The following is a 56519-nucleotide window of genomic DNA, read 5'->3' as shown; positions in this document are numbered from 1 at the left end:
CCAGAAGAGCCAGTTCAGGGTCTCGGTGCGCCCCGGTCCCGAGGCAGGCAGGAAGGCGCCGAACTTCTCGGCCAGATGCAGCAGGATCGCGCCGGATTCGAACACCCGCAGCGGTTCGGCGCCGCTATGGTCGATCATGGCGGGGATCTTGGAATTGGGGTTGGCTTCGACGAAGCCGCTGGAAAACTGATCGCCCTTGGTGATGCGGATCAGCCAGGCGTCGTACTCGGCGTCATGGCCCGCGGCCAGAAGCTCCTCGAACATCACCGTCACCTTGACGCCGTTGGGCGTGCCCATCGAATAGAGCTGGAACGGGTGCTTGCCGACGGGCAGTTCCTTGTCGTGGGTCGGCCCGGCGATGGGGCGGTTGATCGAGGCGAAGCGACCGCCGGATTCGCCCTCCCATGTCCAGATTTCGGGGGGCGTGTAGCTGTCGTCCTTGCTCATGGCCGATCGGTCCTTTCGCGCTGTGCTGAATGTCGCATGAAGCCTAAGCGCTTTCACAACCGCGACAAGGGCACGGCCCGCACAGGGCCATGTGCAACGATGCGTGGATCGGTACGGGGTATCGGCACGGGGCGGCGCGTCAGTAGACCACCACCGAGCGGATCGATTCCCCGGCATGCATCATGTCGAAGCCCTTGTTGATCTCGTCAAGCTTGAGCGTATGCGTGATCATCGGGTCGATCTCGATCTTGCCATCCATGTACCAGTCGACGATCCGGGGCACGTCGCTGCGCCCGCGCGCCCCGCCAAAGGCGGTGCCGCGCCAGACCCGGCCGGTGACCAGCTGGAAAGGACGGGTCGAAATCTCGGCCCCTGCGGGCGCGACGCCGATGATGACGCTTTCGCCCCAGCCCTTATGCGCCGATTCCAGCGCCGTGCGCATGACCTGAACATTGCCGGTCGCATCGAAGGTGTAATCGCCGCCACCCCCGGTCAGCTCGACCAGATGCGCCACCAGATCGCCTTCGACCTCGGTCGGGTTGACGAAATCGGTCATCCCGAAGCGGGTCGCCATGTCCACCTTGCCGGGGTTGAGATCGACGCCCACGATCTGGTCCGCGCCCGCCAGCCGCAGGCCCTGGATGACGTTGAGCCCGATGCCGCCGAGGCCGAAGACGATCGCGGTCGAGCCGATCTCGACCTTGGCGGTGTTGATCACCGCGCCGATGCCGGTGGTGACGCCGCAGCCGATATAGCAGATCTTGTCGAAGGGCGCGTCCTTGCGCACCTTGGCCAACGCGATTTCCGGCAGGACGCTGTGGTTGGAAAAGGTGGAACAGCCCATGTAATGCAGGATCGGCGTGCCATCGAGCATCGAGAAGCGCGAGGTGCCGTCGGGCATGACGCCCTGCCCCTGGGTCGAGCGGATCGACTGGCAGAGATTGGTTTTCGGATTGAGGCAGTAGTCGCATTCGCGGCATTCCGGCGTGTAAAGCGGAATGACGTGATCGCCCGGCTCCAGCGAGGTGACGCCCGGCCCCACCTCGAGCACCACGCCCGCGCCCTCATGGCCGAGGATCGCGGGGAACAGGCCTTCGGGATCGGCGCCCGACAGGGTGAAATCATCGGTGTGGCAAAGGCCGGTGGCCTTGATCTCGACCAGGACCTCGCCCGCCTTGGGGCCGTCAAGGTTGACGTCCATGATTTCAAGCGGCTTGCCCGCCTCCAGGGCGACGGCGGCTGTGGTGCGCATAGCTGGGATCCTCCGGTTCACGTTCGAGACGACATTGAGCGAAACAGCGCGGGAATTCAATATCATGTGCGACAGGGGATGGACCGGAGCCGACCCGGCAGGCAAGCTGGCACCAAAAAGGAGACCAAGCGATGCGATACGGATCGGCGGCCCTTTGCGGGCTTGTTCTGGCGGGATGCATGACCAATGAGGCCCCGCCGCCAATGCCCGAAGCCGATGAATGCGGCGCCGGCGGGCTTCAGCAACTGGTCGGCCAGGAGCGCGCGGCTTTCGACGAAAGCGCGATCGACGGCCCGGTGCGGGTGCTGCCGCCGGGCTCGGCGATGACGATGGACTACCGGGCCGAGCGGCTCAACGTGGAACTCGACGAAGAGGACCGGATCACCCGGATCTGGTGCGGATAAGACCACGCGGGGCGCGAAAAATCTTGATTTGAGCGGTGAACGGCGCAACTCTGGGCCATGACATTCCAATCGCCCACCCCGCTTCCGGTGCGCGGCACCCCCGAGCAGGTCGCCTTTCACCGTACGGAACTGAGCGTCATACTGTCGCTCTATGGCCGCATGGTCGCCGCCGGGGAATGGCGCGATTACGGAATCTCCTGCCTGCGCGACGTGGCGGTGTTCTCGGTTTTTCGCCGCACCGCCGAACACCCGCTCTACCGCATCGAAAAGCGCCCGCGCCTGCGCAACAAGCAGGGGCAATACGCGGTGATCGGCCTTGACGGGCAGGTCCTGAAACGCGGCCACGACCTCAAGACCGTGCTGCGCGTGCTGGAACGCAAGCTCATCCGCGCGGTGGACTGACGCGCGCACCCGCCCGCCCCTTCATCTGGCCATAAATACCTCGGGGGGTCCGGGGGGCTGGCCCCCCGGCCCTCGCCCGGAAACATGCGCGCTCAGCGCTTGGCGGCGCTTTCGGTCATCACGCAGAGAAGCTCGAACATGATCGACACGCCCAGAAAGGCGGTGCCGCCCGACGCGTCGAAGGGGGGCGAGACCTCGACCATGTCGGCGCCGACGATATCGAGCCCCTCGAGTTCGCGGCAGACCTGCAGCGCCTGCCAGCTGTTTGGTCCGCCGACCTCGGGTGTGCCGGTGCCGGGGGCGAAGGTGGGGTCGACGAAGTCGATGTCATAGCTCACATAGGTGGCGCCCTCGCCGGCGATGGCGCGCGCCTCCTGCATCACGTCACTGACGCCACGGGCGTGGAATTCCTCGATCTCGATCAGGCGGATACCCTCGGCGCGGGCGAAATCGCGGTCTTCGGAATCATACATCGTGCCGCGAATGCCGATCTGGACCACCCGTTTGGGATCCAGAAGCCCCTCTTCCACGGCGCGCCTGAACGGGGTGCCGTGAGTATACATGGTGCCGCCGAAATAGGAGTGGAACAAATCCGTATGGCTGTCGAAATGCACCATGCCCAGCGGGGCTTCGCGGGCCAGCGCGCGCAGCACCGGCAGGGTCGTCAGATGGTCGCCCCCGGCGGTCATCGGGGTGATCCCGGCGGCTTTCACCCTGTCGTAGAATTCGGTGATCCGGGTCATGGAATCGATGATGTCGGCGGGGTTCGGCCCGACATCGCCCAGATCGGCGCAGTTGAGCGCCTCGAAGGGGCGGATGCCGCTGACCTGGTGCTGCGCGCGGATCATGGTCGAGGCGTCGCGCAGCTGGCGCGGGCCGTGGCGCGGGCCGGGGCGGTTGGTGGTGCCGCCGTCCCAGGGCACGCCGATCAACCCGATATCCACATCCTTGAACCGCTCATGGGACGCAGGCACATGGGGCAGGCGCATGAAGGTGGGCACACCCGCAAAGCGCGGCAGATCGAACCCCGAGACAGGGTGAAAGAAGCTATCGGACATGGGATCATCCCTCCAGTCGTTTATGCGCGGTCACGGGTCCGTCGCCCTGGACCTCGATCCGCGAGATGGCGCGGGCCAGCGGCTCATGCGCGACGGCCATGTGATGGACATTGGCGTGCAGCAGCATGTCGGGCGCACTGAGCCACCCCACATGGCCTTTCCAGAACATGAGGTCGCCCCGGCGCGGCGCGCTTCCGGCGGGCAGCGCCACGCCAAGCGCCTCGGCCTGCATGTCGCTGTCGCCCGGGCAGGCCATGCCGCAGGCAAGGCAGGCCGCCTGCACCAGCCCCGAACAGTCGATGCCAAGCACCGAATTCCCGCCCCAGAGATAGGGCGTGCCAAGATAGAGCGCCGCCACGTCCACGGGATCGCCCGCCACCTCGTCAAGCGGCGACAGATGCGCCGCGGGCACGAAGCCTTGCGGCGTACGCAGGAAGCGGCCCGCCTCATCGAGCACATGCAGCCGCGCGCCATGGCCCAGGAATGCGCGCTCGGGCGATTTGAAATCGGGTTCGGAATAGACATGGGTGGCGCGCGCGGCGACCTTGTGGGTAGGCGCGGCGCCTTCGCTCACATGCTCGTCGCGCAGGTAGCCGACGTAATCGTCGCGCGTGGCCTGCACGAAGGACCAGCCTTGATGGGTGTCCAGAACATTGACGCTTTCACCCATCTGCATCTGGCGCGCGCGCCGCCCTTCGGGTGCATCGAGGAGGTCGGCGACGGGCACGCCGATCAGCCGGGCCTCGCCCTCGGCGTAGCGCGGGGCATCCACGTGGCCGTGCAGCGAAACATGCGCGACGCGTGCGTTGGCGGGGGTCAGGCGGCGGTCGCTCATAGCCCGAGCGCCTCGGGCAGGGCTTCGAGCAGGGCGCGCGCGCCCATGCCGGTGCCCCCCTTGGGCCGCGCGGGGGCGGCGGCCGGATTCCAGCCATAGATGTCGAAATGGGCATAGCGCGCCTGCCCCGCGAAGCGGCGCAGGAACAAGGCAGCGGTGATCGACCCTGCGAAACCGCCCTTGGGCGCGTTGTCGAGATCGGCGATGCCCGGCTCGATCATCGACTCGTAGGGCGTGTGAAAGGGCATCCGCCAGACCGGATCGGACACCGCATCGGCCGCCGCGTCGAGCATCCCGGCCAGCGCCGCGTCATCGGTGTAATAAGGCGAAAGGTCCGGCCCCACGGCCACCCGCGCCGCGCCGGTCAATGTGGCCATCGACACCATCAGGTCGGGGTCCTCCTCGGCGGCAAAGGCCAGCGCATCGGCCAGCACCAGCCGCCCTTCGGCATCGGTGTTGTTGATCTCGATGCTGAGCCCGTTGCGCGCGGTCAGGATGTCACCGGGGCGAAAGGCATTGCCGGCGATCGCATTTTCGACCGCGGGCACCAGCACGCGCAGCCGCAAGGGCAGCCCGAGCGCCATGATCATCTGCGCGAGCCCAAGCACCGTGGCCGCGCCGCCCATGTCCTTTTTCATCACCCCCATGCCCGAGGCGGGCTTGAGGTTAAGGCCGCCGGTGTCGAAACAGACCCCCTTGCCCACCAGAGTCAGCGCCGGGCCGCTGTCGCCCCAGCGCATGTCAATCAGGCGCGGGGCCTGCGCGGCGGCGCGCCCGACCGTGTGGATCAGCGGAAAGTTCTGTTCCAGCAGCGCCTCGCCCCGGATCACCTCGATCGACGCGCCGTGGCGGGTGGCCAGCGTGGCGCAGGCCCCTTCAAGGTCCGCAGGCCCCATATCCGAGGCCGGAACATTGATGAGGTCGCGGGTCAGGGCCTCGCCCGCGGCGATGGCTTCAAGGCGCGCCGCATCGACGCCCTCGGGCGCGATCAGCCGCGCGGTGGTGTGTTTCTGTTCGCGGTAGTGGTCGAAGCTGTATTGCGACATGAGCCAGCCCAGCGATTCGGTCGCGGCGCGGTCCTGCGGCAGGCCGTGCAGCGCATAGACCCCTTCGGGCAGAAGCCCCGCCGCGCCCGCCAGGTGAAAGCGCCCGCGCGCGCGTGTCTCGGGCGTGCCGTCACCGGCCAGCGCCATGGCGATCCCGCCCGCGTCATCAGGCACCAGCGCCATGCTGCCCAGCGCGCCGCTGAAGCCGGTGGCGCGCAGCCAGCGCGCCCGCTTTTCAGGCAGTGCATCGCAGAAGGCGTCAAGATCGTTCTGTCCGACGACATGCAGCGGAATGGCCGCCGCATCGGCGGGGGCGAAGGTCAGGTCCATGAAGCGCGCTCCCTTGGGTTGGGGTGTCACGCGCCCAGCCTAGCCGCCCTGACAGCGCCTGCAAGTGATCAAATCGCCGGGGCCGTCAGATCGTGACGCCGCTTGTGTCGCATAGTTCGTCAAGGCAGGCCTCGCCCACACGCAAAAGCCGCGCCAGCGTCGCCGCCATGGCGATAGCGTCGCCATTGTCGGCGCAGGCGACCACGTCACTGGCGACCCGCGCCAGCGCATGCATCCCGATCTGGCCCGAAATCGCGACCAGGCTGCGCACCGCGCGGCGCATGTCGTCAATCCGTCCCTCGCGGTGACAGCGTTCGGCATGCGAGAGGCGCACGGCCACTTCCTCGAGCGTGCGGCATACCACGTTTTCGGCGCCCGAGGGGCCAAGCTGCGCCACGAGGTCATCAAGCCGCGTGCCATCCACGCGCACGGATTCCGTTTGTCTGAGCAATGTTACCTGTTCCACGTTCTCACCCCGGTCTTCGCAAGCCCCACATGCAGTGGGCGGAGTGTCGCGCGAGAAGGTTCCCAAATGATTTCCGTTCAGTGATATTCTCTCTCGAATTCACGACGAATTCCCTTTATCAAAGGCTGCTGAACATAAGATCGCCAAGGGACACTATGAAACAAGCACGCCCGCTGCCGACCTATCTGGTGCACCGCTATCACGGCTGGAAAGCCACCGCGTATTCAGAGAACCAGACCTGGTATCGCCGTCTGGCGCAGGAGGGGCAGCATCCGCGCGCGATGATGATCTCGTGTTGCGACAGCCGCGTCCATGTCACCTCGATCTTCGGTGCGGACCAGGGCGAGTTCTTCATACACCGCAACATCGCCAACCTGGTGCCGCCCTATCAGCCCGACGGCGCGCAGCACGGTACCTCGGCGGCCGTGGAATACGCGGTCACGTCGCTGAAGGTGGCGCATGTGATCGTGATGGGACATTCCAATTGCGGCGGCGTGCAGGGTTGCATGGATATGTGTTCCGGCAATGCCCCCGCGCTCGAGGAGAAATCCAGCTTCGTGGGCCGCTGGATGGATATCCTGCGCCCCGGTTATGAGCGGGTGAAGGACATCGCCGACGACGACAAGCGCCGTGGCGCACTGGAAAGACAGGCGGTGATGATCTCGCTCGAGAACCTCCTGACCTTTCCCTTCGTGACCGACGCGATGGAGGCGGGCACCTTGAGCCTGCATGGGTTGTGGCACGAGATCGGCGAAGGCGGGGTCGAGCAATATGACCCGGCGAGCGATTCCTTCGTACCGATCTGAGCGCGGATCGCGGCGGGGCGCGCCCGCTAGCGCAGAACCTTGTCGCGCGGCCATTGCAGCGAATAGTCGAGCGTGATCTCGCGGCCCTGTCCGGCGGCGAGATCAAAGGACCAGCCCAGCACGCCGCGCTTGTCCTCGGCATCCGTCGTGTCGGGCGCGGGGCTGGCGCTCCAGTCGATCTCGAGCGCGTCCTGCTCGGAATAGGGCACGCGATCGAGAAGCCGCACGGGCCATGATTCCCCGGTCAGGTTCTCGACCTCGATGCGCACGCGTTCCGTCTGTCCGTTCGAGCGGGTGATGACGCCGCGGTCGCCCTCGGAGCGTTGTTCGACGATGCGGCTGAGGCGCAGCCCGTCGATCGGGCCGAAGGAAAGCTCGGCCTCGCCGCCCGCCGGAATGAGGCCGATCGCGCGCTGGCCGGTGAAACGCCCATCAAGGTAGAAGCGCGCCTCGCCGGTGGGCAGGATCACCTCGTCGCTGTCATTGGTGAAAGCGGCCATCAGGAAGGCGCGGTCATCCATCAGCGGCACCGCGCGCGCAACGGTTTCGGCCGTCATGTCGAGCGTGCCAAGCGCAATGCGCAGCCGGTCGGCCCCCGAGGCGACCGAGACCCGGCCGGGATAGTCATAGCTGACCGAGAGGCCGTCAAAGCGCGCCTCGGCCTGTTGCACCATTGGCGCGGCCTCGGCCATCGGTGCGGCGCCTTCGGCGGCGCCGTCGGCGGCCCCGCGCATCAGCGTCTTGGGCCGGATCGCCTCGGGGTCGTGGATGCGCCGCAGCCACGGCCGGATTTCGCCCGGACTGGTCTGTTCCGAGGGGCGCAGGGTCGAGAGCGACAGCGCCACATCGCGCCAGTTCTCGCCGGTGGACTGGTGGATGAAGGCGCCGCGCGCGATGCTCAGGTCCCCTCCGGCGCGGGCGAGCTTGAGGTCATAGACCGGCTGCCAGCCCGCCCGGTCGATCGTGTAGCTGACGGTCACGCGCCCTTCGGTGGCGGTGTCGGCATCGACCGAGACGGCCAGCATGGCGCGCGGCGTGTCCTGGGGCACCAGCGCGCGCAGGGCTTCGCGGGCCTTGGCAAGATCGTCGCGCAGATCCGCGAGCGCGCGGTCGGCGGCGTCGGCGCGCAGCCCGGCATCAAGGCCGGCCTGCCGCGCGGCAAGTGTTTCCTGCCCGATCATCATCGCAAGGTCGCGCAGCGCGGCGGCGTCCATTCCGGCGACGGAATCGCCCTGCCCGAGCTGTTCAAGGAACGCGACGCGCGACTGCGCCGCCTGCTGTTCGAGTTCGATGCGGGCAACCCCGGCCTCGCCGGTCCGCAGGGCCTCTTCCAGCTGCTCCACCTGCGCGCGGGCAGCGTCGAGCGCGGCGTCGGTTTCATCGTCGCGCGGCGGGACGTAATCGTTGCGCAGCGCCACCCCGCCCATCGCAGCGCCATCGACCGAGACGCGCACCGAGGCCAGCGGCGTGGAGTCGGGCAGATCGGCCAGGATCAGGCGGTGCTGACCGGCGGGCGCGCTGAAGGCGGCCTCGCGGATGACGCTGCCGCCTTGCGGATAAAGGGTCACGGCGGCGACCTGGCTGGTGAGGGGGATGTCCCCGGCCCATAGGGCGGCGGGGGTGAGAATGAGAAGACAGGCGAGGGCGCGCATCGGAGTATCTCCTTGAGGTGGTGCGCGCCGACTATCCCCTTGCAGGGAAGCGGAAGGCAAGGCCGGTTTGCCTGTCCGCGCGGATTCACGCTTTGCTAACCATCGGCGGGCAGAATGGCGCCATGACGCTGGAACGGATCGAGATGAAGATGCATACCGACATGCTGCGCGCGGCCAGCCGCATCGCGCGGGCGCGCGACGTGACAGTCGGCCAGTTGGTGCGCGACCTGCTGGCGCGCGAGATTTCCCGCGCCCATGCGAAACCGCCTGTCAGGGCGGATGAGCGGCTTGTCGCGCCCTTGCGCGCGCGCCTCGCCCCCGACCTGGCCGGAGCGGCGGATTGGGGCGACCTTCAGGCGCGGCTTCGCGCCAAGGGCTACATTCTGCGCGCCGCGGGCGGCGGGCTGGCGCTGCATGACTGGCCGGGCGACAGGCGCATCTGCAAGGCGTCCGAACTGGGGTTCAGCCATGCCCGCCTGATGCGCCGGTTGCGCGCGCCCTTTCCGGGGCACCCGCATGCAAGGCTGACCGAACGCCACCTTGCCCCCGACGAAAAGGGCGCCCCCGAGGGGACGCCCGAAATCGCGTTGACCGAACCGGCAGAACCGGACGGACCGGGCGCAGCGCCCGATACGGATCAGCCTTTTTTCAGCACCCGGTTGCCCAGTGTCTCGGCGATCTGAACCGCGTTCAGCGCCGCGCCCTTGCGCAGGTTGTCGCTGACGCACCACAGGTTCAGGCCGTTCTCGATGGTGCTGTCCTGGCGGATACGGCTGATGAAGGTGGCGAAATCGCCGACGCATTCGACCGGCGTCACGTAGCCGCCATCCTCGCGCTTGTCGATCACCATGATCCCCGGCGCCTCGCGCAGGATGTCGCGCGCCTCGTCCTCGTCGAGGAACTCCTCGAACTCGATATTGATCGATTCGGCGTGGCCGACGAAGACCGGCACGCGCACGCAGGTCGCGGTGACCTTGATCGCGTCATCGACGATCTTCTTGGTTTCGGCGACCATCTTCCATTCTTCCTTGGTCGAGCCATCCTCGAGGAAGACGTCGATATGCGGGATCACGTTGAAGGCGATCTGCTTGGGATAGACCTTGGGCGGCACTTCCTGGGTGGGGTTGTAGACCGCCTTGGTCTGATCCCACAGCTCGTCGATGCCGTCCTTGCCCGAGCCCGACACCGACTGGTAGGTGCTGACCACCACCCGCTTGATATGGGCGCGGTCATGCAGGGGCTTGAGCGCAACCACCATCTGCGCGGTCGAGCAGTTGGGATTGGCGATGATATTCTTCCTGGAATAGCCGTCCACGGCCTCGGGGTTCACCTCGGGGACCACCAGCGGCACGTCCGGGTCGTAGCGATAGAGCGACGAGTTGTCGATCACCACGCAGCCCGTGGCGGCGGCCTTGGGCGCATAGGTCCTGGTGGCGTCCGAGCCGATCGCGAAGAGCGCGATATCCCAGCCGGTGAAGTCGAACGCGTCCAGATCCTGGGTCTTCAGGGTCTTGTCGCCAAAGCTCACCTCGGTTCCCAGCGAGCGGCGCGACGCCAGCACGGCGATCTCGTCCACCGGGAACTGGCGCTCGGCCAAGATGTTCAGCATTTCGCGGCCCACATTGCCCGTGGCGCCCACGACGACGACCTTATACCCCATTTTTCAATCTCCAGATCATGAGAGGTTTCGGAAGCGGCGTCATATACCGATGCGCGCCCGGATGAAAGGGGCCGCGTCAGAGCACGCTGTCGCGGCTGGACAGGTAAATCAGCACGCCGACAAGATGGACGATGCCGAAGAACGCGAAGAGCGCGACATAGGCACCGCTGATGCCGCCCACGGCCAGCCCCGCCGCATGGACCGGCCCCGAGACGAACTGCGCAACACCCGCGCCGGCGATCCCGAAGAGGTTCAGGAGCGTCACGCCGCGCCCCGCCAGGTGGGGCGGGAAAAAGCTGCGGGCATGGGCGATGATCACCGGGAAGGACGCACCGAAGAACCCCAGCGCCGCGGCCAGCACCACCGAGAGCACGACCCCCTGCCCCACCGTCGCCGCCAGCGCCAGCGCCGCCAGCGCCGCCAGAAGGTTGCCGGTGAAGATCACCCATTTATGCGTGCGGAAGATCCGGTCGAGCGGGCCGTAGCACAGCGTGCCGCAGATCATCGCCACGCCCATGACCAGCGTCACCTGCCCGATCTGTCCGGTGTCGAGCATGAAGACATCGCCCATGTAAGGCCCGATCCACAGCCCCCGCACCGCCGCCGAGGGCGCATAGGCCACGAACATCAGCGGAAAGATCGCCCAGAGCGCGGGCATCCGCAGAAGATCCAGAACCGAGCCGCGCGCATCCCCCGCCGCCGGTTCGGGATCGCGCACCAGCGCCGCGATACCCAGCGCCACCGCCCCCGAGATCAGCGCCAGAGCGACCAGCGCCGCGCGCCAGCCCATCAGCTCGGCCGCCAGCGCCATCGGATAGGAGGCCACGAGGTTGCCCAGCGATCCCACCCCCAGCATCAGCGCCGCCAGCGTGGCGAAACGCGCGGGCGCGAACTGGCGCGCGAAGATGTAATAGGAGGCCATCAGCACCGGCGAACAGCCCACCCCGATCAAGAGCATCGCCAGGTGGATATGCAGCGCGCCCTGCGCCAGGGCAAAGAGCAGCGCGCCGCCCCCGCCCCCCAGAAGCAGCAGCACCGAGGCCGTGCGGCGCGGCCCGATCCGGTCCAGCGCCCAGCCGACCGGCAGCTGCATGATCGCAAAGGACAGGAACCACAGCCCCGACGCCACCGCCAGAACATCCGGCCCGGTGCCGATATCGCGCTCGAGAAGGGGCGCGAGGACGGCGAGAAAGGCGCGAAAGAACTGGCTCAGCACATAGGCGAGGCACAGCAAGACCAGACCGGCACGCATCCGTTGCTCCTTTGTGGACGAGGGGTTGGGCATGGGTTGCACTTTGGCCGCGCCTTGACAAGACCTCTGCGCTTTGGTGAGCGCTCATTGATACGGATCACTGTACGGCGCAAGGCGATGCGTTAGAGTGGAAGGCATCAACAGCGCGAAAGGAGAGACGCATGAGCGGCAAGGACGACAAGCAGGACAGGACCAGCGTGATCCGTGTGCCCGAGGCGGTCGGCGTATTCGACAGCTTCGAGGCGCAGCAGGCGGCCTTCTACGATCTGCGCGCCGTGGGCTTTCACCACGGCGATATCAGCCTGTTGGGCAGTCGCAAGGCGCTGGAGGAAAAGCTGGGCAAGGCCTGGTGGGAATCGCGCGACCTTGAGGACGACCCGAGGGCGCCGCGTGCGCATTTCGTTTCCGAAGAGGCGATGGGCGAACTGGAAGGCGCGATCGCGGGCGGGTTCTTCTTCGTCGGCTCCTTCATCGCGATGTCGGCGCTACTGACCCCGGCCAGCACGCTGGCCGGATCGATCGCGGCGATCGCCATCGGCGGGTCTCCCGGCGCGGTTCTGGGCACGCTGCTGGCGCGCCGCGCAGGCCGCCATCACAAGGATTACTACGAAGAGCAGATCAAGCATGGCGGCATCCTGATGTGGGTGCGCACCCGCGACAAGGAGCGCGAGGAACTGGCGGTCAGGATCATGAAAGGCCATTCCGGGCGCGACGTGCATGTCCATGACTGGAGCGAATGAGGCGCGCGCTGATCGGCGCGCGCGCCTGTCCCGTCAGGCGCCGCGCGCGATCAGCACATCCACATGGGCCGCCGTGCTTGCGGCCAGCGCATCGAGGTCATAACCCCCTTCGAGGCACGAGACCACGCGCCCGCCGCAATGGGTGTCGGCCAGGTCGCACAGCCGCCCGGTGACCCAGGCGAAATCATCCTCGGTCAGGCGCAGGCCCGCCAGAGGGTCGTCCTGATGGGCATCGAACCCGGCCGAGATCAGCAGCAATTCGGGCGCGAAGGCGTCGAGCGCGGGAAACACCGTTTCCTCGTAGGCGGCGCGGAAGGCCGCGCCATTGGTGCCCGGATCGAGCGGCAGGTTGATCACGTTGCCATGGGCGCCGGTATCGCTGGCCGGGCCAGAGCCGGGCCAGAGCGGGTATTGATGCGACGAGATGAACAGGCTGCGTTTCTCGGACCACAGAAGATCCTGCGTGCCATTGCCGTGATGCACATCGAAATCCACCACCGCGACACGGCTGAGCCCGTGGCGCTCCATCGCGTGACGCGCGGCGATGGCGACAGTGCCAAAGAGGCAAAACCCCATCGTCCTGGCGGTTTCGGCGTGATGCCCTGGCGGGCGGGTGGCGAGGAAGGCATTGGCGGCCTTGCCCGCCAGCACCATGTCGACCCCGGCCAGCGCGCCGCCGACGCCGCGCAGCGCCGCATCGACCGAACCGGGCGACATCCAGGTATCGGGATCGAGCTGCGCGATGCCGTCCTCGGGTTCGGCGGCACGAATATGGTCGATATGGTCCTGCGGGTGACAGAGCAGAAGATCCTCGATCCGCGCCAGCGGCGCTTCGATCTGCTCGAGCGTGCGCCCCTGCAACGCCGCCAGCACCCGTTCGAGCCGCGCCACCTGTTCGGGATGCCCCGGCGGGGTGACATGCGAAAGGCAGTCGGAATGGGTGATCATCGCTGTCGTCATCATGGCCTCCACTGGTTTGGGAGGTAAATGAACGTCTTGGCCCCGCTTTGTCCAGAGCAGGCTTGTTGACGGATCGCCTGCGTGTAATCCTTCCGGGTGATGGAAGAGAACGCACTTGAAACCTCGCAGGAGATCGCCACCGGCCTCTGGCTGAAGGCGCAGATTCTTGCTGATCAGTTGATGCGACCCTGGAACATCTACCAGATCGCCATCGCCGCCACCCTGTTCCTGGCCGCGCATCTGCTGGCGCGGCTGCTTGGCCCGCGGCTGCATGCGTGGATTCGCGCGCGCGAGGGCTGGCCCAAGTGGCGGCTGCGCCTGCTGGTCATGCTGCACCGGCGGTTTCGGCTGATCCTGTTCGTGCTGACGATCTGGCCGACGGTCTGGGCCATGCAGGCCATGACATGGCCAAGCCGGTCCTACCTGCTGACGGTCCTTGGCAACCTGGCGCTGGCCTGGCTGCTGATCGCACTGGCGACAAGGCTGATCGTCAACGGCTTCCTGCGCAGCGTGGTGCGCTATGCGGCCTGGACATGGGTGACGCTCAGCATCCTGGGCCTGACCGACGATACGCAGGCGTTGCTGGACCGGATCGCCATCGACCTGGGCGACATGCGCCTGTCGGTGTGGCTGGTGTTGCAGGCGATCACGGTGCTGGCGGTGCTGATGTTCGGCGCGCGGTTCCTGTCGCGCAGCAGTGCCGCGCAGATCCGGCGCAACGAGGAAATCTCGCCCTCGATGCAGGTGCTGGCCGAAAAGATCCTTCAGGTGCTGCTTTACGGCGCGGCCTTCTTCATCGGGCTCAGGGCGGTGGGCGTGGACCTGACGGGGCTGGCGGTGCTGTCGGGCGCGATCGGTGTCGGGCTTGGCTTTGGCCTGCAAAAGGTGGTGTCGAACCTGGTTTCGGGGGTGATCCTGCTGCTCGATCGCTCGATCAAGCCGGGCGACGTGATCTCGCTGGGCGAGACCTTCGGCTGGATCAACAGCCTTGGGGCGCGCTACGTGTCGATCACCACGCGCGACGGGCGCGAATATCTCATTCCCAACGAGGACCTGATTACCGGGCAGGTGGTCAACTGGTCGCATTCCAACGATTACGTGCGGCTCGACATCGAATTCGGCACCGCCTATTCGGACGACCCCCACAAGGTGCGCCGGATCGCCATCGACGCCGCCAAGAGCGTCGAGCGGGTGTTGGAATTCAAGCCGCCGGTCTGCCATATCGTGGGCTTTGGCGACAGCAGTGTCGATTACCTGCTGCGTTTCTGGATCAGGGATCCGACCGGCGGGCTGACCAATATCCGCGGCAATGTCTATCTTGCGCTGTGGGATGCGTTCCAGGAGCACGGCATCTCGATCCCCTTCCCGCAGCGCGAGGTGCGAATGCTGGACGAGGCGTGACAGAGGCGCACGCCGCCCCGCGCATCCGGCATTGGCAGATCGGCAACGCCCATTGGCGCGTTATGGCCGCAATTCATTTCGATTCATTGAAAAGACATGCATCACTTGCTACCTTGTTATCAGGCCCGGCACCGGGGCGATGAGCGGTGTGCAACGAAGGAGGACTATGTCCTGTCTTTTACGACCGATGCGGCCGGAGCTGCTGAACAGGGGGCGGCCGTCATGGCGCCCGTGATGGACGTGACAAGCGAAGCGCAGCTTGACCGCATCCTGACCTCACTTGACGAAGACAAGGCCGAAGAGATCGTGCAGATCGACCTTCGCGGCAAATCCGCGATGGCCGACTACATGGTGATCTGCTCGGGCCGGTCCTCGCGCCAGGTTTCCTCGATTTCCGAGAAGCTGGCCGACCGGCTCAAGCACGAGTTCGGCATCCTGAGCAAGATCGAGGGCAAGGACGCGGGCGACTGGGTGCTGATCGACACGGGCGACGTGATCGTCCATGTGTTCCGCCCCGAGGTGCGCGAGTTCTATCAGCTTGAGAAAATGTGGCAGCCCGCACGGGCCGCCGCGACCGCCGAAAGCTGAATGCGCGTCCATATCTGCGCGGTGGGCCGGGTCAAGACCGGCCCGGAACGCGACTTGATCGACGACTACATGACCCGCTTTGACCGGACGGGCCGGCCCTTGGGGCTTGGCCCGATTTCCATGCGCGAGGTCGAAGACCGCAAGGGCGGCGGGCGGGCGGGCGAAGCGGCGCTGCTGGAGCGCGGCCTTCCCGATGGCGCGCTGATCGCCGCATTGGACGAGCGCGGCACGGTGATGTCCTCGCCCGATTTCGCCAGGCGGCTGGCGGGCTGGCGCGACGAGGGGCGCGGCGATCTGGCCTTCATCATCGGCGGCGCCGACGGGATCGCCCCCGAGCTGCGGGCGCGGGCCGATTTCAGCCTGTCTTTCGGCGCGATGGTCTGGCCGCATCTTCTGGCGCGCGCGATGCTGGCCGAACAGCTTTACCGCGCCGCCTCGATCCTGGCGGGCAGCCCCTATCACCGGGCATAGGCGCGGTCGGCGAGGTCTTGCCGAGGGCGCGTATGGCGGCCCTCATGCCACAGCGTTTTCGACAGCGTCTAGCCACTGCCATTCCGGGCGCGGTGCTTTCTGCGCTTCACCCCGGCGCCGTGAAGCGTTAGAAGGCCCGCATTCAGGCAGGAGCAAACCATCATGAGCGCCAAACCCGTTGTCCTGTGCATTCTCGACGGCTGGGGCCTTTCGGAGCGCCGTGAGGCCAATGCGCCGGTGCTGGCCGACACCCCGCATTTCGACCGCCTGATGGCCACCTGCCCGCATTCCACCCTGATCACCCACGGCCCCGATGTGGGCCTGCCGACGGGGCAGATGGGCAATTCCGAAGTGGGTCATACCAATATCGGCGCGGGGCGCGTGGTGGCGATGGATCTGGGGCAGATCGACCTTGCGATCGAGGATGGCAGTTTTCGGCGCAACGCCGCCTTGCAGGATTTCATCGCCCGGATGCTGGAAACCGGCGGCACCGCGCATCTTATGGGGCTGGTGTCGGATGGCGGCGTGCATGGCCATATCGACCACATTGTCGCCGCCGCCCGCGCGCTGGCGGATGAAGGGGTGCCGGTGGCCCTGCACGCGCTGACCGACGGGCGCGACGTCCTGCCCAAATCCACCCGCAGCTATCTGGAGCGGCTTGAACCGCGGCTGGGCGAGGGCGTCACCATCGCCACGGTGATCGGGCGCTATTTCGCGATGGACCGCGACAACCGCTGGGAGCGCGTGGAAGAGGCCTATCAGGCGATGATCCACGCCAGGGGGCCGCGCGCCAGCAGCGCGCGCATCGCGGTGACGAATGCCTATGCGCGCTCGGAAACAGATGAATTCGTCAGCCCCACGGTGATCGGCGATTATGCCGGTGCGCGCGATGGCGACGGGTTCTTCTGCCTCAATTTCCGCGCCGATCGCGCGCGGGAAATCCTGAGCGCGGTGGGCGATCCGGCGTTTGACGCCTTTGACGCCGCACCGCGCCCGGATTGGGCGGCGATGCTGGGGATGGTGGAATATTCCGAGGATCACAACCGCTATATGCGCACGGTCTTTCCGGCGCGCGAGATCGTCAACACGCTGGGCGAGTGGGTCGCCAAGCAGGGCAAGCGGCAGTTCCACCTGGCCGAAACCGAGAAATACCCGCATGTGACCTTCTTCCTCAATGGCGGCAAGGAGGACCCCGAACCCGGCGAGGAACGCTATATGGCGCCCTCGCCCAAGGTGGCGACCTATGATCAGCAACCCGAGATGAGCGCCGCGGAGGTGACCGATCACCTTGTGCGCGCCATCGAAGACGCCTTCGACCTGATCGTGGTGAACTACGCCAACCCGGACATGGTCGGCCATACCGGCGATCTCAAGGCCGCGATGGCTGCCTGCGAGGCGGTGGATCTTGGCCTTGGCCGGGTGATGGAGGCGCTGGAACGCGAGGGCGGCGCGATGATCGTGACCGCCGATCACGGCAATTGCGAGATGATGGTGGACCCAGAAACCGGCGGGCCACATACCGCGCATACGCTCAACCCGGTGCCCGCGATCCTGGTCGGCGGGCCGGCTGGCACTCGGCTGCGCGCGGGCCGGCTGGCGGATCTGGCGCCGACGGTGCTGGAGCTGATGGGCCTGCCCAAGCCCGATGAAATGACCGGGCAGAGCCTGTTGCAGACATGAGGCTGGGCGCGCTTCTCATCGGGCTTCTGATGGCCTTTGGCGCGAGCGCGCAGCCAAGCGGCGATCCGGCCAGCGATGCGCGCGCCGCCGCCGACCGGCTGGCGCGGGCCAGCGCCCTGCTGGAGGCGACCGAGGGCGCGCGCAACCGCGTCAAGGCTTTGTCCGAAACGATCCACGCCTACGAGGACGGCTTGCAGGCCATGCGCGAGGGGCTGCGCCGCGCCGCGATCCGCGAGCAGACGCTGAGCCGCGAGCTGGCCGCGCGCGAAGACGAGGTCGCGCAATTGCTGGGCGTGCTGATGGCGATGGGCGAGAGCCCCGCGCCGGTCCTGATGCTGCATCCCGCCGGGCCGGTGGGCACGGCGCGTTCGGGGATGATCGTGGCGGATGTCGCGCCTGCGCTCAATGCCCGCGCAGACACGCTGCGCGCCAAGCTCGAGGAGGTCGGCATGTTGCGGATGCTTCAGCAAAATGCCGCCGACAAGCTGCAAAAGGGACTGACCGGCGTGCAGGCGGCGCGCACAGCCCTCAGCCAGGCCATCGCCGACCGCACCGACCTGCCGCGCCGCTTCAGCGCGGACCCGCTCAAGACCGCGCTGCTGATCGCCTCGACCGATACGCTGGAGGGCTTCGCCAGCGGCCTGTCCCAGATCGCCGAGAACGAGGTTCCGGGCAGCCTGCCGGGGATCGAGGACCGCAAGGGAAAGCTTGCGCTGCCGGTCGACGGGCGCATCCTGCGCCGTCCGGGCGAGGCCGACGCCGCCGGGATCACCCGCCCCGGCGTGGTGCTGGTGACGCGCCCGCGCGCGCTCGTGACCACCCCGACTGCGGCGACCGTGCGCTATCGCGGGCCGCTTCTGGATTACGGAAACGTGATCATCCTCGAACCGCAGGCCGGATTTTTGCTGGTGCTGGCGGGGCTCGACGTGGTTTATGGTGAGACGGGACAGGTGCTTCCGGGCGGCAGCCCGGTGGGCCTGATGGGCGGCGCTGATGGCACCGAAGATGTGGTGCTGAACGCCGCCGACCAGGATACGGGTGCGAGGCAGACCGAAACGCTCTATATGGAGCTGAGAGAAAACAACACTCCGGTGGACCTGCTGGAGTGGTTCAGGACAGACAAGGATGACTGACCGATGAAGAAATTCCTGATGGCCGCAGCCGCCGGAACCCTGACCGGGATCATCGTGACCACACAGGTCGCCGCCCCGCTTCTGGCGCAGGAATCACGCCCCTCGAACGTCTATGAGCAGCTTGACCTGTTCGGCGACATTTTCGAGAGGATCCGCTCGCAATATGTCGAGGAAGTCGACGAATCCGAACTGATCAAGGCCGCGATCAACGGCATGCTGACCTCGCTCGATCCGCATTCCAGCTACCTTTCGCCCGACGATGCCGCCGATATGCGGGTCCAGACCCGCGGCGAGTTCGGCGGGCTGGGGATCGAGGTCACGCAGGAAGACGGCTTCGTCAAGGTGGTGTCGCCGATCGACGGCACACCGGCCGACAATGCCGGGATCGAGGCGGGCGATTTCATCACCCATGTGGATGGCGAAAGCGTTCTGGGCATGACCCTGGACGAGGCGGTGGACCTCATGCGCGGCCCGGTGGGCAGCGAAATCCTGATCACCGTGGTGCGCGAAGGCGAAGCGGAACCCTTTGAAGTGTCGATCATCCGCGACACGATCAAGCTTACGGCGGTGCGCGCGCGCACCGAACAGAATGCCATCGTGCTGCGCGTCACGACCTTCAACGACCAGACCTCGAAGAACCTGAAGAGCGGGCTGGAAGAGCAGGCCGAGGCCGCGGGCGGGCTCGAGAATGTCGACGGGATCGTGCTGGACCTGCGCAACAATCCCGGCGGCCTGCTGACCCAGGCGATCAAGGTCTCGGACGCTTTCCTCGACAAGGGCGAGATTGTCAGCACCCGTGGCCGCAACCCCGAGGAGGGCGAGCGTTTCAACGCCACGGCGGGCGATCTGATCGACGGCAAGCCGATCGTCGTGCTGATCAATGGCGGCTCGGCCTCGGCCTCGGAGATCGTCGCCGGCGCCTTGCAGGACCATCACCGCGCCATCGTGGTCGGCACCAAGAGCTTTGGCAAGGGATCGGTGCAGACCGTGATGCCGCTGCGCGGAGACGGCGCGATGCGCCTGACCACAGCGCGCTATTACACGCCGTCGGGCCGCTCGATCCAGGCGCTGGGCGTCTCGCCCGACATCGTGGTGGCGCAACCCCGCCGCGCCCCTGAGGAAGAGGAAAGCGAAGAGCAGACACCGCTCGCCCGCTTTGAGGCGGATCTGCGCGGGCGGCTGGACAATGACAGCCTGTCCGAGGACGAGGCGCGCCAGGTCGAAGAGGAGCGCGCCCGCGCCGAAGCCGCCGCCAAGCTGCGCGAGGAAGACTATCAGCTGGCCTATGCCATCGACATCCTCAAGGGTTTCCGGACCCTGAGCGGCGATCCGCTGTCGAAGTAACCGCCGGCGCGCCGCAACAGCGAAACAGCCCGACAGCCGCCCGCCGCAACCCGGCGGGCGGTTTTCTTTTGATTGCACCATGGGCGCAACTGGACAAGACTGGCCCGCATGACGGCTGCCCCGGGCAATACCGCAGGCCCGCGCATGGCCCATCCGGCCCATCGCGCCGTCATTCTCACGCTTTGCGCACTTGTGGTCGGGGCGCTGGCCTCGCTGGCGGCGATCGGGCTGACCGATGCGGTGCTCTGGCTCAACGACCGCCTGCTGATCGCCCCGCGCGCCCGCGTCCAATACGAGGCATCGCGGGTGGTGATGGCGCTGGCGACGGTGCTGGTGCCCGCCGCCGGAGGCCTGATCGTGGCGCTGATCCTGCGCTATCTGTCACGCGCGCGCCGTCCGCTCGGCCCGCCCGACGTGATCGAGGCGGTCCAGTTCGAGCGCGCGATGCCGCCGCTGCGCGACGGTCTCGCCTCGACGCTGGCCGCGATGGTGTCGCTGGGGTTCGGGGCCTCGGTGGGGCAATACGGGCCGATGGTCTATCTGGGCGCGATGCTGGGCGGGACCGTGCGGCGGCTGGGGCTGGCGGTGCCCAACCTGCCCGCCATAGCGGTGGCCTGCGGCGTGGCGGCGGCGATCTCGACGGCGTTCAACGCGCCGATCGCCGGGCTGGTCTTTGCCCATGAAGTGGTCTTGCGCCACTATTCGACACAGGCCTTCGCCCCCACCACCGTGGCCGCCGCCACCGGCTATGTCTTTGCCAATGTCATATTCGAGCGCCCGGCACTGTTCCTGTTGCAGTTCGACGGCGTGCGCCACGGCCATGAATTCGTGCTGTTCGCCATCCTCGGGCTGCTTTGCGCGGTGCTGGCGATCCTGTTCATGCGCCTGATCCTGCGCATCGCTGCCCATGCCGCCGCAAGCCCCATTCCCGCACTGTTGCGCCCGATGGTGGCGGGGCTGGCCGTGGGACTTACGGCGCTGTGGCTGCCCGACGTGCTGGGCATCGGCAAGGAGGCGCTGCGCTTTGCCACCATCGAGGGCGCATTTGGCGCGGGCGAGCTGGCGATCCTGGTGCTGGCCAAGCTGGTTCTGACGGCGCTGTGCATCGGGTTCGGCTTTGTTGGCGGTGTGTTCAGCCCGGCGCTGCTGATCGGGATCCTGTTCGGGGCGCTGTTCTGGACGGCGCTGGATGCCAGCGCGCTGCTGGCCACGTCGGGGGTGGCGGTCTATGCGATCTGCGGCATGATGGCCCTGACCAGCCCGGTGATCGGCGCGCCGCTGACCACGATCCTGATCGTGTTCGAGCTGACCCGCAACTACGACATCACCATCGCCGCCATGGTGGCGGTGGTGTTCTCGAACCTGATCTCGCACCGGTTCTTCGGGCGCTCGCTGTTCGATGTGCAGATGGCGCGGCGCGGCGCCGACCTGTCGGCGGGGCGCGAACGCGCCCGCCTGCAGGCGATGCCGGTGACGGATTGCCTGACGCGGGGCATGGTGCTGGCGGGCACCGGCGAGGCCATCGGCGCGGTGCGCGCCCGGCTGGCCGCGTCGGACTGGAACGAAGCCTATATCCGCGACGATGCGGGGCGGTTCGCCGGAGTGCTGCGGGCCGCGGATGCGGCCGCCGATTGGGACAGCGCCCTGCATAAGCCCGCGCTGACCTTCGACGACACGACCACGGTGCTTGAGGCGATGCAGGCGCTGCGCGGATTCGTCGGCGATGCGATCCCGGTCATCGAACGCGACAGCGGGCGGCTGATCGGCGTGGTCTCGGAGGCGGCGGTGATCGAGGCTTATCTCGACATGTCCCAGACATTGAGGCGCGAGGAAAATGCGGTGCTTTGAACTGGCCTTGCTGATCTGCCTTCTGAGCGCCGGTGCGGGCGGCGCCCAGGAGCCGCTGACCGTGGTCAGCTGGGGCGGCGCTTATGAGCGCGCCCAGCGCGCAGCGGTTTTCGCCCCCTTCACCCGCGCCACCGGCATTCCGGTCAGGGTCGCGCGTTACGATGGCGACCCCGCCACGCTGACGCGGCGCGCCTCCGCCGAGGGCTGGGACGTGATCGACATGCTGGAACCGGCGGCGATCGGCGCCTGCGAAGCGGGTCTCTTGCGGCGGCTGGACCACGACGCGATCCTTGACGATCCGCGCGCCGCGCGCGCCGATTTCGCGCCCGCCCGGCTGCGCCCCTGTTCCTTGCCGCAGAATGTCTTTGCCACGGTGATGGCCTATGACGACCGCGCCTTTCCCGGCGTCAAGCCCACGGAAATCGCGGATTTCTTCGATGTTGCGCGGTTTCCGGGCAAACGCGCGATCCGCAAGAGTCCCGACGACATCCTGGAATGGGCGCTGCTGGCCGAAGGGGTGCCGCCCGCGCAGGTCTATGACCTCTTGAGCACCGACCGGGGCCTGCGGCTGGCGCTGCGAAGGCTTGATGCGCTGCGCGGTCACATCGTCTGGTGGGAGGGCGCGGGCGAGGCCGCCGACATGCTGCAAGACGGTCGCGCGGTGATGGCCAGTGGCTATAACGGGCGCTTCTTCGCCGCCCGGCAAGAGGGCGCGCAGCTAAGTATCGTCTGGGATGGCCGGCTGATCGGCTATGATGTCTGGGCGATCCCCGCCAGCACCGGCCAGCCGCGCGCGGCTGAACGGTTCCTGCGCTTTGCTGCCCGCCCCGAGGTAATGGCGCGCCTCGCTGAGCGCATCCCCTATGGCCCCGCAAGGCACAGCGCGCTGGAGCGGGTCGGCCTGATGCCCGGCAAGGGCATTCCGATGCGCGACCACCTGCCCAACGCGCCCCAGCACGGGCCGCGTTTCCTGATCAGTGACAGCCCGTGGCACAGCCACACACGCGATCTGCGCCAGCGCCGCTTTGATGACTGGCTGAAGGCGGGGCGGGACGGCAAGGGTGGTTGACCTTCGCAACCCCCCGCCGCAAGACTGTCGCCGACCCTCCGATTGCCCGCAAAGGCCGCGCCGATGACCCCCGACGAAATCGCCCGACTGCCCTATCGCCCCTGTGTCGGCGTGATGCTCGCCAATGCCGATGGCAAGGTCTTTGTCGGCCAGCGGATCGACCGTGACACGACCGCATGGCAGATGCCCCAGGGCGGGATCGACAAGGGCGAAACCCCGCGCGACGCGGCGCTGCGGGAACTGCGGGAGGAAACCGGCGTGCCCCCCGAATTGGTCAGCATTGAGGCCGAGACCAGCGAATGGGTTCCCTATGAGCTGCCCCATGACCTGGTGCCGCGCATCTGGAAGGGACGGTTTCGCGGGCAGGAACAGAAATGGTTCCTCTTGCGCTTTCTCGGGCGCGACCGGGATGTGAACATCGCCACCGAACATCCCGAATTCTCGGAATGGCGCTGGATGGACCCGGCCGATCTGGTGGCCAATATCGTCCCCTTCAAACGCGCCGTCTATGAGCAGGTGCTGGGCGAATTCGGGGACAAGCTGTGATCCGCGCGCTGGCATTCGCCTTGCTGGCAGGGCTTGGCGCGCCCGCCTTCGCGCTCAGTTGCCTGCCCCATGACATCGCGCGCAGCTTTGACGAGGCCGCCCGCGCCGCAGAAACCTATATCGTGGTGCATGGGGTGCTCGATTTCGAGGAAACCGCCCTGCCCCGCGTGGACATGAGCCGCCAGCAGGACGTGCCGCCCGATACGCTGATCCCCGCACGGCTCACGGGCAAGGCGCTTTCGCATGACGGGTTCGTCACGGATTTCGACCGCGCGATCACGCTCAACGCCCAGTGTTTCGGCCCCTGGTGCGCCGGTGCGGTGCCGGGGACGGATTATCTGGCCTTTCTGGAGCAGCGCGCGGATGGCTACCGCCTGACGATCAACCCCTGCGGCGGCTTCGGCTTTGCCGAACCGTCGCCCGAAACGCTCAGGCAGGTGCGGCAATGCTTTGACGGCGGGCCGTGCGACCCTGCGCCGCTGCGCTGAACTGGGGCGGCGGGCGCGGCCACAGCCCGCTTGCGCAACCGGATTTGCAAACATAGTCTTTCCCGAACGCAAACCTGCAAAGCCGGAATTCCGCCCATGCCGACGCAAAAACTCTATGCCGGGGCCAAGCTGCGCGAGACACGCCAGCGCCTTGGCCTGACCCAGAAGGATTTCGCGATCAAGCTGGGGATCTCGCTGCCCTATCTCAACCAGATGGAGAACAACAACCGCCCGGTCAGCACCACCGTTGTGCTGGCGCTGGCGCAGGAATTCGGCTTTGACGTGACCGAGCTCAGCACCGGGGATGCCGAACGCATGGTCAGCGACATGCGCGAGGCGCTGGCCGACCCGGTCTTTGGCGACGATGCGCCGCCGCTGGCCGATCTGCGGCTGACCGCCTCGAACGCCCCGGCGCTGGCGCGCGCCTTTCTGGAACTGCACAGCGCCTATCGCCAGACCCATGAGCGGCTGGCCAGCCTCGACGAGGCTTTGGGGCGCGAGGATTCGCGCACCCAGCCAAGCCCCTGGGACGAGGTGCGCGACTTCTTTCACTACTGCGACAACTATATCGATGCGGTCGATCACGCCGCCGAACGCTTTGCCCGCCCCGCCGGCCAGGGCGCGGCGCGCGGCGCGCGCGACATCGCGCTCGACAAGCTGGCGAGCCTCGGCATCAGCGTCACCCAAAGCGACAGCGGCAAGCTGCGCCATTTCGACCGCGACAACCGGGTTCTGACGCTTTCGTCACGTTCCGCGCCCGAAACGCGGACCTTCCAGATGCTGCTGCAACTGGCGCTGCTGACCCAGGACAAGCTGCTTGAGGCGACGCTTGATCTGGCGCGGTTCCAGTCCGACGCCGCGCGTGCCATTGCCAAGATCGGGCTGGCCAATTATTTCGCGGGCGCGGCGCTGATGCCCTACGGCACCTTCCTTGAAGCCGCGCAGGAGACCCGGCACGACCTGGAAATTCTCGCCAACCGGTTCGGGGCCTCGATCGAGCAGGTCTGCCACCGGCTTTCGACCCTGCAACGCCCCGGCGCCAAGGGGATTCCGTTCTTCTTCGTGCGGGTGGATCAGGCCGGGACCATCACCAAGCGCCATTCCGCCACGCGACTGCAATTCGCGCGGTTCGGCGGTGCCTGCCCGCTATGGAATGTGCATCGCGCCTTTGAGACGCCGGGGCGGTTCCTGCGCCAGTTGGCCGAAACCCCGGACGGCGTGCGCTATATCAGCCTTGCGCGCGATGTCAGCAAGGCAGGCGGCAGTTTCGGCGCGCCGGTGCGCCGCTTTGCCATCGCGCTTGGCTGCGAGGTGAAACACGCCGACGCGCTGGTCTATGCCGACGATCTGGACCTGACCAACAGCCGCGCCTTCGAGCCGATCGGCATTTCCTGCCGGATCTGCGAGCGCACCGCCTGTCACCAGCGTTCGGTGCCGCCGCTGGAGCGGCGCCTGCAGGTGACGCCGGATGAGCGCGACGTGCTGCCTTACCGGGTCGGCTGATGGCCGGGCGCCGGAAACGGCAAGGGGCGCGCCATTGTTCCGCACGCCCCTTGCATCCGCGATCCGTTGCGAGGCCGGTCAGGCCGAGAGCATCTGGTAGATCTCGTCCTTGAGCGCGGCGCGCTGCTTGCGCATCTCGACCGCGGCCAGATCCTCGACCGGCTCGACATTGGTTTCGGCGCGATGAACCTTGCGGTTGAGCTCGTGATATTCATCGGCGAGGCGCGCGAAATGGGCGTTGTTCTGCTTGAGGCGCGAGATTTCCTCGGCCTTGTCGGGGAATTCCTCGTGCAGTTCGTGGGGCGTGTGTGACATGTCGCGGTTTCCTTCTTCAATGGTGCCAACACAGGCTAGAGGCCGCGCATCCCGCCGGCCTTGATACGGATCAAGGGCGCGCGCGGCCCGCGCTGTTTTTTGACCTGTTTCAGCGTTGTGCCAGCTGCCAGTCGGGATGCATCCAGGGCTGCACATTCTCGGGCGGTAGCGGCGTCGCGCCCAGCAGGTGATCGGCCACCTTTTCGCCGACCATGATCGAGGGCGCGTTGAGATTGCCGTTGGTGATGCGCGGAAAGATGCTGCTATCGGCGACGCGCAGCCCCTCGACCCCGATCACACGCGCCTCGCTGTCAACCACCGCGCCGGGGTCGTCGGCCCGCCCCATCCGGCAGGTACCGCAGGGGTGATAGGCGCTTTCGGCATGTTCGCGGATGAAATCGTCCAGTTCGTCATCGCTTTGCACCGCCGCGCCAGGCTGGATCTCGTGGCGCGAAAAGGGCTTGAAGGCGTCCTGCGCGAAAATCTCGCGGGTGAGGCGGATGCAGGTGCGAAAATCACGCCAGTCGCTGTCTTTGCTCATGTAGTTGAAGCGGATCACCGGATCGTCGCCGGGATCGGCGCTGCGCAGGCTGACCGTGCCGCGCGATTCGCTGCGCATCGGGCCGACATGCGCCTGGAAGCCATGTCCCTCGGCCGCCGCCTGCCCGTCATAGCGCACGGCAATGGGCAGGAAATGGAACTGCACATCGGGATATTCCACCCCCGGCGCGGAGCGAATGAAACCGCAGCTTTCGAACTGGTTCGACGCGCCCGGCCCCTGGCGGCGAAACAGCCAGTTCGCCCCGACCCACGCCTTGCCCCAGAGGTTCCAGTATTTGAAAAGGCTGACCGGCTGGCTGGCGGCCATCTGGATGTAAAGCTCCAGGTGGTCCTGCAGGTTGGCGCCCACGCCGGGGCGATCGGCCAGCACGTCGATGCCATGCTCCGCCAGATGCGCACCCGGGCCGATGCCCGACAGCATCAACAGCTTGGGCGAGTTGATCGACGAGGCCGCAAGGATCACCTCGGCGCGCGCGCGCACCACCTCGCGCTGGCCCTTGCGCAGGATTTCGACGCCCACGGCGCGGCCCTCCTCGATCACCACCTTGCGCACCAGCGCGCGCAGCAGATCGCAATTTCCGCGCTTCAGGGCGGGGCGCAGATAGGCATTCGCCGCCGACCAGCGCCGCCCCTGCCAGACCGTCATCTCGAACGGGCCGAAGCCCTCTTGCTGTTCGCCGTTGTAATCATCGGTCAGCCGGTATCCCGCCTGACCGCCTGCCGCGACAAAAGCCCGCGTCAGCGGGTTGGCCATCTTGCCGCGCGCGACATGCAGCGGCCCGTCATGGCCGCGCCATTCCGGATCGCCGCCATGCCCGCCGTCATGCCAGTTTTCCATGCGCTTGAAATAGGGCAGCACATCGGCATAGCCCCAGCCCCTGGCGCCCTGGTCGCGCCAATGGTCGAAATCGCGGGCATGGCCGCGCACATAGACCATGCCGTTGATGCTGCTCGAGCCGCCGATCACCTTGCCGCGCGGACAGGCCAGCCGCCGGCCCCCCAGATGGGGCTCGGGTTCGGTGCGATAGCCCCAGTCATAGCGGCGCATGTTCATCGGATAGGAAAGCGCCCCCGGCATCTGAATGAACGGCCCCGCATCGGTGCCGCCATGTTCGATGACCAGCACCGAACGGCCCGCCTCGGCCAGACGATAGGCCATGGCGCAGCCCGCGCTGCCCGCTCCGACAATGACGTAATCCGCTTCCATATCGGTTTTCCTCCCGGCGCGGCGGTTCAAAACGGCGCTTCGGTTTCGCCCATGCGCACATAGACGGATTTGAGCTGTGAATAATGCGCGATGGCGGCCTTGGAATTCTCGCGCCCCACGCCCGAGGCCTTGACCCCGCCGAAGGGCAGTTCGACCGGCGCATCATTGTAGGAATTGATGAAACAGCTGCCCGCGCGCAGCCGCCCGATCACCCGGTGAGCGCGTTGCAGATCGCGCGTGTAGACCCCCGCCGACAGGCCGTATTCGCTGGCATTGGCGCGGGCGATCACCTCGTCCTCGTCGTCGAATTCGAGCACGCTCAGCACCGGGCCGAAGATCTCTTCGCGTGCGATGGTCATGTCGTCGCGCACATCGGCAAAGACAGTGGGTTCGATCCACGCGCCGGGGCGGTCGATCCGCTTGCCGCCGCAGACCAGCCGCGCGCCTTCGGCGAGACCCTTTTCGATATAGCCAAGGACGATACGCAACTGCGCCTCGCTGACCATCGGGCCGAAATTGGTGGCCTCGTCCAGGGGATCGCCGATCACCGCATTGGCGACGCGCGCGCTCAGGCGCTCAAGGAACTCGGCGGCAACGCTGCGATGCACAAAGACCCGCGTGCCGTTGGAACAGACCTGTCCCGAGGAATAGAAATTGCCCAGGATCGCGCCCGAAACCGCATCCTCGATGCTGGCATCGTCGAACACGATCAGCGGCGACTTGCCGCCAAGCTCCATGGTGACGTGCTTCATCCCCGCTGCCGCCGCGGCATAGACCTTGCGCCCGGTCGCCGCCGAGCCGGTCAGCGAGACCTTGGCGACACGCGCATCCCCGACCAGCGGCCCGCCGACATCGCCCGCCCCCTGCACCACGTTGAAAAGGCCCGCGGGCGCGCCCGCCTCAAGCAGGATCTCGGCCAGCTTCAGCGCCGAAAGCGGCGTGGTTTCAGATGGTTTGAACACCATCGCATTGCCGCAGGCCAGTGCCGGGGCGGCCTTCCAGCAGGCGATCTGGGTGGGATAGTTCCAGGCCCCCAGCCCCACGCAGACACCCAGCGGCTCGCGGATCGCATAGCCCCAGTCACCGCCCGGAAGCATCACATGCTCGCCGGTCAGGCTGCCCGCCAGCCCGCCGAAATATTCCAGCGCATCGGCGCCGCTGGTCGCGTCGGCGACCAGCGTTTCCTGCAAGGGCTTGCCGGTGTCGCGGGTTTCAAGCACCGAGAGGTCGCGGTTGCGCACGCGCATGATATCGGCGGCACGGCGCAGCACCCGGCCGCGCTCCATCCCCGAAAGGCGCGCCCATTCCACCTGCGCGGCCTGCGCGCCTGTCAGCGCCTGGTCGATCACGTCGGGCGTGGCCTCGTGGAGGGTCGCGATCACCTCGCTGGTGGCGGGGCAGATCACGTCCATCGCCGCACCGGCGGTATCTTCGAGGTAGCGGCCATTCACGAAATGGCTGGCCTTGGGTTGGGTGGGATAGGTCATGTCGCCTCCGGCGGGAGTATTTCGGGCAAGATGAAGCGGTTATTCCCCGCGCGGGAACCGCTGGTTTTCCTCGACCATGTTGAGATCCATGTGGTTGCGCATGTAGCGTTCGCTGGCCTTTTGCAGCGGCTGGTAGTCCCAGGGGTAATAGCCCCCCTTGCGCAGCGCCTCGTAGACCACCCAGCGGCGCGCCTGGCTTTCGCGCACCTGGGCGTCGAAGGCATCGAGATCCCAGCGCGCGCGCGCGATCGCGTCGAAATGCGCCAGCGTTTCGGCATGGGCCGGGTCCGCCGCCAGATCGTTCAGCTCATGCGGGTCGGCCTCGAGATCGAAAAGCTGATCGGGATCAAGCGCGCAGCGGGTGAATTTCCAGCGCCCCTCGCGCAGGCAGATCAGCGGCGCGTAAGAGGCCTCGGCGGCGTATTCCATCGCCACCGGCGCGCTGCGCGCGGCCCCCTGTCCGAGGGGGACAAGCGATTGCCCTTCGGTCCAGGGCGCGACCTCGTCCATCGAGACGCCCGCGAGATCGCAAAGGGTGGGGCAGACGTCGATATTGCTGACCGGATCGCGCACCAGCCCCGGCGCCATTCCCGGCGCGGCGATCATCAGCGGCACCCGCGACGAGCCCTCATAGAAGGACATCTTGAACCACAGGCCCCGCTCGCCCAGCATGTCGCCATGATCCGACACGAAGAGCACGATCGTGTCCTCCTCTTGGCGGGTGCCCGCGAGCGCCTCCATGATCTGCCCGATCTTGTCGTCGAGATAGGAGATATTGGCGAAATAGGCGCGGCGCGCGCGGCGGATGTGTTCGGGCGTGATGTCGAAGGCGCGCCAGTCATTCGCGTCGAAGATGCGTTTCGAGTGAGGGTCGTGATCCTCATAGGCCATCGCCGGAACCTCGGGTTCCAGATGCGCGCAATCCTCGTAGAGATCCCAGTATCTGCGCCGCGCCACATAGGGGTCGTGGGGATGGGTGAAGCTGACCGTCAGGCACCAGGGCCGCGCGTCATGGCCGCGCCCCAGGTCATAGATCTTGCGGGTGGCGTTATAGGCGACCTCGTCGTCATATTCCATCTGGTTGGAAATTTCTGCCACCCCGGCGCCGGTCACCGAACCGAGGTTGTGATACCACCAGTCGATCCGCTCGCCGGGCTTGCGGTAATCCGGCGTCCAGCCGAAATCGGCGGGGTAGATATCGGTGGTCAGGCGTTCTTCGAACCCGTGCAACTGGTCGGGGCCGACGAAATGCATCTTGCCCGACAGGCAGGTCTGATAGCCCGCGCGGCGCAGGTGATGCGCATAGGTTGGGATATCGGCGCTGAATTCCGCGGCATTGTCATAAACCCGGCTGCGCGAGGGCAGCAGCCCCGACATGTAGCTGGCCCGCCCCGGCGCGCAAAGCGGGCTGGCGGTATAGGCATTGGCAAAGCGGGTCGAGCGTTGCGCCAGCGCGCGCAGGTTGGGCGCATGCAGCCATTCCGCCGGCCCGTCGGAAAACAGCGTGCCATTGAGCTGGTCGACCATCAGGATCAGGATATTGGGCGTCTTGGTCATCGCGTCTCGGCCTCCAATGTGGTGTCAAGGTAGTGAAGCAGCACGTCGATGGCGCGCTCGGGTTCCAGCGGTTCGGCGCGCAGGGCCTGGCGGATGTAGAGCCCGTCGATCATCGCCGCGAGACCGCGTGTCAGCACCCCCGCCTGACGCGGCGCGATCTGGCGAATCGCGTGATGCAGATTGGAGCGCAAACGGTGCTGGTAGATATGCAGCAGGCGGCGCGCCTCGTCGGATTTCTGCGCCTGTACGTAGAAGTTGAGCCAGGCCGAGACCATCTCGGTGCGAAACTGCGCGGGGCCGAAACTGGCGCGGATCACGGCCTCGATTCGGGCGCGCGGGGTGGTCGCCATGACCAGCGCGCCGCGCACTTCGGCCCCGTAGATCGTCAGGATATGGCGCATCGCGGCGGCGAAAATCTGTTCTTTCGAGCCGAAATAGTGATGCGCGAGGGCGCTCGACATGCCCGCGCGGCGTGCGATCTGGCTGACCGTCACATCCAGCGAGCCGCAGGCGCCGATCTCGTGAATGGTCGCCTCGACCAGTGCAGAGCGGCGTATCGGTTCCATTCCGACCTTGGGCAACGTCTTCTCCCTTGGCTGTTGTCAGACTGGCCTATTCGTGTTTAATTGACTCGTCAATCAATAAAAAACACGAAGGAAATTCCCCAAGGCCCGAAACATCCAACAATCACGTTGCGCTTCATGACGCCGACATATTAACGTCGGAAACGTATGGGAAATGTCGCTTCCGGAACCGTGCATGGCGCGGGCGGGCAATGGCATCTCGTTACGGTCAGGCCGGGCGCGCGTTGCACAGCTGGCGCGGCGCAGGACCTGCCGGGAAACACAGATCGAAACGACACAGGGAGAAAACCACAATGTCACTCATCAAAGGCGGAATGCTTGATCGCCGCGGATTTTTGAAGACCACGGCAGCCGGCGCGATCGCCGCGACGCTGCCCATGGGCGGGGCCTGGGCCGCGCCCAAACGCGGCGGGCACATGCGCGTCGCCAAGGGCCACGGCCAGACCACCGACACGCTGGATCCCGGCCAATGGGAAAACGGCTACATGCTGGCGCTAGGTTTCGCCGTGCATGGCCGCCTGACCGAGGTCGCCACCGACGGCTCGCTCGTGCCCGAGGTCGCTGAAAGCTGGGAAGCGTCCGAGGATGCCAGCGAATGGCGTTTCAAGCTGCGCCAGGGGGTCACTTTCCACGACGGCAAAAGCGTCACGGCCGAAGATGTGGTCGCCTCGATCAACCATCACCGGGGCGAGGATTCCACATCCGCCGCAGGCCCGATCGTGGCGCCGATCGAGGACATCTCGATCGAGGGCGGCGACACCGTCGTCTTCAAGCTGTCGGGCGGCAACGCCGACTTCCCCTTCATCCTCAGCGACTATCACCTCGTGATCTGCCCCGCTTCGGATGACGGGATCGACTGGAAATCAGGCAATGGCTGCGGTAGCTACCTGCTCAAGGATTTCCAGCCCGGAGTGATCTCGTCCTTCGAGCGCAACCCGAACCACTGGCGCGATGACGTGGCCTGGTTCGACAGCTGCGAACTGCTGTCGATCGTCGATCAGAACGCCCGCACCACGGCGCTGGTTTCGGGCGACGTTCACGCGATCGACCGCGTCGATCTCAAGGCCGCGGGGCTTCTGGGCCGCAGGCCCGGAATCGAAATCGAATCCGTGGCGGGCACGCAGCATTACACCTTCGCGATGTCCACGAACCAGGACCCCTTTACCGACAACAACGTCCGCCAGGCCCTGAAATACGCGATCAACCGCGAGGAATTGGTCGAGAAGATCCTGTTCGGTTACGGTTCGGTCGGCAACGACCATCCGATCGGCGAGGGGCAGCGCTTCCATAACGGCGAAATGGAGCAGAAGACCTATGACCCGGACAAGGCCAAATGGTATCTCAAGGAAGCCGGTCTCGACAGCCTGTCGGTGACGCTGCATACCTCGGACGCGGCCTTCTCGGGCGCGGTGGACGCCGGCGTTCTGTTCCAGAACTCTGCCAAGGAAGCCGGGATCGACCTCAACGTCAACCGCGCGCCCAAGGATGGCTACTGGTCGGATGTCTGGATGAAGGAGCCCTTCACCGCGGTCTATTGGGGCGGACGCCCCGTCGAAGACCAGATGTTCGCCACCGCCTATCAGTGCGGCGCGTCCTGGAATGACAGCTTCTGGTGCAACGACCGTTTCGAGGAGCTGCTGGTCAAGGCCCGCGCCGAACTCGACGAGGACAAGCGCCGCGAGATGTATTACGAAATGCAGGATCTTGTCGGCAACCAGGGCGGCGTGATCATTCCGATGTTCGCCAATTATGTGTCGGCGAAGTCCGACGAGGTCACCCATGGCGATCTGGCGTCGAACTGGGAGATGGACGGCGAGCGCTGGATGGAGCGCTGGTGGTTCGCCTGAGCCGCCACGGGGTTTCGCATGAAACCCGCCTGACGTGAACACCCGGCGCCGGTGCGGACATGATCGCACCGGCGCTGGCTTTCGCCGAGTATGAAACGACCTGAAATGGGGAGATATCCAATGAAACTCAAGATGACCCTGACCGCCGCCGCGCTGAGCGCCGCGGCCGCGCCCGCCCTTGCCGATTGCGACACTGTCGTGTTCTCGGATGTGGGCTGGACCGACATCACCGCCACCACCGCCGCCACGACAACCGTGCTCGAGGCGCTTGGCTATGACACCGACATCAAGGTGCTGTCGGTACCCGTGACCTACACGTCGCTTTCCAACGGCGATGTGGATGTGTTCCTGGGCAACTGGATGCCCACGATGGAGGCCGATATCGCCCCCTATCGCGAGGATGGCAGCGTCGAGTCGCTGCGCGTCAATCTTGAGGGCGCAAAATACACGCTGGCCACCAATGCCGCCGGGGCCGGTCTGGGGATCGGCGATTTCGCCGACATCGCCGACCATGCCGAAGCGCTGGACGGCAAGATCTACGGGATCGAGCCGGGCAACGATGGCAACCGCCTGATCATGGACATGATCGCGGATAACGCCTTCGGCCTTGGCGATGCGGATTTCGAAGTGGTCGAAAGTTCGGAAGCCGGGATGCTCGCACAGGTCGGGCGCGCCTCCAAGCGCGACGAGCCGATCGTATTCCTCGGCTGGGAACCGCACCCGATGAACGCCAATCACGACCTCACCTATCTTGAGGGCGGCGACGACTGGTTCGGCCCCAACCTGGGCGGCGCGACGGTGCATACCAACACCAGCGCGGGCTTTGCCGAAAGCTGCCCCAACCTCGGCACCTTCCTCAACAATCTCGAATTCACCCTGGCGATGGAGAACCAGATCATGGGCGCGATCCTCGATGACGGGCAGGAGCCCGACGATGCCGCGCGCGCATGGATGGCCAAGAACCCCGACGTGGTGATGAACTGGCTCGATGGCGTGACCACCCGTGACGGTGGCGACGCGGCCGAGGCGGTCAAATCCGCGCTCGGGCTCTGAGGCGCAAGCCAGGGCGGAGGCGACGGCGGCGCGCTTGATGTGCCACTGCCGCCACCGCCCGGCGCGACGGTGTCCGTGATGTCATTTCTCCAAGGTCTTTTCGATGCGGTGCTGGCCATCGGCGCCGCAATCCTGTGGTGCCTGACGGCGCTTGTGGATTTCGTGCTGTGGCTTGGCCCGGCGCTGTGGTTCTTCGTCACCTGGCTGCCCGCGCGGCTTTTGGGCTATAGCGACGAGAAACTGCCCGTCGGCCAGACCGCCAGCCGCGGTTTCGACTATGTCCGCGACGGCGCGGATACCTTTCTTGACGGGTTCTCGGACTGGACCGAAGCCTTCATCGACCTGCTCTTGGCGCTGATGATGCGCCCGCCGGGCGTGAACTGGTTGCCGGGGCGTGGCTTTGAGCCCTATTTCACCGCCTGGAACGAGACCACCCATCCTTTCGTGATCGTCGCGCTGGTGACGGCGCTGGCCTATGCGCTGCACCGCAGGCTGGGCATTGCGGCGCTGGTCGCGGTCGGCTTCCTGTTCATTCTCGACCAGGGCTATTGGGAAGAAACCGCCGAAAGCCTGAGCCTCGTGCTGTCGGCCTGCGTGGTCTGCATGGCCATCGGCGTGCCGGTCGGCATCGCCGCCGCGCATCGCCCGCGGCTCTATGCCTGGATGCGCCCGGTGCTCGACCTCATGCAGACGCTGCCCACCTTCGTCTACCTGATCCCGGCGATCGTGTTCTTCGGGATCGGCATGGTGCCGGGGCTGGTGGCGACGGTGATCTTCGTCATTCCGGCCCCGATCCGCCTGACGCAGCTCGGCATCGTCTCGACACCCCAGGCGCTGCTCGAGGCCGCCGACGCCTTTGGCGCCACGCCCCGCCAGAAACTCTGGAAGGTCGAACTGCCATCGGCCCTGCCCCAGATCATGACCGGCCTCAACCAGACGATCATGCTGTCGCTCTCGATGGTGGTGATCGCGGCGCTGGTGGGCGCCGACGGGCTGGGCGTGCCGGTGGTGCGCGCCCTCAACACGGTCGATACGGCCAAGGGATTCGAAAGCGGGCTGGTGATCGTGATCGTCGCGATCATCCTTGACCGCCTGCTGAGGGTGGACCGGAAATGAGCGCGGTTGAATTCGACAATGTCTCCATCGTCTTCGGCGATGCCCCCAAACAGGCCCTGCCGCTGATGGACGAGGGGCTTGAGCGGGCCGAGATCCAGACCCGCACCGGCCAGGTCCTGGGCGTGCATGACTGCTCGCTCACCGTCGAACATGGCGAAATCCTGGTGCTGATGGGCCTGTCGGGCTCGGGCAAGTCCACGCTGTTGCGCGCGGTCAACGGGCTCAACCCCGTGATCCGCGGCGAGGTGCGCATCGATGACGGCGAAAGCATGGTGTCAGCCACCCATGCCAATGCCGCAACCCTGCGCCACCTGCGGCGCAAGAAGATCGCGATGGTGTTCCAGCAATTCGGTCTGCTGCCCTGGCGCAGCGTGCGCGCCAATGTCGGGCTGGGGCTGGAACTTGACGGGATGGGCCGCGCCGAGCGCACCGAACGCGTTGATCGCCAACTCGACCTTGTCGGCCTGTCGGACCGCGCCGACGCGCTGGTCGGCGAGCTGTCGGGCGGGATGCAACAGCGCGTCGGGCTGGCCCGCGCCTTTGCCACCGAGGCCCCTATCCTGCTGATGGACGAGCCCTTTTCGGCGCTCGATCCGCTGATCCGCACGCATCTTCAGGATGCGCTTCTGGACCTTCAGAAAACCCTCAACCGTACGATCATCTTCGTCAGCCACGATCTGGACGAGGCCTTCAAGCTGGGCGACCGGATCGCCATCATGGAAGGCGGGCGCATCGTGCAATGCGGCACCCCGCAGGACATCTTCACCAACCCGGCCACCGATTACGTCGCCGAATTCGTCGCACATATGAACCCTCTCGGGGTGCTTTGCGCGCGCGATATCGTGGAACCCGCCCAGGGCACACCGGACCGCACGGTCGGCCCGGATGCCACCATCCGCGAGGTGATGGAGGCCAGCCAGGGCCATGACACCCCGGTCGGCGTGGTCGAGGACGGCAAGCTGCTCGGACAGATCACCCGCAACCGGATTCTGGCGAAAATCCTCGACCCGCGCTGCTGAGGGCGGCGCGGGCACATGTGAGACTTCAGAACTTCGTGGCCGAAACCGGCGGGGTCACCGCGCGGCGGCGCACCACCGCTTCGCGCCAGCTGATGAAGCTGATCGCCCCGACGATCACCATGCCGCCCAGCACCACGAAGATATCCACCCCCTCGTCAAAGAACACCGCCCCCAGCAGCACCGCCCAGACCAGTTGCAGAAAGGTGACCGGCTGCGTCACCGCAAGGGGGGCCGCGCGAAACGCCAGCGTCATCGCATAATGCGCCGCCGTGGCGACCAGCGCCACCGCCAGCAGGATCGCCAGTTCATAAAGCGTCGGCGTGACCCAGGACTGCGCCGCCAGCGGCGCCAGCCCCAATGTCACCGACAGCGACAGCATCGCCACCACGATACCGGGGCTCGTCATCGCCGAGGCCCGTTTGGCCAGAAGGTAGGACGCGCCAAAGAACACCGCCGCCACCAGCATGGCGATATGCCCCGCGCCGACCTCGCGAAAACCCGGCCGCAGGATAATCAGCGCCCCCAGGAGGGCCGCAACCACCGCCACCAAACGGCGCAGCGCCAGCGTCTCGCCCAGGAACAGCGCCGCACCCAAAGTCACATAGACCGGCGCCAGATAGTTCATCGCCGTGACATCGGCGATGGGAATGCGCGCCATGGCGAAGAACCACAGCACCACCGCCACCGAATGCGCGGCCCCGCGCCATGCGAACAGCGCCCATGTGCGCCGGTCGAAGCGGGTCCGGCACAATTGCACGATGAACGGCACCAGGAACACCAGCCCCAGCAGATAGCGCAAAAAAGCCGCCTCAGCGGCGGGGATTCGGGTGCCGAGAAGTTTGACGAGAGCCGTGACCGAGACAAAACACATGCCGGTCACGACCATCCAGAAAATACCCCAACCGGGGCGGGCCGAATATGTCTCCATGGGCGCATTTAAGTCCCCGCCCAACGGAATGTCGAGCAGGTTTCGAAAATGCGTTTCAGCGTTTGCGCAGCTGCGCCAGCAGCGCCTGCGACGGGTAGCCGTCCGGCGTGACGCCGATCGAGTTCTGAAATCCCCTGATCGCGTCGATCGTGTTCGGCCCGATGATCCCATCGATCTTTTCAAGCGCGAATCCGGCCCGCACCAGACGCCGCTGCATCTCTTGTTTTTCCTTGAAGGACAGCGGCTTGTAACCGCGCGGCCAACTGGCCTGTATCTCGGGCCCGCCGCGCAGCCGGTCCGAAAGATGCCCCACGCCGATTACATAGGCATCCGCCTTGTTGTAACGCTCGATCACCGCGAAATTGTCGAAGATCATGAAGGCCGCGCCCTCGGCCCCTGCCGGCAACAGGATCGAAGCGCGCCCGTAATCGGGCACCGGCTTGCCGTTCATGTCGCGCACGCCCTCCGCCGCCCATTGCGACGGCATCTTGCGATTGTCGCGCCGCGCCAGCGCATGGGGAAACCCGCGCGGCAGGCGCACTTCGACGCCCCAGGGCTGCCCCTTGGTCCAGCCGAACCGCTTGAGATAGGCCGCCGTCGAGGCCAGCGCGTCGGTGGGATCATCCGACCAGATATCGCGCTTGCCGTCGCCGGTGAAATCCACCGCATAGGCCAGGTAGGAGGTGGGAATGAACTGCGTATGTCCCATCGCCCCGGCCCATGATCCTTTCATGTCGCGCGGCGTGACATCGCCCGACTGGATGATCTTGAGCGCCGCGATCAGTTGCTGCTCGAAGAACGATCCGCGCCGCCCGTCGAACGAGAGGGTCGCCAGCGCATCGATCAGCGGAATGTCCCCGCGCCGCTCGCCATAGGCGCTTTCCAGCCCCCAGACCGCAGTCACGACTTCTTTCTCGACGCCGTAATGGCGCTCGATCCGGTCCAGTGTCCGGCCATGACGGCGCAATGCCGCCTTTCCGTTGCTGACCCGCACCGGGCTGGCCGCGCTATCAAGGTAATCCCAGATCTGGCGGGTGAATTCGGACTGGTTGCGATCCTTCTCGATCACCCCGCTGTCGTATCGCGCGCCCCGAAAGGCCGCTTCGAAGACCTGTGGGCTGATCCCCTGCGCCAGCGCCCTGCCGCGAAAGCCCCGGACCCAGCGGTCAAACCCGCTGTTGGATGCGGCTACCTGCACCACCTTTTCCCCTGATGACACGTCGTCGGGCCGCAGCACGGGCCGCAGGCTGCGCGCCAGGACATCGGGCGCGGCGGCGGCATTGGCGGCGGTGGCCCTGACGGCCACCAGCCCGACGTCCGCCACCGGTCGCGGTTGCGGTCTGAGTGAGGTTTCAAGCGGTGACGCACTGGCAGGCAGGCCGATCACGGCACCCGCCAAAGCGGCCACTAGGACATGGATACGCATTGCTCGACCCCGTGTTTGTTGCCCGGTCATTATTTTCAGGGATGATAGCGCGATTGCGGCTGAATCGAAAGAAGCTTGCACGACCGCCGCAAGGATTCGCCGATCTCCGCCTGCAGCTGCCGGTTGCGGCTCAGCTCCGGCTGCGCTTCACCTTGCGCTTGATCTTGTCGGCCTTGCGCTTGGCCTTGACCTGCTTGCGCCGGGGCGGCTTGCCGCGCCCGCGCGCGGGACCGCGCGCCACGCTCTCGCCCTCGATGCTGACCAGTTCCAGCGCGATGCCGCCACTGACCGGCACCACCTCGGAAATCTTCACGGTGACCCGTTGGCCCAGCGCGATGGTCAGACCCGTATCCGAGCCCATCAATGTGCCTGCGTCGCGGTCGAAATGGAAGAACTCGCGCCCCAGGCTGCGCACCGGGATCAACCCGTCCGCCCCGGTCTCGTCCAGCCGCACGAAAGCGCCGAACTTCGCGATGCCGCTGATGCGCCCGGTGAATTCCTCGCCCACGCGCTCGGACAGGAACGCGGCAAGATAGCGGTCATTGGTGTCGCGCTCGGCGGTCATCGACCGCCGTTCCGTATCCGAAATATGCTGCGCCGTGCCCTCCAGCCGTTCGATATCGGCCGGCCTCAGCCCGTCATCGCCCCAGCCATGCGCGGTGATCAGCGCGCGATGCACCACCAGGTCCGCATAGCGCCGGATCGGCGAGGTAAAATGCGCATAAGCCTGAAGTGCCAGCCCGAAATGCCCGAAATTGCTGGGCGCGTAATAGGCCTGCGTCATGGCGCGCAGGGTGGACATGTTGATGACTTCCGAATGATCCGTATCCTGCGCCGCGTTGAGCAGCGCATTGAGATGCGCGGTCTTGAGAACCTGCCCCTTGGCCAGCTTGAGCCCGGCGGATTCCGCCACGTCGCGCAATGTCTCCAGCTTCTCGGGCGAGGGCTCCTCATGGACGCGGAACAACAGCGGAGATTTCCTGGCGATCAGGGTCTCGGCGGCAGCCACATTGGCCAGCACCATGAATTCCTCGATCAGCTTGTGGGCATCCAGACGCTCGGTGAAATTGACCGACAGCACCTTGCCCTCGTCGCTCAGAACCACCTTGCGTTCCGGCAGGTCCAGGTTCAGCGGCTGGCGCCGCTTGCGCGCCGTCTCAAGCGCCGCGTAGGCGGCGTAGAGCGGGCGGATCACCTCGTCCATCAGCGGGCCGCAGGCATCATCTGGCGCACCGTCCATCGCCTCTTGCACCTGCTGGTAATTCAGCGACGCCGCCGAGCGCATCAACCCGCGCACGAAACGATGGGCGATCTTCTCGCCATGGGCGTCGATCTGCATGCGCACGGCGATGCAGGCGCGCGGCACGCCCTCATGCAGGCTGCACAGATCGCCCGAAAGCCGGTCAGGCAGCATCGGCACGACGCGGTCGGGGAAATAGCTGGAGTTGCCGCGCTTGCGCGCCTCGCCATCCAGCGCGCTGCCGGGGGTGACGTAATGGGCGACATCGGCAATGGCCACCCAGATCACATGGCCACCCTCGTTGCGCGGATCGTCATCCTCATGCGCCCAGACCGCATCGTCATGGTCGCGCGCGTCCCAGGGGTCGATCGTGACCAGCGGCAGCTCGCGCATGTCCTCGCGCCCCTTGAGCCCCGCAGGCTTCATGCTGTCGGCCTCGGCAATCACCGGATCGGGGAAATCGTCGGGAATGCCATGCTGGTGAATGGCGATCAGCGACACCGCCTTGGGCGCCGAAGGATCGCCCAGCCGGTCCAGGATACGCGCGCGCGGCAGGCCCATGCGGCCCTTGGGGCCGGATTGCTCGGCCTCGACCAGCTCGCCATCTTTGGCGCCGCCGGTGGCGTCGGGGGGCACATGCCATTCCTTGCCGTCGCCCTTGTCGATCGGCACGATCCGCCCGCCCTCCTCGCGCTTGCGGAAAATCCCCAGCACCTTGCGCGGATTGGCACCGATCCGCCGGATCAGCCGCGCCTCGTAATGGTGATCCTCGCCCTTGACCTCCTGCAGGCGCGCCAGGATGCGGTCGCCCTCGCCCAGCGCCGGGTCGCTGGCGCGTGGCAACAGCAGAACCATCGGCTCCACCCCCTCACCCTGCCATTCCAGCGGCCTGGCCAGCAATTCGCCATCCGAGGTTTGCCCCGACACCTGCAACACGCTCACCGGCGGCAGCTTGTCGGGATCGCGATAGGTCTTCTTTCGCTTCTCCAGATGCCCCTCTTCCTCAAGCTCCTTCAGGATTCGCTTGAGATCGATTCGCGCCGCGCCCTTGATCCCGAAGGCCTTGGCGATATCGCGCTTCGAGGTCAGGGTGGGGTTGTCGGAAATCCACTGAAGGATCTCATCTTTGCTGGGCATCTGGCTCATGATCTCCGCCTAGCACGAATGCCGGCGGCTTGCCACGCAGGAATAGCGCCGCCCGCCCCCTGCCGGCGGCTTTCCCACCGGCTTCATCTTGCCTGAAATACTCCGGGGGAGTCGCCGCTTGCGGCGACGGGGGCCGCGCCCCCATCACGTGAGGTCCGCAGCACGATCCACATCGGCCAGCGGATCGCACAGCGCCACCCGCGCCCGCCCGCCAAGGCTTGCAATACTGTCGCTCAGCGCATGTTCCCCCGACCAGCGCACGCCCTGAAACAGGCTTGGCGGCGGCGGTGCGACGCGCTTCATCCCCACCAGCCAGAACCCCCCGTCGGGCGCCGGGCCGAAAACCGCCTCATGCGCACCAAGACAGCCGAAGGCGCGCGCCAGATGCGCCCGCTCGATGCCGGGGATATCCGCGCCGATGATGCAGACCGGGCCGCGCGGCATGTGGCGCAGGATGCGTCCCATCCTGTCACCAAGGTTACCGCCGCCCTGCGCCACGCGCGCCAGATGCGCGGGCCAGACCCGGCTTTGCAGCCCGGCGCGGTCGGGCGACACCGCCAGCACCACCTTCCAGCGCGGGTCCTCGATGCGACGCAGAAGTGCCGCGACCTGATGGCGAAACCACCAGGCGGCGGGCACCATCCCGATCTCGCGCCCCAGCCGCGTCTTGACGCGCCCCGGTCGCGGCTCCTTGAGCATGACGACCAGCCGGCGGCGGATCACAGATGCCGCTCCATGTCGCGATGGGGGATGCCGGCATCCATGTAGGGTTCCCCGAAGGCGACAAACCCCAGACGCTCGTAAAAGCCCAGCGCATGGGTCTGCGCGCCCAGCACCGCGCGCGCCACCCCCGCCTGCCCGCGCAGGTGATCAAGGCAGGCGCCTATCAGCGCCGCGCCAAGGCCCGCGCCGCGCGCGCCCTGCAGGACGCAGACGCGGCCGATCTTGGCGCTCTCGCCCTTGATCAGGATGCGCGCGCACCCCACGGGCTGGCCATCCAGTCTTGCCAGAACATGCTGCGCCGCCGCGTCGCGCCCGTCCTGCTCGTCGGCCTCGCTGACGCCCTGCTCCTCGATAAAGACGCGCCGGCGCAGCGCAAGGCAGGTTTCCAGATCAAAGGTCGGGCCGATCTCGACCTTGCCCGCGATCCTTGGCACCCCGTCCGTCACGCGAAATAATCCCGCAGGATGCGGCCATAGACATCGCGCAGGCGCGGGATCAGCGCCAGTTCCACATGCTCGTCGACCTGATGCATGGTCTTGCCCACCAGCCCGAATTCCACCACCGGGCAGTGATCCTTGACGAAACGCGCATCCGAGGTGCCACCCGTTGTCGACAGCACCGGCGTCACGCCGGTCTCGGCCTCGACCGCGCTGGCGACCAGCTCCGAAAGCGGCCCCGGCGGCGTCAGGAAACTCTCGCCCGAGACCTTGACCTGCATCTCTCCGGTAATGCCGAACTCCCCGGCGACCCGGTCCAGCTCCTCCTGCATCCAGCGGATCAGGCTGGCGCTGTCATGGGCGTCGTTGAAGCGGATATTCACCGCCGCGCGGGTCTGCGCGGGAATGACGTTGGTCGCCGCGTTGCCTGTGTCGATGGTCACCACCGCCAGCGTCGAGGGATCGAAATGCGCCGTGCCCTCGTCCAGTTGCCGGCTCGACAGGCGGTCCATCAGCCGCGCCATCGCCGGCATCGGGTTGCAGGCGCGATGCGGATAGGCCGAATGACCCTGCTTGCCGGTGATCGTGAACCAGGCCGTCAACGACCCGCGCCGCCCGATCTTGATCATGTCGCCCAGCACCTCCGGGCAGGTCGGCTCGCCGACCACGCAGACATCCATGCGCTCGCCCTCGGCCGCCATCCAGTCGAGGATCGCGCTGGTGCCGTCCACGGCGTCGCCCTCCTCGTCGCCGGTGATGGTCAGGATCACCGCGCCATTCTCGGGCGGGCTGTGGGTGACATGGTCGACCGCCGCCGCCACAAAGGCCGCGACCCCCGACTTCATGTCGGTGGCGCCGCGCCCCCAAAGCTGGCCATCCTTCTCTTCGGCGCCGAAGGGCGGCAGGCTCCAGGCCGCCTCGTCACCGACCGGCACCACATCTGTATGGCCGTTGAACCCAAAGCTCCTGGCCGCGCCCTTTTCACCCCAGCGCGCGAACAGGTTCGACACGCCCCCCCTCTCGATCCGGGTGCAGGCAAAGCCCGCATCGCTCAGCAGCTTTTCCAGCAGCGTGATCGCGCCGCCCTCTCGCGGCGTGACCGAAGGGCAGCGTACAAGGTCGGCGGTCAGCTGAACGGGATCGATAATCGGCTTTTTCATGATGTTTCGCGAAGTCCTGTCTGATTTTCTCATCGCCTAGCGCGCCTGACGCCAAAGCGCAAATGTCGCGCTCGCGGGCATCGCTCCGAATTTGGTTAACAAGACGTAAGCGATCTGCTAGAAAGGAAACAATAAAAATGACCCGAGGCAGGGTAAAATCCAGCAGGGCCGCAACAGGCCCGCGATCGAGCGGACAGAAAAATGTCCAGACCATAGTGGCGGGATCAACCCGCCCGGCTGTGTTTTGCGCTGCCCCGGTATTGTGGGGCAAGACATATGGTTGCGGCAAGCAAGCTACCGATCAATACATCGGCGTCCGCACTGGATATGGCGCAGCTGATTTTCGGCGACGGCGTCACGATTCAGAACGCGTCCTATTCGGGCGACGCCAATTCCTCGGGCATCTTCAGCAGTGGCGACACGATTTCGCCCGGCGTGACGCCCGCGGATACCGGGGTGATCTTCTCGACTGGCAACGCCAGCGACTTCACCAACAGCGCCGCGCCCGCATGGCAGTGGTGGAACAATCCCGACGCGAACCAGAGCGCCAACACCTCGACCGACACCTCGGGCGTCGACAACGATGCGATGTTCAACGCGGCTGCGGGCACCAACACTTATGACGCCTCGTTCCTGGATGTGGATTTCACCCCCACCGGCGACACGCTGACGATGAAATTCGTTTTCGCCTCCGAGGAATTCCCCGAATACGAGACCGGCATCTACCAGGATTTCGTCGGCGTCTGGGTGAACGGTCAGCAGATTCCGCTTACCGTGGGCGATGGCGATGCCGACCCCAACAACCTCAACGCCACCAACAACGCCAACCTCTACAACGACAACACGTCAAGCCAGTTCAACACCGAGATGGACGGCTTCACCGTCACCATGACGATGACCATTCCGGTCAATTCCGGCGAGCTGAACTCGATCCGGATCGGCATCGCCGACGTGGTGGACAGTTCGTATGATTCCAGCCTGCTGATCGCCGCCGACAGTCTCCAGACGACGCTGATCGCGACTGACGATAATGTCACGCTCTACCCGGACGGCTCGAAGACGCTGAACCTGCTGGGCAATGACGAGAACAATACCGGCGGCACGCTCAGCATCACCCATATCAACGGGCAGGCGGTCAGCGCGGGCGACACCGTCACCCTGGCCACCGGCCAGCAGGTGCAGCTCAATGCCGATGGCACGGTCACTCTGGTGGGCGATGGCGACACCGAAACCATGTCCTTCACCTACGAGGTCGCCAGCTCCACAGGTCAGACCGATACCGGCTTCGTCAATGTCGATTCCGTGCCCTGCTTCACCGCTGGCACGCTTTTGTCCACACCCCGTGGCGAAGTGCCGGTGGAATGCCTGATGCCCGGCGACATGGTGCTGACCAAGGATGACGGCCCCCAGCCATTGCGCTGGATCGGGCGGCGCGAAGTGGCCGCGACGGGCGATTTCGCCCCGATCCATATCCGCGCCAACACGCTGGGATCGCATCGCGATCTTCTGGTGTCGCCGCTCCACAGGGTGCTGATCCGCGACAGCCTGGCCGAAATCCTGTTCGGCGAACCCGAGGTGCTGGTCGCGGCCCGCGACCTTGTCAACGATCACAGCATCCTGCGCGCCGAGGGCGGCACGATCGAGTATGTCCACCTCATGTTCGACCGCCACCAGGTGGTCTTTTCCCAAGGGCTGGAAACCGAAAGTTTCCTGCCCGGCCCACAGACCGAACATTGCTTCGAGGCCGAGATCATCGCCGAGATCACCGCGATCTTCCCCGAGATGGACCCGGCCAGCGGCGCAGGCTACAGCCCCGCCGCGCGACGCATCCTGCGCCGCTTCGAGGCACAGTTGCTGTTCAGGGAAAGGGCGGCCTGACGCATATGAGCTGGATTGCGATCACCGATCAACATGGCGGGCGCTTCTGCCCGCAGGGCCTTGCCAGCGCAGAGGCGGGCAAGGGCGATGCCTCAGCCGTGCCCCCCGACCGGATCCTGCCGCGCGGCACGCTGCTTCTGGAAACGCGGCTCTCGCCGGACGGGCGGCCGCAGACGCTTCTGGCCTTTCACCGCACCCATCCCTGGCCCGCCAGCCTGACGCTGCGGGCCTTGCCCGGCGGCGGCATCATCCTGATCGAGACCCAGGGCGACGACATCCGTCACGCCACCCTGCCCCATGAACCCGACGGACGCACCGATATTGTGCGCCTCACCTATAGCTGGGACGCGCCCGCCCGCTGGGGGCGCCTGACGCTGGAACGCCCCGAAAGCGACATCATCCACTCGGTCGCCATGAGCCCGCCGCATCCGCTGCTGCTGTCGGATGCCCGATCCCTCTCCACCCGGCCCGATCTGCGCCGGATCGGCCATGATGTCGACTTCATCGCCATCTCGACCCAAGTCGAACCCGTCGGCCCGATGCCCGCATTGACCAGCCGCGTCCCCCTTGCCACGCCGGACGGGCAATTTGAAACCGCCCGCCTGCAACGCGGCGACCTGGTGATGACCGATACCGGCGACAGCGTGCCCATCCTGCGCAAGGTGTCACGCACCGTCCCCGCGCGCGGCTCGTTCCGCCCGGTGCGCCTCAGGGCGCCCTATTTCGGGCTGCAACGCGATATCGTGGTCGCGCCCCAGCAGCGGCTGGTGATCGGCGGCAGTCAGGTGGAATACATGTTCGGGCGCGAAGCGGTGCTGGTGCCCGCGCGCCACCTCGTCAACGGGGTCTCGGCGCTTTACGCGACGGGGCCGGAACTGGTGACCTATCACCATCTGCTCCTGCCGGGTCACGAAGCGATCCTCGCCGCCGGATGCGCCATCGAAAGCCTTTATATCGGGCGGCTGCGGCGCAAGTCCGAACATCTGGTGCAATCGGTGCTGGCCGGGGCCGACCGTGCCCGCCTGCCCGAACATCCCAGACCCGTCTGGCCGGTGCTCAAACCCTTCGAGGCAATCACCCTGGCGATGGAACGCGCCGCCTGATCGCCCCCGCGCCCGTCACTCGTAGAACGGCGTGACCTGCGCGACGATCACCGCGTTCTCGTCCAATGCGCGCTGCATCAATGCGCGCTCCTCGTCGCTGATGTCATGGCCCTCGGCCTCGCGCTCCTGCAAGGTGCCATAGCCCGACACATCCAGCGGCGCGGTATCGGCCTGCTTGAGAACCGCCACCGTCTCGCGCACCGCCTCTTCCTCGGACACGCCCGAGGCATAGACCATGAGCGCCGCGCCGGTGGCCTTGCCGGGCAGACCGTCACCCTCCTTGCGGCCGATCTCGACCAGCAGCGTATAGACCTGCTGGCGGTTGCGGGGTTTCGTGGGTTTGTCGTTCATCACCGGCGTCCTTTTCGTTGCGTCTGCCCTGCGCCAGCCCCTTGGCGAAGTCAAGCGCGCGGGCGGCCTTTTCATACCCGCCGCAAGGCTCTAGGGTCGCGCCCAGCGAACAGGAGGACCCATTCCATGAAGAAATCCAGCGACATGGTCGCCGAGGCCAATGCCGTAATCGACCACGCCCCCGCCGAGGAGATGCTTGCCCTGCACGGACAGGACGGCGTGACATTCGTCGATCTGCGCGACCCGCGCGAACTTGAACGCGAAGGCATGATCCCCGGCGCTTTCCACTGCCCGCGCGGCATGCTCGAATTCTGGATCGACCCCGAAAGCCCCTATGCCAAGCCGCAGTTCCAGAGCGGCGACCGCTTCGTCTTCTACTGTGCTTCGGGCTGGCGCTCGGCCCTCTCGGCGCGCACCGCGCAAGAGATGGGCCTTGCCAATGTCTCGCATGTCTCGGACGGTTTCAGCGGTTGGAAAAAAGCCGGCGGCCCGGTCGGCCAGAAACCCGTCAAGCCACGCTGACGGGGCGGCGCAGCGGGCACGGGCTTGCAATGCACCAAGGTGTTAATCGGACTCAAGGCCAGGCTCTGTCTGTCGCATTCGGATCGCCTGTGAATAGGTCAGATCCGGATATGCGCCCTGCGCGTCAACGGGCAGCAACGCACCCGCATGGCGAAACTGCAGCGTGCCTTCGCCCCCCAGAACACCAAGCGCGTCAAGGTATTCAGGCAGGCGCCCCGACAGGATCAGGCTTTTGTGAATTGGCAGATCGGCCTTCACGCTGCGCGCCAGCCCATAGACCACCGTGGTGCAGTTGGCTGAAATGGTGTTGTAGAACTGCGGCTCCTTTTCAAGGGCCTGGGCCAGCTTGACGTAGGACATGAGCATTGTCCGGCGCTGCTCGGGCGTCAGATTGACCGTGAACATCCGCACCTGTTCATGGCGCACATCGGTGCGCAACCGGACGATATCGCGTTCCGTGGCGGCGATCAGGACCAATTCGAACTGGCGAAAGAACCCTCCAATCTCGTTGAAGGTCTCGCCATCCTCGCGCCGGATCTCGACGGAAAAGACCACATGTTCGCCTGTCTCAAATCCGAAGCTGACCAGCAAATGCGCAATGTCGGGGCTGTCCCAGACCGAGGTCAGCATCTCGATGCTGTTCAGTTGATCCAGATCGTAGGTTCGCGAAATCCAGCGTTGCGTGGCGCTGTCGGGCGTGTGCCAGTCAAAGTCTCGCAGATGGCTCAGAGTGACCTCATCGCCCGTCACGCGGGCTGTCACACCATGCGCGACATCCGGCGCCCAATTGCGATCGGCGCGCGGTTCGATCGTCTGGTACCAGCCGAAAACGCACAGGGCGGCGATCGCCAGGGCGCCCCAGCCCGCACGCCGCCTGTAAGCGCGCGCCAGGAATGCCGCCGCCGTTGCGACCGCCACGAAGCCGAGTGCGAAAAGACGCGCAGGCCCATCCAGATTCAGCCAGATCGCGGTGCAGGACCATGCGGCCCCGGCCAGAACGATCAGACCAAACAGGCCATGAAGAAGGGCATTTCCGAAACGGGCCATCATGACTCTCCTGATACTTGGAAAAGGGCAGGCGGAACAGGTGCCGCGGGCGCTGTCGCGGCGGATCCCCAGCGTGGGTTTTGGGTGACGTGTTGACGGAATGTGGGTCAACTTCAACCAAGGGCTGCGGCCCTGCGCGCCCGCACGGCATTCGCCGCGGTCCACGGGGTGGTGCTTCTGGCGCTTCAGGGGCGGTTCGTGGGCGTGCCGCGTTCAGACCTGCGCCACGAGCTGCGCGCCCTTGCCGACGCCATGACCCGCGGCGCGCATCTGGCGAAAGCAGACGAAAGGACCTGAGCCCGCGTTCGGGGCCGTCCATGGACGCGGGCGCACCGGGGTCATCGCTCCCTGTCCTCCCGATTGCCCCGGCATCAACGCCGTTTCGGCACTGCATCTCCGCTCCGGCCCGCTTTCCTGGCGGCAGCGCGGGCGCGGTTCTTCTTGCTGTTGGGTTTGCCTTTCGGGGGCGGCGGGCCTTTGGCGGCGTCGCGGCGCGGCTTGGCATCACCCTTGCGCGGCGCATCGCCCGAAGCCTTCTTGGGGACGCCCGCCTTGGCATCACCCTTCGATGCGGGTTTGGCACCCCGCGCCCCGCGCTTCGTGCTGTCAAAAGGCGCATGCACCGCGGGGTCAGGCGCCTCCGCCCTGGGCTTTCGCTTTGGCGGCCTTGCGTCGCTGCGGTCTTCGGGCTTTGGTTTGCGCCGACGGGGCTCTGGCGCATCGTTCCGCGCAACGGGCGCCGTGTCCCCCTTGCCCTGCCCCGCATGGCCCTTCGGCGCCCGCTCGGGGCGCGCAGGCCGGAAGGCCGACACGTCCGGCGCCTGATCGAGACGAACCAGCTGCTTCTTGCCCTCTATCTTCATGTCCGGGCCGATCGCGGCCAGGAAACCGGGGACACTGGCTTCGCGGATTTCGACATAGGACAGGTCATCGGCGATCCGGATCGCGCCGATATCGTCCTTGGTCAGGTCGCCCGCCTTGCAGATCATCGGCAGCAAATGGCGCGGCGAGGCCCCGTGGCTGCGCCCTTCCGAAAGCGAAAACCACACGCCCGGCCCGAAGGCAGAACGCGGCTTCGGCTTCTCGGCATTGACCGCGCTCAGCTCCTCTGGGGCGGCATGGCGCAGCTTGTATTGGCGCAGATAGGCGACCGCGATCTGCTCGGGCGTGAACATCTCGACCAGTTGATCGACCGACGCGCGCTCGCTCTCGCTCACCCCCGCCTGCCAGTCATCGCCCTCCAGCATCCTGACCCGGTCGCGCGCATCGACATCCGCCGCAGACGGCGCCGCGCCCCAATCCGCCGTCAGCTTGGCGAATTTCAGAATCCGCTCCGCCTTCTTGCGCGACGCGGGCACCACGACCAGCGCACTGACCCCCTTGCGCCCCGCACGCCCCGTGCGCCCCGAGCGGTGCAGCAGGGTTTCATGACTGCCGGGCAATTCGGCGTGAACCACCAGATCAAGGTTGGGCAGGTCGATACCCCGCGCGGCCACATCCGTCGCCACACAGACCCTTGCGCGCCCGTCCCTCATCGACTGCAACGCGTTCGAGCGCTCGCTCTGCGTCAACTCCCCCGACAGGGCCACAACCGAAAAGCCACGGTTGGAAAGGCGCGTGGTCAGGCGCGCCACCATCGCGCGGGTATTGCAGAACACGATGGCATTGGGCGCCTCGTAATAGCGCAGCACGTTGATGACGGCGTTCTCGCTGTCCCGCGCGGCAACCATCATGGCGCGGTATTCGATATCCGCATGCTGTTTCTGCTCGCCCACCGTCGATATCCGCTCCGCATCGCGCTGATAGCTTTGGGCAAGCCTGGCGATGGCATTCGGCACCGTGGCCGAGAACAGCAACGTCTGGCGCGCCTTGGGCGTCTCATCCAGGATGAACTCCAGATCCTCGCGAAACCCGAGGTCGAGCATCTCATCCGCCTCGTCCAGCACCACCGCGCGCACAGCCCCAAGGTCGATGGACCCGCGCATGATATGATCGCGCAACCGCCCTGGCGTCGCGACAACGATATGCGCGCCCCTTGCCAGCGCCCGGCGCTCGTCGCGCATGTCCATGCCCCCGACACAGGAGGCCAGAACCGCCCCCGCATCGCCGTAAAGCCAGCCAAGCTCGCGCTTGACCTGCATCGCAAGCTCACGGGTCGGCGCGATGACCAATGCCAGCGGCGCGCTTGCCGGCCCGAATGCGTCATCCTCGCCCAGCAGGGTCGGCGCAATCGCCAGCCCGAACCCGATGGTCTTGCCCGAACCGGTCTGCGCCGAGACCAGAAGGTCCCGCCCGACCAGCTCTGGCTGGCTGACAGCGGTCTGAACAGGCGTCAAAACATCATAGCCCTTGCGGGCCAGCGCATCTGCAATCGTTTTTTTCAAGGGTCCGGTTCTTTTCCTGGGGAGCATGACCCGCCCGGCGCATCATCCTGGGCGGAAGTCTCGCTCAATATCGCTTAACGCGCGGTTTGTATAGGGATGGAAAACAGATTGGCGCGGGGTGGGCGCTGAACGGGCGAAGCCTGACTGCCGCCGCCCCGGCCAGCAACGACAGCACTGCGCAGGAAGCGGGGCTTTGCATGGTGTGGCCCGTTTCCCGGCAGGGGCCATTCCTGTGGCGGGCGGCGAATGACGGGGGCAAGCCCGAACCAGAACGTCTTGATATCCCGGCATTCAGTTTAAAAAGACCGGCGCCATCCGATAGCGAAAGCATTGGAACCCGAGTCTGGATCCAAGAGGCCAAACGCATCCGATCTATGATGAATCCTCAGAAACAATTCGTCTCCGGAATTTCCAACGGAAAACGCGGACTCTGCCAGCCAGTAAACAAGCGTCCTTGCCGACTCGCCGCGGACTTCGACTTCGACTTTGGGCACCTCTGTGGTGTGTGACAGCCCCAGCCCTAAACCAAGGCTTTCAAGCGCAGGCAAGAAGGACAGCTCTGGTCGGTAGCGAATTGTTGCAGGCAGAACGAACTCAAGAAACTGCTGGTTGCCGAAGTGAAGATTTAACTGAAACTCCGCGCCCAAGGACCATTTACTGTCGCCAATCTGTCTATCGTAGGCAACAAGCACGCCGGCAAAATAGTTATCTGCAAAGTCGTATTCTCCGGGCCGAAGAAGGTCGTTCGCACGATTTTTGGTCATGTTCCCGGCAACCATCCCAACCGACCATTTGCCCGGTCGCGTTTCCACATGGTCGCCGGCGGCCACTTCAGTGCACAGCATGAGACAGGCGAAGAGAAATGTGGCGGCCCTTACTCTAATTCTCATGCGCGATACCTCAGTATTCTTAAATTATTATAGCAAGTTTTGCAGCGCTACGCGCCATGTTTCCGAATCTTACCTGTTCGCCAACCGCGCGGTGAATGTCATCTTTCGCAGTTTCGGGCTGACCGCGATGCGTCCGCCCCCGCTCTGACAACGGTCATACGCTGCGCCGTCCAATAATAGCGGCAACGGTGAAGATTTTCTGATGTGGGTCGCGGCGCAACAGTGGCGGTGACGTGCGGCCACGACATCCTCATCAGATCAGGCCCATGCTGCGCCGCCTTCAAGGTCGGCTCCGGGCGCCCGGTGACGGATGCTGCAAACCGGGCCGGTAAATGAATACCGCAACCTTGCCGCCGTTGATACCTTCAGGAAAGGCGCTTTCCCGATTCTCGATTGTGGCGACCGGCATGTCGCGTCAGGCCGGGCCGGTCGCGTGATGGCTGAGGCCACGCCGCACGACGTCTGGGGTCGCGATCACCCATTCAAAAGAAACTTTCGAGTCCGAGATCGCGCTGTCGCAAGGCAGTGCGCAACCGTTCGAAACCGCGCTCACGCAGCTGGCGCACCCGTTCCCTTGAAATACCGTATCGCTTGCCGAGATCTTCCAGCGTCGCCGGTGGATCGGTCACTTGCGTCGCCATGACGATGTCGCGCTCGCGATCTGGCAACGTCTTGAGCACATCCAGAAGGATGCGCCGCAGTCCGGCTATCTTCAGGCTTTGCAAGGCAACCGGCCCTTCGAGACTCGCCGGATCGACCAGAAGCGCCATGCGATCCGCGCCTTCCGCGCCCAGAACAGGCGCATTCAGAGAGCTGTCATTGCCCGTGAGCTGTTCGCGCAGAGACACCGCCCGGTGCATGTCGACACCCAACGCGTCGGCCAGTTTCCTGTCCGCATCCGCCTGATCCATGTCCGGATCGGCAGCCATCTCTGCATCGAGAGCGGCGATTTGTGCGGTCGCGGCCCGTGCCTGTGCCGAGTTCGGAGGCCGGACGATAGAGCCGTTCGCCCGTACATAATCCTGAATTTCGGCCCGCACCCACCAGACGGCGAATGTCGAGAACCGAAAACCACGCTCCGGGTCGAACCGGTCGGCGGCCTTCATCAGCCCGATATTGGCCTGCTGCAACAAATCCGGGTCGACCTCCCCGGACCCTCGCTTCAGGCGCTTCGCGACCGAGGCCGCCAGGGGCGCGAATGCCCGGATCAGATGATCGCGCGCGCCTCGGTCTTGATGCACCTGCCAGGCGCGAATCAAGGCTTGCTCCTCTTGGGCGGACAGCATCCCCGCGCTGCGGATGCGCCGGGCGCCCTGGATGAGATTCGTGACTGGCTTGTTCATGGTCATCGCTCGCTTGGTTTCGAAACGACACTAATTCCGCATCCCAACGATTGTCAAAGTGATTTCGGTTCGCTATCAATTCGGCATGATCGATGAAACGCAAACACCGGATCGGATCGCTGAATTGCTTGTTCATGTCGGGCGTGCGGCGCGAAGCGAGCATGCACGTACGGAACTGACCGCGGCGCAGTGGACCTGTCTGCGCTTTTTCGCCCGCGCCAACGGAAGCACGCGCACCCCCTCGGGCTTTGCCAGTTTTCAGGTGACGACACGGGGAACGGCATCGCAGATTATCAAGTCACTGGAACGCATGGAGCTTGTCACGCGCACCCGTTCCGACCGCGACCGGCGCAGCGTGTCTTTCGACCTGACCGACCAGGGCCGCGCCATGCTCGCGCAGGATCCGCTCCGGGATCTGATCGACGTGATCGGTGATCTCGACACCGCCGAACGCGACGCCTTCCTGGCGACGCTCTCGCGGCTGGCGTCTGCGCTGGCCATGCGCCGTGACCTCCCCGCCTTCGGAACATGCGGGGACTGCACGCATTTCTCGCCGTCCGGCGGCATGGCTTATTGCGCCTGCATGGCAGAAGAACTGGCAACAGCAGACATCCCGAAACTCTGCGCAAGCTACACACCGACCCTCGAACCACGGCCCCAAGGAGACCGAGATGACGCAGACTGAACAGCACGCAGGCCCGCGCATGATCGCGATAAGCAGCGGCAAGGGTGGTGTGGGCAAGTCCACCGTCACCGCCAATATCGCCGTGGCCATGGCCGATGCCGGTCTTCGCGTTGGCGTGGTGGATGCCGACATTTATGGCCCGTCGATCCCGCGCATGCTGGGAATCGCATCGGACAAGCCCGCCATGTCGCCCGATCAGAAGGTCATCCCGGCCGAGGCCCATGGCGTGAAGGTCATGTCCATGGCCATGCTGTCAGACGATGACAGCCCGGCGATCCTGCGCGGGCCGATGGTGACGAAATACCTGCAGATGTTCGTGCGGCAGGTGGAGTGGGGCGTGCTGGACGTGCTCTTGCTGGACCTGCCACCCGGCACCGGCGATATCCAGCTGACCCTGGCGCAGGCTTTCCCGCTGTCGGGCGCCGTGGTCGTGAGCACACCGCAGGATGTCAGCCTCAAGATCGCGCGGCGCGGCCTGCGGATGATGGAGCAGGTCAGCGTGCCGATCCTCGGCGTGATCGAGAACATGAGCGGCTTCACCTGCCCGGATTGCGGAACGGTGACGCATATCTTCCACCAGGGCGGCGGCGAAGCCATCGCACGGGAGCTTGGGGTGGATTACCTCGGAAGCATCCCACTGGACCCGACCGTGGTTGATTGCGGCGATGACGGCCGCCCCCTGCTGCGCAGCGCGCCGGACAGCGCGGCGGCAGGGGCCTACCGTAAAATCGCCACCGCGCTGACCGGTGCCGCAGAGGACACCTCGGGGATCGCCACGCCTTTTGCATGGACGATTGCCGATGGCGCGGGCCAACCGGCGCCCGTTCCGTCACGGACGGACGGTCCGGCAGACCGCCTCGCGGCGCTTGACCACGAGGCCGGCGCGCTCCTGCTGCGGTGGGCCGATGGCGCGCAACAGCGCCTGACCGGCCGCGACCTGCGCCTGGCCTGTCAATGCGCGCAATGCCGTGACGAGATGAGCGGCAAGCGGCTCCTGAACCCGGAGAATGTCCCGCTTGACCTGAGCCTGACCCGCATCTGGAGCGTCGGCAACTACGCGCTTGGCATGGCCTTCAGCGACGGGCACGACACCGGAATCTACACGTTCAAGGCGCTCCGCGACATGGCGGGAACGGAGCTCGAAGATGTCTGACACCGCCACGCGCCGCCGCATCCGGGCGCAGGCCTCGGCCAGCGATCCCGACGTCATGGGCTTCGTGCTCGACACGCCGGTCCAACAGGGGGCATCCGTCCGGTTCGAAGCGACCGACGACGCGCCTCTGGCGCGCGCACTTTTCGCGCTCGATGGGGTCGTCCGGGTCGAAGTGGGCGGTGCGACGATCTGGGTGAAGAAACACGCCCGGGCAGACTGGAAAACCTTGAAGACCCTCATCGCCGAAGCGATCCGGCAGGTGCTCGGCCAAACGGACGCGCCACTGGGACAGGGCACGCCCGATGACACCACACCCGACCAAGGTCTTCTCGGGGCGGTCGAGGATCTGCTGAACCGGCAGGTCAACCCGTCTGTCGCCGCCCATGGCGGTCATATCTCGGTGGACAAGGTCGATGGGGGCACCGTCTATCTGCGCATGTCCGGCGGCTGCCAGGGCTGCGCGGCCTCGGCGGCCACGCTGCGCGAAGGGGTGGAACGCATGCTGCGCGCCGCCCTGCCGCAGATCGTTGAGATCGTCGATGTCACGGACCACGCAGCCGGGAGCAACCCGTTCTATGCAAGGGACGATGGCCCCTCACCCATGCTGAACCGCCCCATCCCGGACGGTGTCATCGGATGGGAGGAAGGTCAGGTCGTGCTGGACCCCGATTATCTGGCCCCAAAGCTCGGCCTGACGCCGGACACATTGCGCGCAGGCCTGCACAGAGGCGATATCGTCGGCGTTACAGAAACCGGCGAAGGCACCGACAGCGGCAAGACCCGGATCATTCTGCGCACCCCGACCCGCGCCTGGGCAGCCGAAGTCGATGCAACGGGCGCGGCCCGCGAGATCCCGCCGCCGCGCGTGATCGAGGCCGCTTCCGCCAGGGAAAAAGACCTGTCGAAACGCGTCCGCGCCCATCTGGAAGGTCTCTCCGGAAACGAGGTTCCGATCACCTATGGCGCTCTGGCGCGTGCGCTCGGGTTGTGGGCGCCCGGCTCGGTCGGCAAGGTCACCCGGGCTCTGGAAATGACGATGCGCGAAGACGCCGCCGCCGATCGCCCCTTCATCGCCGCCCGCGCGGTCAGCCGCGGACGCGAAAACCTGCCCGGTAAAGGCTATTTCGATCTTGCCCGCGCCCTTTCGCGCGGACCTCGGGCCGGTGAAAGCGAGCCGGACTTTCACGCCCGGGAACTGCGTCACCTGACCGAGACAAGACCCGGGCAAATAACGTCACGCGCAGTCTCAGGGCGTTCACGCATCTGACCAGGACAGACATTTCCCATCACCTCCGCTTGGGGCTGCCAACGGGCCTTTGCCAGGTCAGGTATGAACGGCAACCAATGGGCCGTCCCTGAAGACCGCCCGGCACCTTGGACTTCAGTCGCCTCTGCAATCGCAAGAGCATCCTCAGGCGCGACGCCGCGGTATCTGACGGTGCTGGCGATCTTGGCGCGACCCAACAGCAGCCGGACCGCACGCGGATGGCCCGTCTGGTTGTGGATGTGCGTTCCTTGATCCGGACGCGGCGAAGCGCGCGAATTTCAGGTAAGTTTGGGGTCTGCATGACTGATCCCCCGATCCGCCATACCCGCCCGAAACCACACCCCGGCATTGACAGGTCACTTTATCACAGGATGCTGCGGTGCCTCCGACCTCCGCAAGGAGCCCTTCGCGGTGGTTAAGCGTGCCAGGCAATCGCCAGCCCGGGGGGCGGTCTGGCGATAGCCCGGCACCTTCGGTGCGATTCGGGCCGGGCAGTGAATTTCCCTTCCGTCCCGCATTGTGCAAGTGCGGCGATCACCGGATTTTACGGTCGCCGCGAAAGTCCGCAATCACGGGCCGCGCGGCAGCATCGAAGACCGCTGATGGATGTTGACCCAGCCCCCTGAACTCAGGCCATTGAGGTGTTAGTAATCCGTCCGAGAAAAGGATGGATCATGAAACGCAGATTTTCAGACGAACAGATCATCGG

The 56519-nt window shown here is 66.0% G+C and carries 53 protein-coding genes (1 of these 53 running past the window's edge); 27 read left to right on the top strand and 26 right to left on the bottom strand.

The features are described from left to right. On the bottom strand, positions 1-447 hold the 5' portion of the coding sequence (gene yghU, locus N5A93_RS16000) for a glutathione-dependent disulfide-bond oxidoreductase (RefSeq protein ID WP_268956101.1). The gene continues 432 nt to the left of window position 1, outside the view; 447 of the gene's 879 nt are visible here — the first part of the coding sequence; the start codon lies at positions 445-447; its stop codon lies off the left edge, out of view. A gap of 139 nt (positions 448-586) precedes the next feature. After that, positions 587-1699: an S-(hydroxymethyl)glutathione dehydrogenase/class III alcohol dehydrogenase gene (locus N5A93_RS15995; protein ID WP_268956100.1), complete on the bottom strand. Its 1113-nt coding sequence runs from the start codon at positions 1697-1699 to the stop codon at positions 587-589. Positions 1700-1830: 131 nt separating this feature from the next. Here N5A93_RS15995 and N5A93_RS15990 point away from each other — a divergent pair, with 131 nt between their 5' ends. Further along, the gene (locus N5A93_RS15990) at positions 1831-2103 is read left to right on the top strand and encodes an I78 family peptidase inhibitor (protein WP_268956099.1); all 273 of its coding nucleotides are present in this window, start codon (positions 1831-1833) and stop codon (positions 2101-2103) included. Positions 2104-2160: 57 nt separating this feature from the next. Beyond that, positions 2161-2505, top strand: coding sequence for a DUF2794 domain-containing protein (locus tag N5A93_RS15985; RefSeq protein ID WP_268956098.1), 345 nt, complete (start codon positions 2161-2163; stop codon positions 2503-2505). Between the two features lie 92 nt (positions 2506-2597). On the opposite strand, the gene speB is transcribed toward N5A93_RS15985, so the two are convergent. The 4 genes from speB to N5A93_RS15965 all read right to left on the bottom strand — a co-directional run bounded on the left by speB (position 2598) and on the right by N5A93_RS15965 (position 6240). Then, entirely contained in the window at positions 2598-3563 is a 966-nt protein-coding gene (gene speB / locus N5A93_RS15980) for an agmatinase (protein ID WP_268956097.1), read from the bottom strand. A 4-nt stretch (positions 3564-3567) separates the two neighbouring features. Further along, positions 3568-4398 carry a C40 family peptidase gene (locus tag N5A93_RS15975; RefSeq protein ID WP_268956096.1) on the bottom strand — a complete coding sequence of 277 codons (831 nt, stop codon included), beginning with the start codon at positions 4396-4398 and terminating at the stop codon, positions 3568-3570. After that, positions 4395-5774, bottom strand: coding sequence for a leucyl aminopeptidase family protein (locus N5A93_RS15970; protein ID WP_268956095.1), 1380 nt, complete (start codon positions 5772-5774; stop codon positions 4395-4397). Before N5A93_RS15970 ends, N5A93_RS15975 begins: the two co-directional genes overlap by 4 nt. Before the next feature lie 85 nt (positions 5775-5859). Continuing rightward, the gene (locus N5A93_RS15965) at positions 5860-6240 is read right to left on the bottom strand and encodes a hypothetical protein (RefSeq protein WP_268956094.1); all 381 of its coding nucleotides are present in this window, start codon (positions 6238-6240) and stop codon (positions 5860-5862) included. 155 nt (positions 6241-6395) lie between these two features. Between N5A93_RS15965 and N5A93_RS15960 the strand changes: the two genes are divergently transcribed. Beyond that, positions 6396-7046, top strand: a complete 651-nt coding sequence (locus tag N5A93_RS15960; RefSeq protein ID WP_268956093.1) for a carbonic anhydrase — start codon at positions 6396-6398, stop codon at positions 7044-7046. A gap of 26 nt (positions 7047-7072) precedes the next feature. Here N5A93_RS15960 and N5A93_RS15955 read toward each other — a convergent pair whose 3' ends face one another. Next, complete coding sequence (locus N5A93_RS15955) at positions 7073-8698, bottom strand: DUF4139 domain-containing protein (protein ID WP_268956092.1); 1626 nt, start codon at positions 8696-8698, stop codon at positions 7073-7075. A 92-nt stretch (positions 8699-8790) separates the two neighbouring features. Here N5A93_RS15955 and N5A93_RS15950 point away from each other — a divergent pair, with 92 nt between their 5' ends. Beyond that, the gene (locus tag N5A93_RS15950) at positions 8791-9381 is read left to right on the top strand and encodes a hypothetical protein (protein ID WP_268956091.1); all 591 of its coding nucleotides are present in this window, start codon (positions 8791-8793) and stop codon (positions 9379-9381) included. On the opposite strand, the gene N5A93_RS15945 is transcribed toward N5A93_RS15950, so the two are convergent. Then, positions 9336-10358 carry an aspartate-semialdehyde dehydrogenase gene (locus N5A93_RS15945; RefSeq protein WP_268956090.1) on the bottom strand — a complete coding sequence of 341 codons (1023 nt, stop codon included), beginning with the start codon at positions 10356-10358 and terminating at the stop codon, positions 9336-9338. The two genes, N5A93_RS15950 and N5A93_RS15945, sit on opposite strands and share 46 nt — an antisense overlap. 76 nt (positions 10359-10434) lie before the next feature. Then, a complete protein-coding gene (locus N5A93_RS15940) occupies positions 10435-11610 on the bottom strand; it encodes an MFS transporter (RefSeq protein ID WP_268956089.1) in 1176 nt (391 codons plus the stop codon). Between the two features lie 161 nt (positions 11611-11771). Here N5A93_RS15940 and N5A93_RS15935 point away from each other — a divergent pair, with 161 nt between their 5' ends. Next, positions 11772-12350, top strand: a complete 579-nt coding sequence (locus N5A93_RS15935) for a hypothetical protein (protein WP_268956088.1) — start codon at positions 11772-11774, stop codon at positions 12348-12350. 33 nt (positions 12351-12383) lie between these two features. Here N5A93_RS15935 and N5A93_RS15930 read toward each other — a convergent pair whose 3' ends face one another. Beyond that, positions 12384-13310, bottom strand: coding sequence for a histone deacetylase family protein (locus N5A93_RS15930; RefSeq protein ID WP_268956087.1), 927 nt, complete (start codon positions 13308-13310; stop codon positions 12384-12386). A 99-nt stretch (positions 13311-13409) separates the two neighbouring features. Here N5A93_RS15930 and N5A93_RS15925 point away from each other — a divergent pair, with 99 nt between their 5' ends. From N5A93_RS15925 to N5A93_RS15875, 11 genes are all read left to right on the top strand, one after another. After that, positions 13410-14711: a mechanosensitive ion channel family protein gene (locus tag N5A93_RS15925; RefSeq protein ID WP_268956086.1), complete on the top strand. Its 1302-nt coding sequence runs from the start codon at positions 13410-13412 to the stop codon at positions 14709-14711. A 222-nt stretch (positions 14712-14933) separates the two neighbouring features. Then, a complete protein-coding gene (gene rsfS / locus N5A93_RS15920) occupies positions 14934-15299 on the top strand; it encodes a ribosome silencing factor (protein ID WP_440590579.1) in 366 nt (121 codons plus the stop codon). Next, positions 15300-15770, top strand: a complete 471-nt coding sequence (gene rlmH / locus N5A93_RS15915) for a 23S rRNA (pseudouridine(1915)-N(3))-methyltransferase RlmH (protein ID WP_268956084.1) — start codon at positions 15300-15302, stop codon at positions 15768-15770. A gap of 159 nt (positions 15771-15929) precedes the next feature. Beyond that, positions 15930-17450 (top strand): 2,3-bisphosphoglycerate-independent phosphoglycerate mutase, encoded by a 1521-nt coding sequence (gene gpmI, locus N5A93_RS15910; protein ID WP_268956118.1) that lies wholly within the window; start codon positions 15930-15932, stop codon positions 17448-17450. Continuing rightward, complete coding sequence (locus N5A93_RS15905; RefSeq protein WP_268956083.1) at positions 17447-18583, top strand: murein hydrolase activator EnvC family protein; 1137 nt, start codon at positions 17447-17449, stop codon at positions 18581-18583. The genes gpmI and N5A93_RS15905 overlap by 4 nt, the downstream gene beginning before the upstream one ends. Before the next feature lie 3 nt (positions 18584-18586). Beyond that, positions 18587-19927: a S41 family peptidase gene (locus N5A93_RS15900; RefSeq protein ID WP_268956082.1), complete on the top strand. Its 1341-nt coding sequence runs from the start codon at positions 18587-18589 to the stop codon at positions 19925-19927. Between the two features lie 108 nt (positions 19928-20035). Beyond that, positions 20036-21775: a chloride channel protein gene (locus tag N5A93_RS15895; RefSeq protein WP_268956081.1), complete on the top strand. Its 1740-nt coding sequence runs from the start codon at positions 20036-20038 to the stop codon at positions 21773-21775. Beyond that, positions 21762-22844: an extracellular solute-binding protein gene (locus N5A93_RS15890; protein ID WP_268956080.1), complete on the top strand. Its 1083-nt coding sequence runs from the start codon at positions 21762-21764 to the stop codon at positions 22842-22844. The genes N5A93_RS15895 and N5A93_RS15890 overlap by 14 nt, the downstream gene beginning before the upstream one ends. A gap of 63 nt (positions 22845-22907) precedes the next feature. Next, positions 22908-23390, top strand: coding sequence for an RNA pyrophosphohydrolase (locus tag N5A93_RS15885; protein WP_268956079.1), 483 nt, complete (start codon positions 22908-22910; stop codon positions 23388-23390). After that, positions 23387-23878, top strand: a complete 492-nt coding sequence (locus tag N5A93_RS15880) for a hypothetical protein (protein ID WP_268956078.1) — start codon at positions 23387-23389, stop codon at positions 23876-23878. Before N5A93_RS15885 ends, N5A93_RS15880 begins: the two co-directional genes overlap by 4 nt. A gap of 96 nt (positions 23879-23974) precedes the next feature. After that, positions 23975-25381 carry a helix-turn-helix domain-containing protein gene (locus N5A93_RS15875; protein ID WP_268956077.1) on the top strand — a complete coding sequence of 469 codons (1407 nt, stop codon included), beginning with the start codon at positions 23975-23977 and terminating at the stop codon, positions 25379-25381. Positions 25382-25459: 78 nt separating this feature from the next. Here the strand turns inward: N5A93_RS15875 and N5A93_RS15870 are convergent, their stop codons facing one another. The 5 genes from N5A93_RS15870 to betI all read right to left on the bottom strand — a co-directional run bounded on the left by N5A93_RS15870 (position 25460) and on the right by betI (position 31074). Next, a complete protein-coding gene (locus N5A93_RS15870; RefSeq protein WP_268956076.1) occupies positions 25460-25696 on the bottom strand; it encodes an HP1242/YdcH family protein in 237 nt (78 codons plus the stop codon). Positions 25697-25805: 109 nt separating this feature from the next. Further along, positions 25806-27464, bottom strand: a complete 1659-nt coding sequence (gene betA / locus N5A93_RS15865) for a choline dehydrogenase (protein ID WP_268956075.1) — start codon at positions 27462-27464, stop codon at positions 25806-25808. Positions 27465-27490: 26 nt separating this feature from the next. Further along, complete coding sequence (gene betB / locus N5A93_RS15860; RefSeq protein ID WP_268956074.1) at positions 27491-28951, bottom strand: betaine-aldehyde dehydrogenase; 1461 nt, start codon at positions 28949-28951, stop codon at positions 27491-27493. A 39-nt stretch (positions 28952-28990) separates the two neighbouring features. Then, positions 28991-30508 (bottom strand): choline-sulfatase, encoded by a 1518-nt coding sequence (betC, locus tag N5A93_RS15855; protein ID WP_268956073.1) that lies wholly within the window; start codon positions 30506-30508, stop codon positions 28991-28993. Next, positions 30505-31074, bottom strand: a complete 570-nt coding sequence (gene betI, locus N5A93_RS15850) for a choline-binding transcriptional repressor BetI (RefSeq protein WP_268956072.1) — start codon at positions 31072-31074, stop codon at positions 30505-30507. Before betI ends, betC begins: the two co-directional genes overlap by 4 nt. 311 nt (positions 31075-31385) lie before the next feature. Here betI and N5A93_RS15845 point away from each other — a divergent pair, with 311 nt between their 5' ends. From N5A93_RS15845 to choV, 4 genes are all read left to right on the top strand, one after another. Next, positions 31386-32939, top strand: coding sequence for an ABC transporter substrate-binding protein (locus N5A93_RS15845; protein ID WP_268956071.1), 1554 nt, complete (start codon positions 31386-31388; stop codon positions 32937-32939). A 120-nt stretch (positions 32940-33059) separates the two neighbouring features. After that, complete coding sequence (gene choX / locus N5A93_RS15840) at positions 33060-33992, top strand: choline ABC transporter substrate-binding protein (protein WP_268956070.1); 933 nt, start codon at positions 33060-33062, stop codon at positions 33990-33992. A 78-nt stretch (positions 33993-34070) separates the two neighbouring features. Beyond that, on the top strand, positions 34071-35108 hold the full coding sequence (gene choW / locus N5A93_RS15835) for a choline ABC transporter permease subunit (RefSeq protein WP_268956069.1): 1038 nt from the start codon (positions 34071-34073) through the stop codon (positions 35106-35108). Beyond that, positions 35105-36127, top strand: coding sequence for a choline ABC transporter ATP-binding protein (gene choV / locus N5A93_RS15830; protein WP_268956068.1), 1023 nt, complete (start codon positions 35105-35107; stop codon positions 36125-36127). The genes choW and choV overlap by 4 nt, the downstream gene beginning before the upstream one ends. A gap of 25 nt (positions 36128-36152) precedes the next feature. On the opposite strand, the gene N5A93_RS15825 is transcribed toward choV, so the two are convergent. From N5A93_RS15825 to dapE, 6 genes are all read right to left on the bottom strand, one after another. Next, a complete protein-coding gene (locus tag N5A93_RS15825; protein WP_268956067.1) occupies positions 36153-37055 on the bottom strand; it encodes a DMT family transporter in 903 nt (300 codons plus the stop codon). 55 nt (positions 37056-37110) lie between these two features. Continuing rightward, positions 37111-38481 (bottom strand): lytic murein transglycosylase, encoded by a 1371-nt coding sequence (locus tag N5A93_RS15820; RefSeq protein ID WP_268956066.1) that lies wholly within the window; start codon positions 38479-38481, stop codon positions 37111-37113. 130 nt (positions 38482-38611) lie between these two features. Then, the gene (rnr, locus tag N5A93_RS15815) at positions 38612-40867 is read right to left on the bottom strand and encodes a ribonuclease R (RefSeq protein WP_268956065.1); all 2256 of its coding nucleotides are present in this window, start codon (positions 40865-40867) and stop codon (positions 38612-38614) included. 144 nt (positions 40868-41011) lie between these two features. Continuing rightward, positions 41012-41587 (bottom strand): TIGR04282 family arsenosugar biosynthesis glycosyltransferase, encoded by a 576-nt coding sequence (locus N5A93_RS15810; RefSeq protein WP_268956117.1) that lies wholly within the window; start codon positions 41585-41587, stop codon positions 41012-41014. Then, entirely contained in the window at positions 41587-42036 is a 450-nt protein-coding gene (locus N5A93_RS15805) for a GNAT family N-acetyltransferase (protein WP_268956064.1), read from the bottom strand. The genes N5A93_RS15810 and N5A93_RS15805 overlap by 1 nt, the downstream gene beginning before the upstream one ends. After that, positions 42033-43187 carry a succinyl-diaminopimelate desuccinylase gene (dapE, locus tag N5A93_RS15800; protein ID WP_268956063.1) on the bottom strand — a complete coding sequence of 385 codons (1155 nt, stop codon included), beginning with the start codon at positions 43185-43187 and terminating at the stop codon, positions 42033-42035. The genes N5A93_RS15805 and dapE overlap by 4 nt, the downstream gene beginning before the upstream one ends. Before the next feature lie 276 nt (positions 43188-43463). Between dapE and N5A93_RS15795 the strand changes: the two genes are divergently transcribed. Further along, the gene (locus tag N5A93_RS15795) at positions 43464-45065 is read left to right on the top strand and encodes a Hint domain-containing protein (protein ID WP_268956062.1); all 1602 of its coding nucleotides are present in this window, start codon (positions 43464-43466) and stop codon (positions 45063-45065) included. Between the two features lie 5 nt (positions 45066-45070). After that, a complete protein-coding gene (locus N5A93_RS15790; RefSeq protein WP_268956061.1) occupies positions 45071-46168 on the top strand; it encodes a Hint domain-containing protein in 1098 nt (365 codons plus the stop codon). Positions 46169-46183: 15 nt separating this feature from the next. Here the strand turns inward: N5A93_RS15790 and N5A93_RS15785 are convergent, their stop codons facing one another. Beyond that, on the bottom strand, positions 46184-46519 hold the full coding sequence (locus tag N5A93_RS15785) for a DUF8846 family protein (RefSeq protein WP_268956060.1): 336 nt from the start codon (positions 46517-46519) through the stop codon (positions 46184-46186). 126 nt (positions 46520-46645) lie between these two features. Between N5A93_RS15785 and N5A93_RS15780 the strand changes: the two genes are divergently transcribed. Continuing rightward, positions 46646-47041 carry a rhodanese-like domain-containing protein gene (locus N5A93_RS15780; RefSeq protein ID WP_268956059.1) on the top strand — a complete coding sequence of 132 codons (396 nt, stop codon included), beginning with the start codon at positions 46646-46648 and terminating at the stop codon, positions 47039-47041. A gap of 42 nt (positions 47042-47083) precedes the next feature. On the opposite strand, the gene N5A93_RS15775 is transcribed toward N5A93_RS15780, so the two are convergent. After that, positions 47084-48088 carry an Lnb N-terminal periplasmic domain-containing protein gene (locus N5A93_RS15775; protein ID WP_268956058.1) on the bottom strand — a complete coding sequence of 335 codons (1005 nt, stop codon included), beginning with the start codon at positions 48086-48088 and terminating at the stop codon, positions 47084-47086. Positions 48089-48190: 102 nt separating this feature from the next. Here N5A93_RS15775 and N5A93_RS15770 point away from each other — a divergent pair, with 102 nt between their 5' ends. Continuing rightward, complete coding sequence (locus N5A93_RS15770) at positions 48191-48385, top strand: hypothetical protein (protein ID WP_268956057.1); 195 nt, start codon at positions 48191-48193, stop codon at positions 48383-48385. A 74-nt stretch (positions 48386-48459) separates the two neighbouring features. Here the strand turns inward: N5A93_RS15770 and N5A93_RS15765 are convergent, their stop codons facing one another. From N5A93_RS15765 to N5A93_RS15755, 3 genes are all read right to left on the bottom strand, one after another. After that, on the bottom strand, positions 48460-50472 hold the full coding sequence (locus N5A93_RS15765; protein ID WP_268956056.1) for a DEAD/DEAH box helicase: 2013 nt from the start codon (positions 50470-50472) through the stop codon (positions 48460-48462). A gap of 296 nt (positions 50473-50768) precedes the next feature. Beyond that, positions 50769-51362 (bottom strand): hypothetical protein, encoded by a 594-nt coding sequence (locus N5A93_RS15760; protein WP_268956055.1) that lies wholly within the window; start codon positions 51360-51362, stop codon positions 50769-50771. Positions 51363-51844: 482 nt separating this feature from the next. Next, positions 51845-52711: a sigma-70 family RNA polymerase sigma factor gene (locus tag N5A93_RS15755; protein ID WP_268956054.1), complete on the bottom strand. Its 867-nt coding sequence runs from the start codon at positions 52709-52711 to the stop codon at positions 51845-51847. A 79-nt stretch (positions 52712-52790) separates the two neighbouring features. On the opposite strand from N5A93_RS15755, the gene N5A93_RS15750 reads away from it, so the two are divergent. From N5A93_RS15750 to N5A93_RS15740, 3 genes are read left to right on the top strand one after another with little or no spacing between them, the layout of a single operon-like run. After that, positions 52791-53390, top strand: coding sequence for a MarR family winged helix-turn-helix transcriptional regulator (locus N5A93_RS15750; protein WP_268956053.1), 600 nt, complete (start codon positions 52791-52793; stop codon positions 53388-53390). Next, on the top strand, positions 53377-54543 hold the full coding sequence (locus N5A93_RS15745) for an MRP-like and DUF971 domain-containing protein (protein WP_268956052.1): 1167 nt from the start codon (positions 53377-53379) through the stop codon (positions 54541-54543). The genes N5A93_RS15750 and N5A93_RS15745 overlap by 14 nt, the downstream gene beginning before the upstream one ends. Further along, on the top strand, positions 54536-55810 hold the full coding sequence (locus tag N5A93_RS15740; protein ID WP_268956051.1) for a DUF6522 family protein: 1275 nt from the start codon (positions 54536-54538) through the stop codon (positions 55808-55810). Before N5A93_RS15745 ends, N5A93_RS15740 begins: the two co-directional genes overlap by 8 nt. Positions 55811-56519 lie beyond the last annotated feature (709 nt).

The sequence above is a fragment of the Roseovarius salincola genome, from assembly GCF_026891095.1.
In the GTDB taxonomy this organism is placed as follows: domain Bacteria; phylum Pseudomonadota; class Alphaproteobacteria; order Rhodobacterales; family Rhodobacteraceae; genus Roseovarius; species Roseovarius salincola.
This window is presented reverse-complemented; position numbering and strand designations above follow the sequence as displayed.

What these genes read in the sequence shown, in the direction of transcription:
- N5A93_RS15890 (WP_268956080.1), top strand. Translation starts at nt 21,762, where the DNA reads ATGCGGTGCTTTGAACTGGCCTTGCTGATCTGCCTTCTGAGCGCCGGT.
- N5A93_RS15775 (WP_268956058.1), bottom strand. Translation starts at nt 48,088, where the DNA reads ATGGCCCGTTTCGGAAATGCCCTTCTTCATGGCCTGTTTGGTCTGATC.
- speB (WP_268956097.1), bottom strand. Translation starts at nt 3,563, where the DNA reads ATGTCCGATAGCTTCTTTCACCCTGTCTCGGGGTTCGATCTGCCGCGC.
- N5A93_RS15820 (WP_268956066.1), bottom strand. Translation starts at nt 38,481, where the DNA reads ATGCGTATCCATGTCCTAGTGGCCGCTTTGGCGGGTGCCGTGATCGGC.
- N5A93_RS15960 (WP_268956093.1), top strand. Translation starts at nt 6,396, where the DNA reads ATGAAACAAGCACGCCCGCTGCCGACCTATCTGGTGCACCGCTATCAC.
- N5A93_RS15990 (WP_268956099.1), top strand. Translation starts at nt 1,831, where the DNA reads ATGCGATACGGATCGGCGGCCCTTTGCGGGCTTGTTCTGGCGGGATGC.
- N5A93_RS15785 (WP_268956060.1), bottom strand. Translation starts at nt 46,519, where the DNA reads ATGAACGACAAACCCACGAAACCCCGCAACCGCCAGCAGGTCTATACG.
- dapE (WP_268956063.1), bottom strand. Translation starts at nt 43,187, where the DNA reads ATGAAAAAGCCGATTATCGATCCCGTTCAGCTGACCGCCGACCTTGTA.
- betA (WP_268956075.1), bottom strand. Translation starts at nt 27,464, where the DNA reads ATGGAAGCGGATTACGTCATTGTCGGAGCGGGCAGCGCGGGCTGCGCC.
- betI (WP_268956072.1), bottom strand. Translation starts at nt 31,074, where the DNA reads ATGGAACCGATACGCCGCTCTGCACTGGTCGAGGCGACCATTCACGAG.
- choW (WP_268956069.1), top strand. Translation starts at nt 34,071, where the DNA reads ATGTCATTTCTCCAAGGTCTTTTCGATGCGGTGCTGGCCATCGGCGCC.
- N5A93_RS15845 (WP_268956071.1), top strand. Translation starts at nt 31,386, where the DNA reads ATGTCACTCATCAAAGGCGGAATGCTTGATCGCCGCGGATTTTTGAAG.
- N5A93_RS15905 (WP_268956083.1), top strand. Translation starts at nt 17,447, where the DNA reads ATGAGGCTGGGCGCGCTTCTCATCGGGCTTCTGATGGCCTTTGGCGCG.
- N5A93_RS15895 (WP_268956081.1), top strand. Translation starts at nt 20,036, where the DNA reads ATGACGGCTGCCCCGGGCAATACCGCAGGCCCGCGCATGGCCCATCCG.
- N5A93_RS15875 (WP_268956077.1), top strand. Translation starts at nt 23,975, where the DNA reads ATGCCGACGCAAAAACTCTATGCCGGGGCCAAGCTGCGCGAGACACGC.
- N5A93_RS15925 (WP_268956086.1), top strand. Translation starts at nt 13,410, where the DNA reads ATGGAAGAGAACGCACTTGAAACCTCGCAGGAGATCGCCACCGGCCTC.
- N5A93_RS15970 (WP_268956095.1), bottom strand. Translation starts at nt 5,774, where the DNA reads ATGGACCTGACCTTCGCCCCCGCCGATGCGGCGGCCATTCCGCTGCAT.
- choX (WP_268956070.1), top strand. Translation starts at nt 33,060, where the DNA reads ATGAAACTCAAGATGACCCTGACCGCCGCCGCGCTGAGCGCCGCGGCC.
- N5A93_RS15745 (WP_268956052.1), top strand. Translation starts at nt 53,377, where the DNA reads ATGACGCAGACTGAACAGCACGCAGGCCCGCGCATGATCGCGATAAGC.
- N5A93_RS15885 (WP_268956079.1), top strand. Translation starts at nt 22,908, where the DNA reads ATGACCCCCGACGAAATCGCCCGACTGCCCTATCGCCCCTGTGTCGGC.
- N5A93_RS15760 (WP_268956055.1), bottom strand. Translation starts at nt 51,362, where the DNA reads ATGAGAATTAGAGTAAGGGCCGCCACATTTCTCTTCGCCTGTCTCATG.
- N5A93_RS15790 (WP_268956061.1), top strand. Translation starts at nt 45,071, where the DNA reads ATGAGCTGGATTGCGATCACCGATCAACATGGCGGGCGCTTCTGCCCG.
- N5A93_RS15930 (WP_268956087.1), bottom strand. Translation starts at nt 13,310, where the DNA reads ATGACGACAGCGATGATCACCCATTCCGACTGCCTTTCGCATGTCACC.
- N5A93_RS15740 (WP_268956051.1), top strand. Translation starts at nt 54,536, where the DNA reads ATGTCTGACACCGCCACGCGCCGCCGCATCCGGGCGCAGGCCTCGGCC.
- choV (WP_268956068.1), top strand. Translation starts at nt 35,105, where the DNA reads ATGAGCGCGGTTGAATTCGACAATGTCTCCATCGTCTTCGGCGATGCC.
- N5A93_RS15780 (WP_268956059.1), top strand. Translation starts at nt 46,646, where the DNA reads ATGAAGAAATCCAGCGACATGGTCGCCGAGGCCAATGCCGTAATCGAC.
- rsfS (WP_440590579.1), top strand. Translation starts at nt 14,934, where the DNA reads ATGGCGCCCGTGATGGACGTGACAAGCGAAGCGCAGCTTGACCGCATC.
- N5A93_RS15975 (WP_268956096.1), bottom strand. Translation starts at nt 4,398, where the DNA reads ATGAGCGACCGCCGCCTGACCCCCGCCAACGCACGCGTCGCGCATGTT.
- betC (WP_268956073.1), bottom strand. Translation starts at nt 30,508, where the DNA reads ATGACCAAGACGCCCAATATCCTGATCCTGATGGTCGACCAGCTCAAT.
- rnr (WP_268956065.1), bottom strand. Translation starts at nt 40,867, where the DNA reads ATGAGCCAGATGCCCAGCAAAGATGAGATCCTTCAGTGGATTTCCGAC.
- N5A93_RS15795 (WP_268956062.1), top strand. Translation starts at nt 43,464, where the DNA reads ATGGTTGCGGCAAGCAAGCTACCGATCAATACATCGGCGTCCGCACTG.
- N5A93_RS15945 (WP_268956090.1), bottom strand. Translation starts at nt 10,358, where the DNA reads ATGGGGTATAAGGTCGTCGTCGTGGGCGCCACGGGCAATGTGGGCCGC.
- rlmH (WP_268956084.1), top strand. Translation starts at nt 15,300, where the DNA reads ATGCGCGTCCATATCTGCGCGGTGGGCCGGGTCAAGACCGGCCCGGAA.
- N5A93_RS15955 (WP_268956092.1), bottom strand. Translation starts at nt 8,698, where the DNA reads ATGCGCGCCCTCGCCTGTCTTCTCATTCTCACCCCCGCCGCCCTATGG.
- N5A93_RS15750 (WP_268956053.1), top strand. Translation starts at nt 52,791, where the DNA reads ATGATCGATGAAACGCAAACACCGGATCGGATCGCTGAATTGCTTGTT.
- N5A93_RS15825 (WP_268956067.1), bottom strand. Translation starts at nt 37,055, where the DNA reads ATGGAGACATATTCGGCCCGCCCCGGTTGGGGTATTTTCTGGATGGTC.
- N5A93_RS15755 (WP_268956054.1), bottom strand. Translation starts at nt 52,711, where the DNA reads ATGACCATGAACAAGCCAGTCACGAATCTCATCCAGGGCGCCCGGCGC.
- N5A93_RS15940 (WP_268956089.1), bottom strand. Translation starts at nt 11,610, where the DNA reads ATGCGTGCCGGTCTGGTCTTGCTGTGCCTCGCCTATGTGCTGAGCCAG.
- N5A93_RS15985 (WP_268956098.1), top strand. Translation starts at nt 2,161, where the DNA reads ATGACATTCCAATCGCCCACCCCGCTTCCGGTGCGCGGCACCCCCGAG.
- N5A93_RS15995 (WP_268956100.1), bottom strand. Translation starts at nt 1,699, where the DNA reads ATGCGCACCACAGCCGCCGTCGCCCTGGAGGCGGGCAAGCCGCTTGAA.
- N5A93_RS15900 (WP_268956082.1), top strand. Translation starts at nt 18,587, where the DNA reads ATGAAGAAATTCCTGATGGCCGCAGCCGCCGGAACCCTGACCGGGATC.
- N5A93_RS15870 (WP_268956076.1), bottom strand. Translation starts at nt 25,696, where the DNA reads ATGTCACACACGCCCCACGAACTGCACGAGGAATTCCCCGACAAGGCC.
- betB (WP_268956074.1), bottom strand. Translation starts at nt 28,951, where the DNA reads ATGACCTATCCCACCCAACCCAAGGCCAGCCATTTCGTGAATGGCCGC.
- N5A93_RS15935 (WP_268956088.1), top strand. Translation starts at nt 11,772, where the DNA reads ATGAGCGGCAAGGACGACAAGCAGGACAGGACCAGCGTGATCCGTGTG.